Raw genomic sequence first — 56,303 nt, 5'->3', positions numbered from 1 at the left:
TGCAGGATTTGACCTGGGCCGGCGCCAAGACCTATTTCGGCGACCATCTCGATGACAAACTGCGCGCTGTCCTCGACAAGGAGCTGGCGCTGATCGCCGAGCTCAACTACGCGCATTACTTCCTCACCGTCCACGACATCGTGCGCTACGCCCGCAGCCAAGGCATCCTGTGCCAGGGCCGTGGCTCGGCGGCGAACTCGGCCGTGTGCTACGTGCTCGGCATCACCTCGGTCGATCCGACCAAGATCGATCTGCTGTTCGAGCGCTTCATCTCCAAGGAGCGGCTGGAGCCGCCCGATATCGACGTCGATTTCGAGCATTCGCGACGCGAGGAGGTGATGCAATATGTCTATCGCCGCTACGGCCGGCACCGCGCGGCGATCATCGCCACTGTCATCCATTATCGTCCGCGCAGCGCCATTCGCGACGTCGGCAAGGCGCTGGGCCTGACCGAGGACGTCACCTCGGTGCTCGCCGACACCGTGTGGGGCAGCTGGGGCGACGGCCTCTCCGACATGCAGGTGCGCCAGGCCGGGCTCGATCCCGCCAATCCGATGATCCGCCGCGCCGTGGAGCTGGCATCGGAGCTGATCACCTTCCCGCGTCATCTGTCGCAGCATGTCGGCGGCTACGTGCTGACGCAGGATAGACTTGATAGTTACGTCCCGATCGGCAATGCCGCGATGGACGACCGCACCTTCATCGAGTGGGACAAGGACGACGTCGATGCGTTGTCGATGATGAAGGTCGACGTGCTCGCGCTGGGCATGCTGACCTGCATCCGCAAATGCTTCGACCTGATCGCCGATCACAAGGGCAAGCGATACGTGCTCTCCGATATCCGCTCGGAGGACGACAACGAAGTCTACCGGATGCTGCAGCGAGGCGAGTCGCTCGGCGTGTTCCAGGTCGAGAGCCGCGCGCAGATGAACATGCTGCCGCGGCTGAAGCCGCGCACCTTCTATGATCTCGTCATCGAGGTCGCGATCGTCCGGCCCGGGCCGATCCAGGGCGACATGGTGCATCCCTATCTGCGCCGCCGCAACAAACTGGAGAAGGTGAGCTATCCGTCGCCGTCGCCGGATCACGGCCCGGCGGATGAGCTCTACAAGGTGCTGCACAAGACGCTCGGCGTGCCCTTGTTCCAGGAGCAGGCGATGCGGATCGCGATCGAAGCCGCCAAATTCTCGCCCGAGGAGGCCAACGGCCTGCGCCGCGCGATGGCGACCTTCCGCAACGTCGGCACCATCGGCTCTTATGAAGAGAAGATGGTCAGCAGCATGATCGCGCGCGGCTACGATCCCGCCTTCGCCAAGAGCTGCTTCGACCAGATCAAGGGCTTTGGTTCCTACGGCTTTCCGGAAAGCCATGCTGCGAGCTTCGCCCAGCTCGTCTATGTCTCGTCCTGGCTGAAATGCTTCCACCCCGACGCGTTCTGCTGCGCGCTCTTGAACTCGCAGCCGATGGGTTTTTACGCGCCGGCCCAGATCGTCGGTGACGCCCGCAAGAACGGCGTCGAGATCCGGAACATCGACGTGTCCTACAGCTTCGCCGACAACACGCTTGAAGATACCGACGACAAATACTGCGCCGTTCGCCTCGGCTTCCGCCAGATCGACGGCTTCCGCTGGATCGACCGCGACGAGGAACGGATCAGGAAATTGTCGGAGGCGCTGCGGAGGAAGGCGCAGCCTGCTCCAACATCTTCAAAAGGTGCTGGGGAGGCTCTCTCCCCATCGTCATTCCGGGGCGCGCGCAGCGCGAGCCCGGAATCCATACTCCCGATCGTGGTTATGGATTCCGGGCTCGCCCTCCGGGCGCCCCGGAATGACGGCGTGGGTGGAGTTGTTTCTAACTCGCAAACGCTTGGTGCATTTGGAGAGCATGCAAACGCATCGCCCCGCAACGATAACGAGACACAAGCCGACATCTTCGACCGCGAGGACGACTGGGCCGACCGCATCATCAAGGCGCGCGAGCGCCGTCCCTTCACCTCGCTCGAAGACTTCGCCCGCGACACCGCTCTGCCCAAGCGTGCGCTGCTGCTGCTGGCCGATGCGGATGCGTTCCGCTCGCTCGGGCTCGACCGTCGCGCCGCGCTCTGGGCCGTGCGCCGGCTGCCCGACGACGTGCCGCTGCCGCTGTTCGAGGCTGCCATCGCCCGCGAGCAGCCGGACGAGGGCGCCAGGCCGCTGCCCGAGATGCCTCTACCGGAGCACGTCGTCGCGGACTATCAGACCATCCGCCTGTCGTTGAAGGGGCACCCGATGGAGTTCCTGCGCGAGCGTTTCGCTGCCGAAGGCGTGCTGGCCTGCCGCGACGTCAATGATGCCAACGACCGCCGTCGCGTCCGGTGCGCCGGCGTGGTGCTGGTGCGGCAGCGGCCGGGCAGCGCCAAGGGCGTCGTGTTCATGACCCTGGAGGACGAGACCGGCATCGCCAACATCGTGGTGTGGCCGAAGGTGATGGAGACCTTCCGCAAGGAGGTGATGGGCGCGCGCCTGGTGCTGGTCGAAGGCCGCATCCAGAGCAGCCCGGAGAAGGTGGTCCATCTCGTCGCCGAGCGCCTGGTCGACCGCAGCGCCGATCTCGCGCTGCTGTCGGACGACCGCCTCGGCGCCGTGCCACACGGCCCGATGCCCGCCGAGCCGCTCAACGACGACCGCCGCGATCATCCCGACACTCCCTCCCAGCGCGTCAGCCACCCCCGCAACGTCCGCATCCTGCCGCGCTCGCGGGATTTCCATTGAGGGAGTGTGAATTCGTAGAGTGGGCAAAGACGCGCCGCGCATCGCTCGTCGCGACGTGCCTACTGGCCGCGAGTACGACGCTCACTATCATCGCAAGCGTAGCGACGCGATCCAAACGTCCCACGACATTTCAGCACCCGCCTAAAAATTCCACTTTCTTTTTTTCAGAAATTGTGCTTTATTCCGCGCATCCCGCTCCATGAAGGGGCGTTGCGCGCGATCGTCACGACACGCGGGGCGGGGAGCGATGGCCGTGTTTGTGCCGCAGCGTGCGTCATGCACGCCGACGAACGGCATGGCGCGGACGTGAAGTCGCAGCGTCCTGGCACCCCGATGCTGGTGTCAAGTTCGCGACGGCGCTGGCGCGCCGCGCGGATGATGGTGGCCAAAAAGCCCGGCGCACCAGGGAGACTGCGTATAAGCGTGAAAACCGTCGCGCAGGGAAGGCCGGGTGATCTCGGCTGCACCTGTGGTACCTGCCGCCTGCATTCTTTTCGCAGGCGGGCCGCAGGCGTCAGTCGGCGCCTGGCCTTCCCTGCGCCCTCCTCACGAGAGGGTGAAACGGTCAGCACAACTCGGACGCATCCGCGCCGCGAGACGGCGTTCCAATGTTCATTGCGCAATTGATGAATCTCGGAGACCCGCGATGCACCGTGTCACCATCTCTCTCGCACCAGGATCGGTCAGACCCGCCGCGCACGTGTGAAACATGGCTCCGAAGCCGGGGGTAGGCGCGTACCCGCAGAGGTTGGCTTGTGAAGTCGGGACATCGTCCCGGCGATCCCCTATGCTCAGACGACGTCATGGTGCGTCGCGAAGAAAAGCGCCATTGTCCAAAACCAACTGAATGCAAGCTGAACGGCTGTCGTTCAACTTTCAAATTTTTAAAGCAAAACAGAGGCGGGTTGGGCGATTTTTAGGTTGTTTAAAGCTCCAGTTCCGCACTATTAGCGCGACGATGAGACCGCCAGAGCCGGAATCGTCGACCGATCACGCGAGCCGATCTGACCAGCCATGGCGTCTGACATGAACCCATCCCCCCAGATGCTCAGCACCAAGCGGCTGCTGATCGGCCTTGCTGCCCTGGCGATGGCCGGCGCGGGCGGCTATGGCTACATGCAAGTCCGGTCGGAGACGGCTGCGAAAGACAATATCGAGCTCTCCAGCCAGTCCAAACGCAACGGCACCACCTTTACGCCGTCGGCAGCGGAATGGTCGACGCTGACGATCGAGCCGGTGTGTGAGAAGATATTTCGTGCCGAGCATATTACCGAGGGCAAGGTTGCCGTCGACGAGGATCGCTCGACACCGGTTTTCTCGCCCTATGCCGGCCGCGTGACCAAGCTGCTGGCGCGCCCGGGTGAGACGGTGCGCCAGGGCCAGCCGCTGTTCGTGATCGAGGCCGCCGACACCGTGCAGGCCCAGAACGATTTCATCGCCGCCATCACCGCGATGAACAAGGCGAAGTCCGCGCTCGACCTCGCTGATATCCAGTACAAGCGCGCCAAGGACCTGTTCGAAGGCCGGGCGATCCCGCTGAAGGATTTTCAGCAGGCGGAGGCGACCTCCGTTCAGGCCCAGAACGACATGCGGTCGTCCCAAACGGCCCTGGAGGCGGCGCGCAACAAGCTGCGCATCCTCGGCTTCACGGATGCTGCGATCACCGATTTTCAGAGCAAGGGCGTGATCGACCGCGAGATCACGATCTACTCGCCGATCACCGGTACGGTCGTGCAGCGCAAGGTCGGCCCCGGACAATATGTCAACTCCGGCGCGAGCGACCCGGTCTTCGTGATCGGCGATCTCTCCACCGTCTGGCTCACGGCGTTCGTCCGCGAGAGCGACGCGGCGCTTGTGAACATCGGCGAGGAGATTCTCGTCAACGTGCTGGCGCTGCCCAGCCGACCGCTCAAGGCCAGCATCAACTACGTCGCCGCCTCGATCGACCCGGCGAGCCGCAGGCTGCTCGTCCGCGCGACCATCGACAACAAGGATGGCCTGCTGAAGCCCGAGATGTTCGCCAATGTGACGATCTATTCGCCGGGCGAACAGCCCGCGGTCGCGGTGCCCCGCCAGGCACTGATCTACGAAGGCAATCAGGTCCGCGTCTGGGTCGCCCGTCCCGACAAGTCGATCGAGCTGCGCAAGATCAAGACCGGTTTGATCAACGGCGACCAGGTCGCGGTCGAAAGCAATCTGAGCGCGGGCGAGCAGATCGTCACCAAGGGCAGCCTGTTCATCGATCGCGCAGCCTCGGGCAGCTGAGATGCGCTTCTCCTGCATGCCTTCCTGAAAGTGCCGATCTGAATGGACCGTCTTGTCGCCATCGCCGTTCAGCGGCGCTTCCTGATGGTCGGAATGTTCGTCGCCGTCCTGATCGGGGGTCTGATCGCATTCCGCCAGCTCAACATCGAGGCCTATCCCGATCCGACCCCGCCGATGGTCGACATCGTGACGCAGAGCCCCGGCCTCTCGGCCGAGGAGATCGAGCGTTACATCACGATCCCGATCGAGACCCAGGTCGCCGGCATCAAGAACCTGCGCACCATCCGGACGATCTCGTTGTACGGCCTGTCCGACGTCAAGCTGCAGTTTTCGTTCGACTACACCTACGACGAGGCCTTGCAGCAGGTGCTGAATCGCCTGTCGCAACTGTCGCCGCTGCCGGGCAATGTCACGCCACAGATCTCGCCGCTCAGCGCGGTCGGCGAAATCTATCGCTATCGCTTGCGCGGCCCGCCGGGCTACAGCGTGCTCGACCTCAAGACCTTGCAGGACTGGGTGCTGCAGCGGCGCTTCCGCGCCGTGCCGGGTGTCATCGACGTTACCGGCTGGGGCGGCAAGACCAAGACCTATGAGATCCAGGTCGACTTCAACAAGCTGGTCGCCAACGGCCTGACCCTGCCGCAGCTGTTGCAGGCGGTCGGCAACTCCAACATCAATGTCGGCGGCAACACGGTCGAGATCGGCACGCAGTCTGCCGTGGTGCGCGGCGTCGGCCTGATCCGCTCGATGGACGATCTCGCCAACACCATGGTGTCGCAGAGCGGCGGCAATCCGGTGCTGGTCAAGGACGTCGCCAACGTCACGGTGGCCGAGAAGCCGCGGCTCGGCATCGCCGGCCTGAACAACAATGACGACATCGTCCAGGGCATCGTGCTGATGCGCCGCGGCGAGCAGAGCTCGCCGACCATCGCCCGCGTCGAGCAGCTCGTCGACCAGATCAACAATTCGACGATCCTGCCGCCGGGCGTGCGGATCGAACGCATCTACGACCGCAAGGACCTGATCGACACCACGACGCACACCGTGCTGCACAACATGGTGGTCGGCATCGGCCTGATCGTGCTGCTGCAGTGGGTGTTCCTCGGCAATCTCAGAAGCGCGCTGATCGTCGGCGCCACGATTCCCTTCGCGCTGTTCTTCGCCGTCATCATCCTGGTGCTGCGCGGCGAGTCCGCCAACCTGCTGTCGGTCGGCGCGATCGATTTCGGCCTGATCGTCGATGCCACGGTGATCATGGTGGAGGCGATCTTCCGACGATTGACGCAGACCACGCCGCTGTCCGAGGCCGAGGAAAGTCACATCTCGCCGGAGACGATGATGGGCATGAAGAGCCACGCGATCCTGTCGGCGGCCGCCGACGTGTCGCGCTCGATCTTCTTCGCCGCCGCGATCATCATCGCCGCCTTCCTGCCGCTGTTCACCTTGAGCGGCGTCGAGGGCAACATCTTCGGGCCGATGGCGCGCACCTATGCTTACGCGCTCGCCGGTGGCCTGCTCGCGACTTTCACGGTCACGCCGGCGCTGAGCGCCATCATCCTGCCTGCGCATGTCGAGGAGACCGAGACGCGCCTGATGCGGTTCTTGCACGCGATCTACGCCCCGGTGCTGCGCTGGGCGGTGGGCAACCGCAACCTGGTGATGACCGGCGCGATCGCCCTTGTGCTGCTGACCGCGGTGGTCGGCCGGCTGCTCGGCCTGGAATTCCTGCCGAAGCTGGAAGAGGGCAACCTCTGGATCCGCGCGACTCTGCCGCCGACGATCTCGCTGCAGGAGGGCAATGCCTACGTCAACGAGATGCGCAAGATGATCCGCGCGCGTCCCGAGGTCGAGGCCGTCGTCTCGCAGCATGGCCGTCCCGATGACGGCACCGATGCCGCCGGCTTCTTCAATGCCGAGTTCTTCGCACCCCTGAAGCCCGTGAAGGACTGGCCAGGCACCAAGGACAAGGACCAGCTCACGGCGGAACTGTTGAAGCAGCTCGACGACCGCTTCCCCGGGGTCGAGTTCAACTTCTCGCAGTATCTGCAGGACAACGTCTCCGAAGCCGTCTCCGGCGTGAAGGGCGAGAACTCGATCAAGCTCTATGGCAATGACCTGCAGGCGCTGACCGACACCGCCAACAAGATCAAGCAGGTGCTGTCGACGGTGCAGGGCGTCACCGATCTTGCGGTGTTCACCTCGCTCGGCCAGCCGACGGTGCAGATCGACATCGATCGGGCCAAGGCCGCGCGCTACGGGCTGGCGCCCGGTGACATCAACGCCACCATCAAGGTGGCGATCGGCGGCGACACTGCGGGCGATCTCTACGAGCCCGGCTCCGACCGGCATTTCCCGATCATCGTTCGTCTGGCGCCGGAATATCGCAAGAGCGCGGAGGCGATCGAGAATTTGCGCATCGGCGCGCAGGGGCCGAACGGCATCACCCAGATTCCGCTGAGCGAGGTCGCGACCATCAAGCTGGTCTCGGGCGCAGCCTATATCTATCGCGAGCAGCAGGAGCGCTACCTGCCGATCAAGTTCTCGGTGCGCGAGCGCGACCTCGGCAGCGCGATCCAGGAGGCGCAGCAGAAGGTCGCCGATCAGGTGCAGCTGCCGCCGGGCTCGCGCGTCGAGTGGGTCGGCGAGTTCGGCAATCTCCAGGACGCGATCAAACGGCTGTCGATCGTGGTGCCGATCAGCCTCGCGCTGATCGGCGTGCTCCTGTGGTTCAATTTCGGCTCGATGGCCGACACCTTGCTCGCCATGAGCGTGATCCCGATGGCGATCTTCGGCGGCGTGGTCGGCCTCGTTTTGACCGGCATTCCGTTCAGCGTGTCGGCGGCGATCGGCTTCATCGCTCTGTTCGGCATCGCCGTGATGGACGGCATCATCATCCTTTCGCAGTTCAACCAGCTGATCGACGAGGGCGTCGACCGCATCGAGGCGGTCATCCGCACCGGCGAATTGCAGCTTCGTCCGGTGCTGATGACCTGCGTCGTCGCCGGCATCGGGCTGATGCCGGCCGCGGTGTCGACCGGCATCGGCTCGCAGGTGCAGAAGCCGCTCGCGATCGTCGTGGTCACCGGCATGATGCTGGCGCCGGTGGTCATCCTCATCACGCTGCCGGTCCTGATCTCGCTGTTCTCGCGGCGACGGGTCCGCTAGACGCGCATGTGCTCGTCTATGCGCGCGGCGGAGTCACGATCGACCGCGGCGGCATCGACGATCTCGCCGCGCTTGAACACGAGGTATCTGTCGCTGATCGACAGCGCGAATGGAAGATGCTGCTCGACCACGATCATGGAGGTGCCGATCTCGCGTCGGACGCGCACCAGCACCTCGGACAGTCGGTCGACGACGGACGGCTGCAGACCTTCCGTGACCTCGTCGAGCAGCAGCACGTCGGGCTTCGCCATCAGCGCGCGGGCAACGATCAGCATCTTCTGCTCGCCGCCGGACAGCGTGCCAGCCCGCTGGCTCAGCCGCTTGGTCAGCACCGGAGACCAGCCGCCGACCTGCTCGAAACGCGCGCTCATGTCACCGTCCGTGAGCACGCCAAGTCTGAGATTGTCGCGGACCGACAGGTCCTGGAACAGCGCATGTTCCTGGGGAACATAGACCAGCCCCATCTTCCGCTTCAGATGCGGCGCTATTCGCGCCACGTCCTTGCCTGCAAGTTTCACTCGGCCGCGCCAGGCCGGCAGGAAGCCGACGATGGCCTTGAGCCGCGAGGTCTTGCCCATGCCGTTCTTGCCGACGATGGCGAGGGTTTCGGCTTTGCCGAGCGCAAAACCGACGTTGCTGATCACCTCCGACGAGCCGTAGCCGCTTGCGCGCTCGTCGACGTCCAGAACTCTGCTCGTTTGCTGATTTTCAGAAGCGATTTATTTGTCGCGCAGGCTCTTGAAATCGGCGTTGTTGCTGGAGCGGCAGACAAATTCGGCATTCTGGAGCATGTTTTCGCCGGCAACATCGCGTCGTGGCGGGGGCCAAAGTCGAATTCGAACGTTGACCATCTCGCGACCAGGCGGCAAACCGTCCGCCGTGGAGGAAGGAACGGTCCAACTCACGGTCCCGGTCCGATAGGAAAGCCAGATGCGTAGCCTCGAAGACCGAGCCCTGCTTCTCTTGCTCGTCGCGATATCGCTGATGTTCGGGTGGATCCTGCTGCCGTTCTACGGCGCGGTTCTGTGGGGCATCATCGGCGTCATCGTCTTCGTTCCGCTGCACCGCTGGCTGTCGCGATCGATGCACGGCCGACACGGCCTGGCGGCGGCCGTCGTGGTGTTGATCTTCGTCGTGATCGTCATCCTTCCGCTGTCACTGATCGGGGCGTCGCTGGCGCAGGAGGCCTCCGGAGTCTACAAACAGATGCAGTCCGGTCAGCTCGACATCGGACAGTACTTTCGGAAGATGCTGGCCGCGCTTCCGACATGGGTGGTCGATATGCTCAACCGATTCGGGCTCGGCAGCCTCGCCGGAATGAAGGACAAGCTGTCGGCCGGCCTGCTGAAGGGCAGCGAGGTCATTGCGAGCCAGGCGCTCGTGATCGGACAGGGGACGTTCGAGGTCTTCGTCAATCTGTTCATCATGGTCTATCTGCTGTTCTTCCTGCTGCGTGACGAAGAGACGCTATCGGAGCGCATCAAGAGCGCCATTCCCCTGCGCCCGGAGCAACGCGATGCGCTGCTGCGCAAATTCACGGTGGTCATCCGCGCGACGGTGAAGGGCAGTCTGCTCGTCGCTCTGGCGCAAGGCGCGCTGGGCGGCCTGATGTTCTGGTTTCTCGGCATCAACGCGCCCCTGCTGTGGGCGGTCGTGATGGCCTTCCTGTCCCTGCTTCCGGCAGTGGGAGCGGGCCTCGTCTGGTTTCCGGTCGCGCTCTATCTCCTGGCCACCGGATCGATCTGGCAGGGCGTGGTCCTGATCGCCTATGGCGCCCTCGTCATCGGCCTCGTCGACAATGTCCTGCGTCCGATCCTGGTCGGACAGGACACCAAGATGCCCGACTATGTGGTGCTGATTTCGACATTGGGCGGGATCGAGGCATTCGGCCTCAACGGGTTCGTCATCGGGCCCGTGATCGCGGCAATGTTCATCGCAATCTGGGACATTTTCTCCACCTCGCGTCGCGAGGGGGCCGTGGCGCAGGATGCCTCGCGCGGGACGGGGTGAAGGGAACGCGGTGCACAATCGAAGCGGCATTTCATCGGGCGGATTAACGGATCGTAACCCGTCCTCTCCTAGCAATGAGGCGTTCGACGGGTTAAGTTCCATTGATCCGCCGCACGCGCTCTTTACCCGTCTCCTGACGGGCGTCCGCATCCCAGACTTTCTCGTCCAGAGCGGTTCATCGCCGGGCGCAACCATTTGGCTTCGACGGCGGTTAAACCGACGAAAGCTCGTGATTTCGAACTCCTGCAGCCCGTTCGGCGCTGCGTAGGGGTCCATTTGGCCGCGGTCGCGCCATGCGCGATCGCCAAGAACACAAGGTGGAGACGACATTGCAGTTCGATCAGCCAGTCGCGATGGCGACTGTGCCGCCCAAGGACCGCGCCACGCTGCGCGCCGGCGACGACGAGGGCCGCGCGGCGGCCGACGCCCGCTACTGGATGCAGATTCTCAGCAGCTATCGCACGCCAAACCGCGTCCGCAGCGTCACCGAGCTGGTGATCACGGCGGTGCCGCTGGTGGCGCTGTGGGCGGCAGCCTGGTTCGCATTCTCGCTCGGCCATGCCTGGGCGTCGTTGCTCATCGCGATTCCTGCTGGCGCCTTCCTGGTGCGCCTGTTCATGATCCAGCACGATTGCGGCCACGGCACCTTCTTCGCCGGGCGTCAGGCGAACGACTGGGTCGGCCGCGTCCTCGGCGTGCTGACCCTGACACCTTACGACTGGTGGCGGCGCACCCACGCGATCCACCACGCCAGCAGCGGCAACCTCGACCGGCGCGGCATCGGCGACATCGATACGTTGACGGTGCGGGAATATCAGGCGCGATCGACCTGGGGCCGTCTGCGCTACCGGCTGTACCGCCACCCGCTGGTCATGTTCGTCGCCGGACCCGCCTACCTGTTCTTCCTGCAGCACCGCCTGCCGTTCGGCCTCATGCGCGCCGGCTGGTCGCCCTGGGTCAGCACGATGGCGACCAATTTCGGCATCGCCCTGATCGTCGCCGGGCTGATGTGGCTGATCGGCATCCAGGCGTTCCTGGTCGTACATCTCCCGATCATGCTGCTCGCCGCCATGGCCGGGGTGTGGCTGTTCTATGTCCAGCATCAGTTCGAGCACACCGTCTGGGAGCGGAGCGAGCGCTGGACGCAGCAGCAGGCCGCGCTCTACGGCAGCTCACATTACGACCTGCCGGCATGGCTGCACTGGCTCACCGCCAATATCGGCATCCACCACGTCCACCATCTCTCGAGCCGGATTCCCTATTACAGGCTGCCGGTGGTGCTGCGCGATCATCCCGAGCTGCGCGAGATCGGCCGCATCACGCTGCCCGAGAGCCTGCGCTGCGTCCGGCTGGTGCTGTGGGACGAGTCGCAGCGCCGGCTGGTGTCGTTCCGCGAAGCCGGAGCGGGAGCATTGGAGCTTCGGACAACGACACCGAAGCTCGCTGGGCCACAACCATAGTACGCAGATTAGGCAGAGGCGCGCGAACGACCTGCCCACATACAAGTTCTGAGCCGGCGGATTGAGCCGTCAGATGGAAACCCAGGCGCGACCGCGCGCGTCTCAGGCCGCGCCGCTTTGTTTGGCCGGTGCCTGTCGTTGGGCCGCCGACCAGGATGCGTGGAACCAGCCGCCGAGGCCCCAGGGGTGAGTCCGTTCCAACCAGATGAACGGTCCCATCGGCGTTTCAAACTTGCCGGGCTGGGGCCCGACCACACCCCGACCATGCAGCAACTCGCCCTGCCAGCCTTCGTTCTTGGAGCCTTCCAAGCCGACATGAAGCCGGTAGGCCCAGGGCTCGGTGTCCATGATGACGTTGCCCTGCGCCGTCTTCATCCAGGCGATGGTGTCGGCGTGGATCGCACCAAAGGGATGGAAAGGACGGTCCTCGGGGACGCCGACGAATACGCCGACGCCGGTCTTGACCGTCGCGCCGGCGGCGATCGTCACGGGCTCGCCTTTCTGATCGTACAGCACGCCGTGCCAGTTCTGCGATCTCGTGCCCGGCGCAGTGACGATGATCTGGTAGGCGAGGCGCGGCTCGTCGAGGAGCGGCTCTTGTGACATGATCGTCTCCCATCCATGCGGGCCGGGCGTGACCGCCGGGACACGTGCGGCCCTATTCTGACGCAGTATCGGCACGGCGCTAGATCGGGCGTTGATCTGAATCAACCGTCACGAGTGGAGTGCAATTTCAGATTGAGTAAAAGGCTGGTGCGGAGTGTCAGCGGACGCGCCGTGCCCACCGCCCGTCGGTCGTAGTAATCGACCTCATAGTAGGACGGCAGGCACGCATCTTCCTTCGCTCTGTCGAGCGAAGGCAGATGCCTTGTCCGTCCTGCGGGCTAAAGGCTCAATCCCTCACCGGCGCTTGAGGCGAACGCGGCGTAGGCCTTCAGGGCGGCGTAGCATCGTGCGGCGGGTTACGCTGCGCTAACCCGCCCTACGGACTAACAACGCCATCAAAACCCGTACAGCTTCGCCGGATTATCGACCAGGATCTTCTCGCGGACCGCGGCGTCCGGCGCCCAGACCGGGAGCTGGTTCATCAGGCGGCCGTCGTCGATGGGATAGAAGGGCCTGATATCCGTGACCTTCAATTCGGGATGCGGCGACGAATCCGGGTGGGGCCAGTCGGTGCCCCAGACGATGCGGTCCGGGTTGGCTTCGATCAGGGCCTTCGCGAACGGGATCACATCGGTGTAGTCGGGACCGCGGGTCGAGGCGCGGTAGGCGCCGGAGATCTTCACATAGGCCTTGCCGCTGCGGACGAGCTCGACCAGATCGGCAAAGCCCGGCTGCCCGAGGCCGAGATCGGCCTGCGCGCCGCCGAAATGGTCGAACACGGCCGGCACGGGCGATTGCATCACGAGGTCCTTGATGGCCGCGATCATCGCCGTGTTGGTGTAGAGCTGGACGTGCCAGCCCCGCGCCTTCATCCGCTCGACCGCGGCCTGGAAGCGGGCGCGGCCGACATTGGGGTCATTGATGCCACCGGTCGCGAGATTGAGGCGGATGCCGCGGAAGCCCTCGGCATGCATGGCATCCAATTGCGCCTCGGTGGTCTTGTCGTCGATGACGGCGACGCCGCGCGCGTCATTGCCGCGCGCCTTCATCCCGTACAGCGTCGCGGAGTTGTCGGTGCCGTAGACGCTTGGCGTCACGATCACCACGCGCTGGATGTGCAGGGCCTTGTGCAGCGCCGCCATCTCCTCGGGCAGGGCCGGCTCCGGCGTGTAGACGCGGTTCGCTGCAAACGGGAATTGTTTCGGATCACCGTGGATATGGGTGTGGCAGTCGCAGGCTTGCGCCGGCACGTCGAAATCGACCGGGGTCGAAGGTTGCGCCGGCTTGGCGCGGGCGGCTGTCGTGGTCATCGTCACTCCGGCGGCAAGCGAGGCGAGCAGCAGGCTGCGGCGGTTCAGCATGGCGATCCTTCCCAGGGCCTGGCGCGTGCATTGTGGCTGACGCGCTCATTGTCGATGAAGGGAGCCTGAACCCGCTGTCGTCAGTGGGCAACAACGAAGTGCGGCATGGCTGTTCGCAGGACGAGAGCGAGACGAGGAAGTCTATGGTGAGGCCGCGGCCGCCGGCCGCAGCAACCGGTCGGAAAGGACCGGTGCTGCCGACCGAACAGATCGGTCTTACTCCTTGACGATCCGCACCGCGCCCTTGGCGGCGCTCGACGCGAACGCGGCGTAGGCCTTCAGCGCGGTCGAGACCTTGCGGGCGCGCGTCTTTGGCTTCCAGGCTTGATCGCCCTTCGCCTCCATCGCGGCGCGGCGGTTGGCGAGCTCCTCGTCGGACACTGCGAGATGAATGGTGCGGCTGGGAATGTCGATCTCGATGCGGTCGCCGTCCTGCACCAGGCCGATCAGGCCGCCCTCGGCGGCTTCCGGCGAGACGTGGCCGATCGACAGCCCCGAGGTGCCGCCGGAGAAGCGGCCGTCGGTGATCAGGGCACAGGCCTTGCCGAGGCCCTTCGACTTCAGATAGCTGGTCGGATACAGCATCTCCTGCATGCCCGGGCCGCCGCGCGGGCCCTCATAGATGATGACGACGACGTCGCCGGCCTTGATCTTGTTGGTCAGGATCGCTTCGACCGCGGCGTCCTGGCTCTCCATCACGCGCGCAGGACCCGAGAACTTCAGGATCGAGGCATCGACGCCCGCGGTCTTCACGATGCAGCCGTCGCGCGCGATGTTGCCGGTCAGCACCGCGAGGCCGCCATCCTTGGAATAGGCATGCGCGAGGTCGCGGATGCAGCCCTTCTCGCGATCGAGATCGAGCTCCTGATAGCGGCGGTCCTGGCTGAACGCCACCTGCGTCGGCACGCCGCCGGGGGCGGCCATGTAGAAGTTCTTCACGCTCTCGCTCGACGTTTGGCGGATGTCCCAGCGCTCCAGCGCTGATGCCAGCGAGGCCGAATGCACGCTCGGCAATTCGGTGTGCAGCAGGCCGGCGCGGCCGAGCTCGCCGAGGATGCCCATCACGCCGCCGGCGCGATGCACGTCCTCCATGTGCACGTCGGCCACGGCCGGCGCGACCTTGCACAGGCAGGGGACCTTGCGCGAGAGGCGATCGATGTCGGTCATGGTGAACGGGATCTCGCCCTCATGGGCGGCGGCGAGCAGATGCAGCACGGTGTTGGTCGAGCCGCCCATCGCGATGTCCATGCTCATCGCGTTCTCGAACGCCTTGAAGTTGGCGATGTTGCGGGGGAGCACGGACGCATCGTCCTGCTCGTAATAGCGGCGGGCGAGGTCGACGACGAGATGACCGGCCTCGACGAACAGGCCGCGGCGGTCGGCATGGGTCGCCAGCACCGAGCCGTTGCCGGGCAGCGACAGGCCGAGCGCCTCGGTCAGGCAGTTCATCGAGTTCGCCGTGAACATGCCCGAGCAGGAGCCGCAGGTCGGGCAGGCCGAGCGCTCCATCACCTCGACATCGGCATCCGACACCTTGTCGTCGGCGGCCACGATCATCGCGTCGATCAGGTCGACCTTGCGCAGCTTGCCCTCGATGTTGACCTTGCCGGCCTCCATCGGGCCGCCGGAGACGAACACCGCGGGGATGTTGAGGCGCATCGCGGCCATCAGCATGCCGGGCGTGATCTTGTCGCAGTTGGAGATGCAGACCATGGCGTCGGCGCAGTGCGCGTTGACCATGTATTCGACGCTGTCGGCGATCAGCTCGCGCGACGGCAGGCTGTAGAGCATGCCGTCATGGCCCATCGCGATGCCGTCGTCGACGGCGATCGTGTTGAACTCCTTGGCGACGCCGCCGGCCTTCTCGATCTCGCGGGCGACCAGCTGGCCGAGGTCCTTGAGGTGAACATGGCCGGGCACGAACTGGGTGAAGGAGTTGACGACGGCAATGATCGGCTTGCCGAAATCCTCGTTGGTCATGCCGGTGGCGCGCCACAGGCCGCGGGCGCCGGCCATGTTGCGGCCATGGGTGGAGGTGCGGGAGCGATAGGCGGGCATGACGGTTTCCTTAGGCGTTCCTCGGGATCAGGCAATGTTGGTCCGCGGGCGGAAGGGTCCCGACAACCGACGGACGGCAATGATGCGGCGAGGCATACAGCGAAGTGCTTGATGATTCGACCCTAAATTTCGCTGTTCCGGGATGCCCTGCGGGCAGGGCCGGGGCCACGTGCCGCTGCCGGAGGGGCCGGCCGGCCCCGGTCACGCGTTTGTGGCTACGTGGGGAACAGGAAGGTCGCTTAGATTAGAACGGTCGAGTTTTGTTCGCCCCGATCCAGCCCGAACGTTCCTGCCGCAGCCTCCGCCGCCCGCGCGTCCCATGCCGTCCGTCATCCGCTTCCGCCACCTGCCGACCCTTGCCGCGCTGCTTCTGGGCGTTCCCGGCGCCGCCTCGGCCCACGCCATCATCGTCTCGTCGCAGCCCGCGGCGGGTGGCACCATCGAGACGCAGACGACAATGATCCGGCTGCGCTTCAACAGCCGCATCGATCACGCCCGCTCGCGGCTGAAGCTGCGCGCGCCCGACGGTGCCGAGCAGGCGCTTTCTCCGGCAGTCGATGCGCCGGCCGACGAGATCGACGCCGAGGCCAAGGCGCTCAGCCCCGGCGCCTGGCACCTGCAATGGCAGGTGCTCAGCGTCGATGGCCACATCACCCGCGGCGACATTCCTTTCAACGTGCGCTAGCCGTGTCGCTGTTGCTCGACATCTTCGGCTATCTCTCGGTGGTGCTGCGCGGCCTGACCCTGCTGGCACAGTCCTTCACCATCGGCGGCTTGGCATTTCTGCTGTTGCTGCTGCGCCCGCTACGGCAAAGGCTGTCCGCTGACGCGATCGTGGTCGGGAAGCGCGGCCAGCGCTTCCTGCGCCGAAGCGCATTCGGCTGGTTCGCGGTCGTGCTGGCTTCGCTCGCAGTCAACATGGGCGCGCTGATCGGGACGCTCGATCTGTCGCTCGGCGCGGCGGCGAGCGCGGATTTCGCACGCTCCGGCCTGGCTGTTGCCGCGTGCGCGCTCGGCATCGCCGTGCTCGCCCGGACCGGCAGCTGGGCCGCCTGGCGCGTCCTGACGCTGACCGTGCTGGCCGTCTCAGCGCTGCTGCTGCAGCTCAACCTGACGCACGCGGCGAGCCGGCTCGAGGTGCGCTGGCCGCTGCTCGCCGCCGACTTCCTTCACATGCTCGGCGCCGGCGTCTGGATCGGCGGCCTGCCGTATTTCATGATGGCGCTGAACGGCTGCAAGGCGGATGACGATCAGCGCAGAATCGGACGGCGCTACTCGTTGATGTCGATGGTCTCGGTGGCGGCGATCGTGCTCGGCGGCATCGTGATGGCGATCGCCTATCTCGGCTCGTTCGCGGCGATCTACGGTACGGCCTATGGTGTGATGACCTCGGCCAAGGTCGCGATGCTGCTGATGCTGCTCGCGCTCGGGGCGGGCAATTTCCTGGCTGTGGAGCGCCTGCGCCGCCGTGATCCCGCAGCGCCGCTGCTGCGGATGAAGCGCTTCGTCGAGGTCGAGCTCGGCATCGGGTTGACGGTGCTCCTGACGGCGGGCTCGCTGACGTCGCTGCCGCCGGGCATCGACCTCAGCCAGGACCGCCTGAACTGGGCCGAGATCGTCGAGCGCGCCGCGCCGCAACGGCCGCGGCTGACCAGCCCCTCGGTCGACCAGCTCACGATCTCGCAGTTGCAGGCGAGGATCGACGCCGCCGACGCGCAGCGCGTGACGGCGCCGCAAGCCTACGTGCCGGGCGAGGGCGTGATCCTGCCGCGCAGCGCCGCCGACATCGCCTGGTCGGAATACAACCACCATTGGGCCGGCATCTTCGTCGTGCTGATCGGCCTGCTGGCGCTGATCGAACGCTTCGCGTGGGGCGGCTTCGCGCGGCACTGGCCGTTGCTGTTCCTGGTGATGGCGGCGTTCCTGTTTCTCCGCGCCGACGAGATGGCCTGGCCGCTCGGCCCGATCGGCTTCTTCGCGTCGCTGCGCGATCCCGAAGTGGCGCAGCACCGGCTGTTCGTGGTGCTGATCGTCCTGTTCGGCCTGTTCGAATGGCGGGTGCGGCTGCGCGGGCAACAGGCGGGGCGGGCGGCGCTGGTGTTTCCGCTGACGGTCGCCGCCGGCGGCGCGCTGCTGCTGACCCATTCGCACGCCATCGCCAACATCAAGGATCAGCTCCTGATCGAGATGAGCCACACGCCGCTGGCGCTGTGCGGCATCATCGCCGGCTGGGCGCGCTGGCTCGAGCTGCGCCTGGACGGCCGCATCAGCCGCGCCGCCGCCTGGGTCTGGCCGGTGGCCTTCGTGCTGGTCGGGCTGATCCTGCTGGATTATCGCGAGGCGTGAGCAGCCTTACTGCTTCTGCAGGAACACGTAGTCCGCGGAATAGGCCACGCTGCGGAGTTGCCCGGCGGTCTCGCAGGCGCCCTCCAGCTTGCCGCCCGACGTGTTGATCCGCTGCACGGTGGTGACGTCCGACAGCACGCCCTTGCTGCCGCGGTGGGAGACGACGGCGAGCTTCAGCCAGGGGATGTCGTTGTCGGTGGCCCCGATGGCGGTGCCCTGGACGCGGCCGCCGACGATCGAGCCGTCCTGGTGCTCCCAGCTCGGGCCGGCGTAGTGCCGACCGACAGTCTTGCCGTCCTCGAACAGACTGGCGATCGGTTCGCGAAAGGTCCAGGCGAGCTTGCCGTCCTTGTCGGTCTTGCAGTCGTAGACCTGCGCGCCTTCGGCATGCAGCGTCAGCACGGCCTTTTCGCCGGCGGCGATCAGCGCGTCGGGAATCGTGGTCTCTGCAGCGTAGGAGGAGCCGATCTGGGCCCCGAGCAACAGCAGGGCGAGCGATGAGGTCAAGCGCATGATCAGGTTCCTCGACAGCAGGAGTGAAACAGAAACGGGCCACGCTTGTAGCGCGGCCCGTTGATAGGTGACGAAACCAGAAGGCGAAAGTGGGGAAACTTACGCCGCCATCGCCTTGGTCAGGTTCTCGGCGATCTTGTCGAGGAAGCCGGTGGTCGAGAGCCAGCGCTGATCGGCGCCGACCAGGAGCGCGAGGTCCTTGGTCATGTAGCCGGACTCGACGGTGTCGACGCAGACCTTCTCCAGGGTGGCGGCGAACTTCGCCAGTTCGGCATTGTTGTCGAGCTTGGCGCGGTGCGACAGGCCGCGGGTCCAGGCGAAGATCGAGGCGATCGAGTTGGTCGAGGTCTCCTTGCCCTTCTGGTGCTCGCGGAAATGGCGGGTCACCGTGCCGTGGGCCGCCTCGGCCTCGACGGTCTGGCCGTCCGGGGTCATCAGCACCGAGGTCATCAGGCCGAGCGAGCCGTAGCCCTGCGCCACGGTGTCGGACTGCACGTCGCCGTCATAGTTCTTGCAGGCCCAGACATAGCCGCCCGACCACTTCAGCGCCGCGGCGACCATGTCATCGATCAGGCGGTGCTCATAGGTGATCTTCTTGGCCTCGAACTTGTCCTTGAACTCCTTCTCGTACACCTCCTGGAAGATGTCCTTGAAGCGGCCGTCATAGACCTTCAGGATGGTGTTCTTGGTCGACAGGTAGACCGAGTAGTTCTTGGCGAGGCCCATGTTGAGCGAGGCGCGGGCGAAGTCGTAGATCGACTCGTCGAGGTTGTACATCTCCATCGCGACGCCGGCGCCGGGTGCCTTGAAGACTTCCTTCTCGATCACGGTGCCGTCGTCGCCGACGAACTTCATCGTCAGCACGCCCTTGCCCGGGAACTTGAAGTCGGTGGCGCGGTACTGGTCGCCATAGGCGTGACGGCCGATGATGATCGGCTTGGTCCAGCCGGGAACGAGGCGCGGCACGTTCTTGCAGATGATCGGCTCGCGGAACACGACGCCGCCGAGGATGTTGCGGATGGTGCCGTTCGGCGACTTCCACATCTCCTTGAGGCCGAACTCCTTCACCCGGGCCTCGTCCGGGGTGATGGTGGCGCACTTCACGCCGACGCCGACCTTCTTGATGGCGTTGGCCGCATCGATCGTGATCTGGTCGTTGGTCTTGTCGCGGCTTTCCATCCCCAGGTCGAAATACATCAGGTCGATATCAAGGAAGGGGTTGATCAGCTTGTCCTTGATGTACTGCCAGATGATCCGGGTCATCTCGTCGCCGTCGAGCTCGACGACCGGGTTGGTCACCTTGATTTTTGCCATGATCGATGGGGCCTTCTTGGGAACAGCGCGCCAGGAATGGAAAGCGCTTGTGAAATCAAGCGCGTCATAGCACTGCTGCACCGCGGGCGGAAGCGCACCCGGTATGCGTCCGGTGCTGATTTTCGCAGCCCGCTCATGCGGTGGGCAACGGCAGGCCGCGGGCCGGCCTGCCGTTTCGCGCAAACTGCAAAATTCAGGCGTAAGCCGATTATTTTGCTTGAGAATTCTCATCGGCCGGGCCAACGAGCGGGCAGGGCGCGATCGGCGCTTCAACCGGATCTGGAAGTCGAGGATTGAGCGTGTCGGGCACCGACAAGACGAAGGCGGGCGTGGAGATCGCAGGGCCGGTGGTGATCCTGGTCGAGCCGCAGCTCGGCGAGAACATCGGCATGGCCGCGCGCGCCATGGGCAATTTTGCGTTGTCGGAGCTGCGACTGGTCAACCCGCGCGACGGCTGGCCGAACATCGCCGCCCAGCGGGCGGCGGCCGGGGCCGACCACATCATCGATCATGTCCGGCTGTTCGACACCCTGCCGGAGGCGATCGCCGACCTCGACCTGGTGTTCGCGACCACCGCCCGAGCCCACGACCAGGCCAAGCCGGTGATGGGACCAGAGGCGGCCGCCCGCGAGATGCAGGGCCAGATCGCCGGCGGCGGCCGGGCCGGCATCCTGTTCGGCCGCGAGCGGGCGGGGCTCACCAACGAGGAGGTCGCCCGCGCCAACCGCATCATCACCTACCCGGTCAACCCCGGCTTTGCCTCGCTGAACCTCGCCCAGGCGGTGCTGCTGATGGGCTATGAATGGTTCAAGCTGGTGACATCGGGCGCGCTGCCCTTCGCCATGCCCGAACGCTCGGAGCGCGCCAGCCAGGGACAGATGGAGGCGTTCTTCGAGAACCTGGTGCGCGAGCTCGACCGGGTCGAATTCCTGCGGCCCGCCGAGAAGCGCGAGACCATGCTGGTCAACCTGCGCAACATCTTCTTCCGCATGGAGCCGTCGCGGCAGGACATCCACACCCTGCACGGCGTGGTCATGGCGATCGCCGAGGGGCGCAAGGGGCCGGCCAAGGGCGGCGTGCTCGACAGCGAGCAGGCGACGCGCCTGCGGGCGCTGATCGCCGAGCAGGGCACGGTGGCCAACCTGCCGGATTCGCGCGGCTCGCTGCGCGGGCTGGCGCGGCTGCTCCGCCGCAACCCGACCGACGCCGAGCGCGCGCTGTGGCACGCGCTGTCGCGCGACCGCCGCTTCGCCGGCCAGTTCAAGCGCCAGACCCCGGTCGGCCGCCACATCCCCGACTTCGTCTCCTTCATCCACCGCCTCGCGATCGAGCTGGTCGGCCCGGACGAGAGCGAAGGCGTGGTGGCGGATCGCAGCGCAAGGCGGGCGTGGCTGGAAAGCCGCGACTATCGCGTCACCGAGGTGAAGGCGGCTGATGTCGAGGCGAATCTGGAGGCCGAGCTGGCGCGGCTGCAGGCGGTGATCGCCGCAGCCAAGTAGTCGCCGACGGTCGCATCGCGAGCCGCGTGGCGGCTATCAATGGCTTCGCGCGTCCGTTCATCACGCGCAAGCGTCGATTGAGTTGCCGCGTGGCATGCGCGGCCCTCGCAACTCATCCGCGCCCGGCAGGCCCCGAGTCTGCGATCTCGTTTACACCGGCTGAACGATGATTTGTGAACGCAATTCCAGATTGTGGTTCTCCCAATCGGTTCTGGTTAGATCGCAGCACCAAGAGCAAGACCTAAGGGGGCATTCATGGCTACGCGACGATGGCGCTCGATTCTGTGTTGTGCGTTGATCATCGGCTCGATCTTCGGCTTGTCGGCAAGCGCCGAACCGGCGGCACCGAAGCGGTGCACGACGGCGGCCGATCTCGGTGCCGACGAGCGCATCGCCGGCTGCACTGTCGTGATCGAGCGCGGCAAGCCGGCGACGCCGCAGGTGATCGAAGCCCGTTTCGCACGCGCCGGCGCCTACTTCCACAAGGGAGACGTCGAGCATGCGATCGACGACTACAAGATCGTCATCGAGCAGTCCTCGGCTGGTCTTCTTGCCGCATTCGATCGCGCCGCTCCTGATCTGCGCGAGAGCGAGCCGCAGCCGGGGTCGGGTTTCGGGCGGGCGTTCGGTCGCAACGGCTACCGCGCGCAGGCCTATCGCGCGCTGGGGATCGCAAGCTTCCAGGCCGGTCTCCTGGAGGAGGCGCAGGACGATTTCAGATGGCTCAGCGAGATCGATCCCCACAATGCCGAGGCGGCCTTGTGGCTGGATCTGGCGCGCCGCCGTGCCGGGCTGGGGAGCGAGCTCGCCGACCACGCGAAGCGGCTCGACATGGGTAAATGGCCGGCCCCGATCGTCCGTCTCTTCCTCGGGCAGGAAACGCCAGAGGCTGTGCTTGCGGCGGCCGACCGCGGTGCTCCCGTCACGCGCCGGGCACGGCGTTGCGAGGCGAGCTTCTTCGCCGCCGAGCTGATGCTCGACCAGAGTCGTGAGCGCGACGCCATGCAACTGATCGACCGGGCTCTCGCCGAGTGTCCGTTGACATCGCGCGAACGCTCGGTCGCCGAGGCGGAGGCGCGCGCGCTCCGCATCATGCCGTAAAAGTCATGCGGAGAGGCACGGCAATCCCGCAGCGAGCTGTTCTCCGGCCGCATGCTTAACGCGCGCGTGCGCATTTGAGTGAAAATGCCCGGTCAAATCCGCACGCGGCGGGTTACGGAACGCTCGGGTTCGAACGGTATGGTCTGCGCATTGCCCTTTCATCGTTGCAACTGTGCGGCCTTTCATCATGAACGAAACCAGATCCGTGTTGCGGGACCTCGAGGATGCGATTGCGCGGGGGACCGCGGACAGCCGCGAGCGCGCGCTGTGGCATGCGACCGACCTGCTGATCGCGGGGCGCTACTGCGAGGAGGAGATCGCCACCTTCGGCGAGGTGATCGGCCGGCTCGCCGACGAGATCGAGATCGAAGCGCGCGCCAAGCTCGCGGATCGCCTCGCCAGGATCGAATATTCGCCGGCCAGCGTCATCCGCAAGCTCGCCTTCGACGACGAGATCTGGGTCGCCGGCCCGGTGTTGCGCGAATCCGAGCGGCTCGATGACGCCACGCTGGTCGAGAACGCCAGCACCAAGAGCCAGGACCATCTGCTCGCGATCGCCGAACGAAAGACGTTGAGCCCGGCCGTGACCGACGTGCTGGCGACGCGCGGCGACCGTGCCGTCGCCACGGCGGTGGCGCGCAATCAGGGCGCCCAGTTCTCCGGCGCCGGATTCCTGCACATGGTCAAGCGGGCCGAGAACGACTCGATTCTCGCCGAGCATCTCGGCCGCCGGCTCGACATCCCCCGCCATCTGTTCCAGCAACTCATCGCCAAGGCCTCGGACGATGTCGGCAAGCGGCTGGCAGGGGAGCGGCCGGAGCTGCTTGGCGAGATCAACAGCTCGGTCGCCAACATCGCCGGCGACCTGCAGTCGAAGTTCGGACCCGGCTCGCGCAACTACTTCGTCGCCAAGCGGACCGTGACGATCCAGCACCGCCTCGGCAATCTGCACGAGAGCACCATCGCCGGCTATGCGACCGCGCACAAGGTCGAGGAGGTGACGATCGGCCTCGCGCTGCTGTCGGGATTGCCGGTCGACGTCGTCGAGCGCGCCTTGTTCGACCGCAACCGCGAGATGCTGCTGATGCTCGCCAAGGCGCTTGGCTTTACCTGGGATACGATGATGGCGCTCGCGTTCCTCGGCGCCCGCGACCACCGCATCACGGCCGGCGAGTTGCAGGAGCTGGAGCGTGACTATGCCAAGCTCCAGTCGCTGACATCGCGCAGCGTGCTCGAATTCTATCAGTCCCGCAAGAATCCAGGCAAAGGCGGCAAAGCATCCGCGCCGCGCGCCGTAGCCTATTGAACCTGCAGCGACGGATGGAGGTGATCGCGGATGAAGGGTATGGGACTTCCTCTTCGCAGAGAGCAACGGCTCGGCCATCGCGAGGCGCCTGCGGACCGCGCGGCGGTCGATGCGGCTTGGCACGTGCTCGAAGCGGCCAACGAGCTCGGCGATGAGGCTGCAGTGGCCGCCTGCCGCCGCGTCATCGATGCGAGCCTCAACGGCGCGGGCGCAGACCAGGCGGACCTGAAGCTGGTGACGGAGTATTTCCGCTAGTTCTGTCGCTCGGTTCGCGGGGCAGGGCGGCTCAGACCGCAGCGAGCTGCGGGCCCGCCGCCTTGCTGTTGCGCTGGCCCGCCTTCAGCTTCGCCGGCTCGATCAGCGCCTTCGCCGCCAGCCCGGCGGTGTCCGCGACCTCGGGATTGCGCGACACCATCGCCGCCACGATCGCGCCGTCGATCAGCAGTGCAAGCTGATGCGAGAAGCTCTCCGGCTCGGCAGCGCCCATCTCACGGGCGAGCTTCTCGATATGCGCCAGCACCACTTTCTTGTGGCGCATTGCGATGGTGCGAAACTGCTTCTGGTCCTTGTCGTGCTCGCCGACCGCATTGATGAAGGGGCAGCCGTAGAAGCGCTCCTCGCCGAACCAGCTCTTCAGCGCCGGAAAGATGCGTGCCAGCTTGGTCTCGGCGTCACCGCCGCCGCTCTCCATTTCCGCGATGAACCATTCGCGCCACTGCTTGCCTTCGCTTTCCAGCACGGCGGTGACCAGCGCGGTCTTCGATCCGAACAGCTTGTAGAGCGTGGTCTTCGCGGTGCCGGCCTCGCTGATGATCGCATCGATCCCGGTGGCATTGATGCCGTTCTTGCAGAACAGCCGCGTGGCGGCGCCGAGCAGACGGCCGCGCGCGGATTCGTCATCGCCAGCCGAGATCGTCCTCGCGATCGCCTGCTTCTTGCCGGTTTGTTTGCCCGCAACTGACTTTGCCATGCGTGCAAGCTTAATCGCTGTGCGCGTGAGTCAGCAAGACTGCTGATGTGCTCGAGGCAGCGTTGCGCTCAATTTGATCTCCGAAGGCGGCATTCTGCACTGCGCTTGGGCAGCGGAGGGGACGCAGCGGCTCGCCACTTGCCGCGATGACCGCGTAAGCCGCGAGGATCACTCCGGCTTTTGATTTTCGGCCTCTCTGGCACGCTTCGTGCAGGATACAGACCGTTCGGTATCCTCATCCCAGGGAGAGAAATGAGATGACCGCTGTGGTTCAGAAGACGGCGCTGACGGGCTGCCTCGCACCCATCGACAAGAACGGGCTTGAACAGCTCATCGTCAACGGCAAGGCCAACCCCAAGGTCATCAAGACCCTGAAGTGCAAGACCGTCGCCGAGGGCAAGTTCCGCCACGCCAACTACATCCGCAACCTCGCGCCCTACATCGTCGACGAGCCGCCGGGGCTGCTCGGTGACGACACTGCGCCAAATCCGTCGGAAGCCTCGCTCGCCGCGCTCGGCTCCTGCCTGGCCGTCGGCCTGCATGCCAATGCGGTGCATCGCGGCTGGACCGTCAACAAGCTCGAGCTGGAGCTCGAGGGTGATCTCAACATCACCGCAGTCTGGGGCACCGGCGACGTCAGCGAGAAGCCGGTCGGCTTCACCGATGTCCGCGTCAAGGTCGACATGGAGTGCGAGGGCATTCCGCAGGAGGAGGTCAAGGCGCTGATCGACCACGTCAAGAAGTGGTCGCCGGTCGCCAACACCTTCACGCGTCCGGTCAATCTCGAGGTCGGGATCTGAGGCGGCCCTCGAGGTCAGCGTAGCGGAGGACGTCATGAACTCAGTAGTCTCGGGTTCACTCGGACAGCATCTGGCGCTCGATGGCGCGGGCGTCATGCCCATACCGTCGACCGTGGAGCAGGTCACGGCGATCGCGCGCAAGGAGCTCGCGCCGCTGGCCGCTGGCATCGACGCCGGGACGGTGTACCCGGCCGACGTGCTCCGCCGCTTCGGCGAGGTCGGCGCGTGGAGCAGCCACGTGCCGGAAAATGGCGCGGCGGATCTCAACTGCGCGATCGACACCATCGGCGCGATTGGTGAGGTCTGCGGCGCCTCTGCCTTCATGGCGTGGTGCCAGAACACGCTGGTCTGGTACATCGCCAACTCGCCCAACAAGGCGCTCGTCGGCCGTCTTCTCGACGACGCCGCCAGCGGCCGGTTGCTCGGTGGCACCGGCTTGTCCAATCCGATGAAGAGCTTCTTCGGCATCGAGAAGCTCAAGCTCAGGGGTCGCAAGGTCGAGGGCGGCTACGTCGTGCGCGGCGTGCTGCCTTGGGTCTCGAACCTCGGGCCGGACCACATGTTCGGTACGATCTTCGAGCGTGAGGACGCGCCCGGCGAGATCGTGATGTTCATCGCCGACTGTGCCGATCCGGCGGTGACCCTGCAGCCATGCCAGCCGTTCCTGGCGATGGACGGCACCGGCACCTACGGCATCCAGTTTCGCGACCTGTTCGTGCCGGACGAACTGATCCTGGCCGATCCCGCCGGTCCCTTCGTCAAGAAGATCCGTGCCGGATTCATCATGTTGCAGGCCGGCATGGCGCTCGGCCTGATCAAGGACTGCATCAAGATCATGCAGGAGGTCGAGGCGCCGCTCGGCCACGTCAACCGCTATCTGCCGCAGCAGCCGGTCGATTTCAGCGCGCTCGCCGATGAACTCGCGAAGGAGACGGCCGAACTCGCCAGCGATCCGTTCAACCCCGACGAGACCTATTGGCGCAAGGTCGTGGCGCTGCGCCTGCGTGCCGGCGAGGCCAGCGTCGCTGCGGCTCATGCCGCGATGCTCCATTGCGGAGCCCGCGGCTACCTCAAGGGCAATCGCGCCGAACGTCGCCTGCGCGAGGCCTATTTCGTCGCGATCGTGACTCCCGCGACCAAGCAGCTCCGCAAGATGCTCGCCGACGGCTGACGCCGGCGAGAACGGCAAACCAACAAATCCCAACCAGGAGAGGCCTGCCATGACGGACGTTCTGATTACAGCCGGCGAACTCGCTGAGTTCACCAAGACCGAGCCGTGTGTCGTGATCGACACCCGCAATCCCGATGCCTACGCCGCGGGACATCTTCCCGGCGCCGTCAACGTCCACGAGATCTTCACCTATCTCGCGACGTCCACACCGGAAGGCATGGAGGAACTGAAGACGAAGTTTGCGGACGCGTTCGGCGCCGCCGGCCTTTCGGGCGCCGAGACCGCCGTCGTCTACGAACAGTCGATGAACTCCGGCTTCGGCCAGTCGTGCCGCGGCTATTTCCTGCTCACGATGCTCGGCTATCCCAAGGTCAAGGTGCTGCATGGCGGCTACGATGCCTGGGTGGCCGCCGGCATGCCGGTGACGACCGACGTGCCGTCGCCGGCCAAGGCCTCGTTCGCCATCGTGCCGGAGGCGGGCAGCATCCTGATCGACGCCAAGGCGATGCTGGCGGCGGTTGGCAATCCCGCTATCGCGATCCTCGACGTCCGCGATGTCGATGAGTGGATCGGCGATTCCTCCTCGCCCTACGGCAAGGATTTCTGTCCGCGCAAAGGCCGCATCCCCGGCGCCGTCTGGCTCGAATGGTACCGCATGATGAAGCCGACCGCCGAAGGCCCGCGCTTCAAGTCGAAGGACGAGATCCTCGCCGAATGCGCCACCGTCGGCATCACGGTCGACACGCCGGTTTATCTCTACTGCTTCAAGGGCGCACGGGCCTCGAACACCTTCCTGGCGCTGAAGAACGCCGGCGTGAAGGATGTGCGGATGTACTTCGGCTCGTGGAACGAGTGGTCGCGCGACCCGTCGCTGCCGATCGAGGAAGGACTTCCGATGCCGGCGATGACCAGCAAGGCGGCATAGAAGCTGCATGTTAAGCACGTCCGGCCGCTGAAAATGCGGCCGGATGAGCAGTTCGAAGGCGCTGACAGCGCAGATGTGACAAAGGGGCGCAGCACATGTCGATTTTCGATGATCCGTTCGATGCCGATTCACGCGTGAATGCCGGTTGTATCTGCGGCCAGCATCGCAGGCCGGCCGAACATGAGCACGCCGCGCTGGCGCTGCGCTGCGAGCCCGTGGCGCACTCCACCGAGAAGCGCTACGAGAACGTGGTCGCGTCAGCCGTGCTGCGCGCGGTGTTTCCGCAAGCCGCCACCCGCCGCGCGTTTCTGAAGTCGGTCGGCGCCGCCACCGCGCTCGCCGCAGTGTCCCAGTTCTTCCCGCTGAAGACCGCGACCGAGGCGTTCGCCGAAGCTGGCACGCCCGAGAAGAAGGATATCAAGGTCGGCTTCATTCCGATCACCTGCGCGACCCCGATCATCATGGCGGCGCCGCTCGGCTTCTATGCCAAGGCCGGGCTGAACGTCGAGGTCGTCAAGACCGCCGGCTGGGCCGTCATCCGCGACAAGACCATCAACAAGGAATACGACGCCTCGCACATGCTGGCGCCGATGCCGATCGCGATCTCGCTCGGCCTCGGTGCACAGCCGATCCCGTTCACCGTGCCCGCGATCGAGAACATCAACGGGCAGGGCATTACGCTTGCGATGAAGCACAAGGACAAGCGCAATCCGAAGGACTGGAAGGGCATGAAGTTCGCCATTCCGTTCGACTATTCGATGCACAACTATCTCCTGCGCTATTATCTCGCCGAGCACGGCATCGATCCCGACACCGACGTGCAACTGCGCTCTGTCCCGCCGCCGGAGATGGTCGCGAACCTGCGCGCCGACAATATCGACGGCTTCCTCGCGCCCGACAACATCTGCCAGCGCGCGATCTTTGACGGCGTCGGCTTCCTGCACATCCTGTCGAAGGAGATCTGGGACGGTCACCCCTGCTGCAGCTTCGCGGCGAGCCGCGAGTTCATCACCACGGCGCCGAACAGCTTTGCCGCTCTCACCCGCGCCATCGTCGATGCCACCGCGTACGCGTCGAAGGCTGAGAACCGCAAGCAGATCGCGGAGGCGATCGCTCCGGCGAATTACATCAATGCGCCGGTGACCGTCATGGAGCAGGTCTTGACCGGCACCTACGCCGATGGCCTCGGCGGCGTGAAGACCGATCCGAAGCGCGTCGATTTCGATCCGTTCCCGTGGCAGTCCTTCGCGGTGTGGATGCTGACGCAGATGAAGCGCTGGGGCCAGATCAAGGGCGACGTCGACTACAAGGCGGTCGCGGAGCAGATCTATCTCGCCACCGACACCCGCAAGGTCATGACCGACATGGGCCTGACGCCGCCGAAGGACTCCTACAAATCGTTCTCGGTGATGGGCAAGCCGTTCGATCCGACCAAGCCGGACGACTACGTCGCCAGCTTCAAGATCAAGAAGGCGTCGTGATGGGAGGAATGGGCGCGACGCTGCTGGCCGCGACAATCGCGATGGACACGACGCTGCCGATCAAATCATCGGTGTCGTCCCCGCGAACGCGGGGACCCATACGCCGTGAACTCGCTTGTGGCAGGAATGGCGACGACGATCTTTTTTACCAAGTCTGGACGGTGGTTATGGGTCCCTGCGTTCGCAGGGACGACACCGTGAGTGGAGCGCCGGCATGACCGCCTCTCTTCGCCTCCGCGCCGCCGTGGTTTCCATCGTGCTGCTCGCCGTGTTCCTCGGCGCCTGGCATATCGCGACGCGCAGCACGGGCGCCGCGGCCAACATGAGCCCGGAATACGCCAAGCTGATGGGCATGACGGCCACGCAGGGTAAGTCGGCGATGCCCGGGCCGCTCGATGTCGGTGCCAAGCTGTGGGAGCATCTGCGGCGGCCGTTCTACGACAATGGTCCGAACGACAAGGGGCTCGGCATCCAGCTCGCCTTCTCGCTCGGGCGGGTCATGCTCGGCTACCTGATCGCAGTCGCGGTCGCGATCCCGCTCGGCTTCCTGATCGGCATGTCGCCCTTGATGAGCAAGGCGCTCGATCCGTTCATCCAGATTCTCAAACCGATCTCGCCGCTCGCCTGGATGCCGCTCGCGCTCTACACCATCAAGGATTCCAGCCTGTCGGCGATCTTCGTGATCTTCATCTGCTCGGTGTGGCCGATGCTCATCAACACCGCCTTCGGCGTCGCCAGCGTGCGCAAGGAATGGATCAACGTCGCCCGCACGCTCGAGGTCGGGAATTTCCGCCGGGCCTTCACGGTCATCCTGCCGGCTGCGGCGCCGACGATCCTCACCGGCATGCGGATCTCGATCGGCATCGCCTGGCTCGTCATCGTCGCCGCCGAGATGCTCGTCGGGGGCACCGGCATCGGCTACTTCGTCTGGAACGAGTGGAACAACCTCTCGATCACCAACGTGATCATCGCGATCCTGCTGATCGGCCTGGTCGGCATGGTGCTGGATCAGATCCTGGCCCGCGTGTCGCGGCTCGTGACGTTTCCGGAGTAGGGCATGATCAGGCGAACTGCTGCAAGGTGCGCAACTCCGTTCCCCTCCCCCTTGCGGGGAGGGGTCAGGGGTGGGGGTGCCCCACGCGCGAGTCTTCGTGGGGGACCCCCCTCCCTGACCCTCCCCCACAAGGGGGGAGGGAACGGAAAGACCTTCCTATGACCGACAAGTTCATCTCCATCGAAGGGATCGCCAAGCGCTATGATGGGGCGCGCAGCACGACGATCTTCGAGAATCTCTGGCTCGCGATGGCGCGCGGCGAGTTCGTCTGCGTGATCGGGCATTCCGGCTGCGGCAAGACCACGGTGCTGAATGTTCTTGCCGGCCTCGACGTGCCGAGCGAAGGCGCCGTCATCGTCGACGGCCAGGCCATCGAAGGTCCGAGTCTCGACCGCGCGGTCATCTTCCAGAGCCATGCGCTGCTGCCGTGGCGGACGGTGCTCGGCAACGTCGCCTATGCCGTCTCGTCGAAATGGCGCAAATGGGATCGCGCCAAGGTCAAGGCGCATGCGCTGAAATACATCGAGCTCGTCGGCCTGTCCGGCTCCGAGCACAAGCGGCCGTCGGAGCTGTCCGGCGGCATGAAGCAGCGCGTCGGGATTGCCCGCGCGCTCTCGATCACGCCGAAGATCATGCTGATGGACGAGCCGTTCTCCGCGCTCGATGCGCTGACGCGCGGCACCCTGCAGGACGAGGTCCGCCGCATCTGCGTCGAGACCGGGCAGACCGTGTTCATGATCACCCACGACGTGGACGAAGCGATCTATCTCGCCGACAAGATCGTGCTGATGACCAACGGACCCGGCGCGGTGCTCGCGGAGATCGTCGAGAACCCGCTGCCGAAGGACCGGCTGCGCGGCGACCTGCATCGCCATCCGCTGTACTACGCGCTGCGCAACCACATCATCGATTTCCTGGTCAGCCGCAGCAGGACCTTCACCGCCGAGACGCCCGATTACGACCCGCGCAAGGTGCCGGTGGTGACGATCGGGCGCAGCGAGCCGACGATCGTCGCGTCCAACCCGGTCGAGAACGACGCGCCGCAGGCGATCGCCCGCTGACGCCCAGCCGGAAGAAACCCATCAACGAAGACAAGGGAGACCAAGCATGAAGCGATCCGACCTCACCGAGAAGCTGCTCGACATCAAGCGCGAGAAGGGCTGGAGCTGGAAATACATCTGCGAGCAGATCGGCGGCTATTCCGAGGTGCTGATTGTCGGCGCCGTTCTCGGCCAGATGAAGCTGACCAAGCCGCAGGCGGCGAACGCCGGCGAGCTGTTCGGCCTGTCCAAATCCGAGATCGCGATGCTGAACGAGACGCCGATGCGCGGCGAGGGCGTGCAGATGCCCCCGACCGATCCCTTGATCTACCGCTTCTACGAACTCGTGATGATCAACGGCCCGGCGTGGAAGGAGCTGATCCAGGAGGAATTCGGCGACGGCATCATGTCGGCGATCGATTTCGACATGGTGATGGAGCGCCTGCCCAATGCCAAGGGAGACCGCGTCAAGATCACGATGTCGGGCAAGTTCCTGCCGTACAAATATTACGGCGCCAGCGGCAACGTGCCGGAATACGGCTTCAAGGAAGAGTAAGCGAGTAGCGAATTGCGGGTAGCGAATAGGGGCAGGAGATCCCTATTCGCTACTCCCTATTCGCTATTCGCCTCTCACTGTCCCGCCTTGACCTGCGCCACGGCGGTCACCAGCAGCTCGCTCATCTTCGCGCGCACGTCCGCCTCGGTGACGGCCGCGCCCTTGGCGGTGAGGTCTCCCAGCACCTTGCGCAGCACGTCGGCATCGCCCGCTTCCTCGAAATCGGCCGCGACGACCTCCTTGGCGTAGGCGTCGGCGTCAGCGCCGGACTTGCCGAGCTTTTCGGCTGCCCACAGGCCGAGCAGCTTGTTGCGGCGGGCTTCTGCCTTGAACTTCAATTCCTCGTCATGGGCGAATTGCTTCTCGAAGGCGTCCTCGCGCTTGTCGAACGTGGTCATGGTCGGAACTTCCAGTGTTGCCGAAGAGGGTTAACCGCGCAGGCGGTTGCGGGGCGGTGGCCGCACGCCTAAATAATTGGAACATCTTGCCAATACAACGGGTACGAGGCCGCAGGGAAGGGCGGTAAAACTCCGCTCCCGAGGCCCGGATCGATTGTGCTCGGGACACCAATGAGATAGGTTTCCCACAGGCCCGGTTCTTGTTCTGTTTCCGTCCGTCCGGGCCCTCGCGGCAGCTCCGTCGTGGTCCTGTCCAAAGTCATCCGGAGCCCACCATTTCATGGATTTCAACAAAACACGGTACATCCCAATGAGCCGTCGGCGTCGCATTTATGAAGGCAAGGCCAAGGTCCTGTATGAAGGCCCCGAGCCGGGCACCCTGATCCAGCACTTCAAGGACGACGCCACCGCCTTCAATGCCAAGAAGCACCAGGTGATTGAAGGCAAGGGCGTCCTCAACAACCGGATCTCGGAGTACCTGTTTCAGCACCTCAACGACATCGGGGTTCCGACTCACTTCATCCGCCGGCTCAACATGCGCGAGCAGTTGATTCGCGAGGTCGAGATCGTGCCGCTCGAGGTCGTCGTCCGCAATGTGGCGGCGGGCTCGCTGTCGCAGCGCCTCGGCATCGAGGAAGGCACCCAGCTGCCGCGTTCGATCATCGAATTCTATTACAAGAACGACCAGCTCAACGACCCCATGGTGTCGGAGGAGCACATCACCGCGTTCGGCTGGGCGACGCCCCAGGAAATCGACGACATCATGGCGCTCGCCATTCGCGTCAACGACTTCCTGACCGGGCTTTTCCTCGGCATCGGCATCCGCCTGGTCGACTTCAAGATGGAATGCGGCCGGCTGTTCGAGAACGAGATGATGCGCATCATCGTCGCCGACGAGATTTCCCCCGATTCCTGCCGGCTGTGGGACATCAAGTCGAACGAGAAGCTCGACAAGGACCGCTTCCGTCGTGATCTTGGCGGCCTTCTGGAGGCCTATACCGAGGTCGCCAAGCGGCTCGGCATCCTCATCGAGAACGAGCGCCCGGCGGGCTCCGGCCCGGTCCTGGTCAAGAGCTAAAAGGGAACAAGACGTGAAAGCGCGTGTCACGGTGACGCTGAAATCCGGCATCCTCGATCCGCAGGGCAAGGCGATCGAGGGCGCCCTGAAATCGCTCGGCGTCGACGGCGTCGCCAGCGTGCGGCAGGGCAAGGTGTTCGACATCGAGCTCGCCGGTGCCGACAAGGCCAAGGCGGAGGCCGCCCTGAAGGCGGCCGCCGACAAGCTGCTGGCGAATACGGTGATCGAGAATTACCGGGTGGAGTTGCTGGGGTAGGCAATGGCCGTGATCGACCGCGAGATCTACGAGCTTCTGCTGGAAATCCCGCGTGATCAGGTCCGTGTCGAACATTCTGTCGATGAGCTGCTTGCTGGTGTGCGAGCGTTGAACAGAGAGCTCTCGTCGGACTCACACACTCTCGCGACGCTGCGAGGGGATCATTATCGAGCAAACACGTAGCATCATGAAATCCGCCGTCCTCGTCTTCCCCGGCATCAACCGCGAACGCGACATGGCCCGCGCGCTGCGCATGATCTCCGGCCATGAGCCTGCGATGGTCTGGCACGCCGAGACGTCGCTGCCGAAGGGCACCGACCTCGTCGTGGTGCCCGGCGGCTTCTCGTATGGCGACTATCTGCGCTGTGGCGCGATCGCGGCACGGGCCCCGGTGATGGACGCAGTACGCGATTTCGCCGCCAAGGGCGGCTTGGTGCTCGGCGTCTGCAACGGCTTCCAGATCCTGTGCGAGTCCGGCCTGCTGCCGGGCGTGCTGATGCGCAACGATAAGCTGAAGTTCATCTGCAAGGACGTGCATCTGCGGGTCGAGCGCTCCGATTCGCCGTTCACCCGCGGCTACAATGCGGGTCAGGTCATCCGCGTGCCGGTCGCTCACGGCGAGGGCAATTATGCGGCCGACGAGGAGACCTTGAAGCGGCTCAATGGCGATGGGCGCGTGCTCTATCGTTACTGCTCAGCCGATGGCGAGGTCGGCGACCTCAGCAACATCAATGGCGCTGCGCATTCCATCGCCGGCATCGTCAACGAGAACGGGAATGTGCTCGGCATGATGCCGCATCCCGAGAATCACGTCGAGGACATCATGGGCTGCACCGACGGCCGTGGCCTGTTCGCCGGCCTCGTCGCCCATCTCGACCGCGCGGCCTGATCGGCGGGCTGCGCCCGTGACGTTTCCGTCGGGCCGCTCGCCCGGCCCGACCCACAAACGACCGATTGGTGATCGAGGTTGCGGGACGTCCTCCATCTCCCGGATCGTCCCTGACGTCCGTCCTGCCTGCCACTTCCTCGATCCCGACGGTGCCTTGATGTCGACGCTGCCTCTCACTCAGCGCGCCCTGCGCTGGCTTCTCCTGTCCGTGTCACTCTCGCTCGTCACGGGCGTTGGCGCCGCTCGGGCCGAGACCCCGTCGACGACGCCGTCGGTCGCCACACCGCCTCTGCCGTTCACCGTGGGCGGCTGGAAACCGCAGCGGCCGAACGGCACCGATGTGACCTTCTTCCTGTGCGACGATGCGAAATGCGGCCCCGGCTCGAAGGTGAGCTACCGGCTCTACGGACCCAACACGACGATGACGATCGAGCAATTCCGCGCCTCCCAGGACCAGACCGTCAAGCTGCTCGACCAGCGCGTGCCGGGTCAGACCACGACGATTCTGGGCGTCGAGGGCGGCAAGGGCAGCGGGCTGCCGCGCATGTTCTATGCACGGCGCCTGAAAGTGTCGCCAGGCGGAGAGAAGGAATATCAAGTGAGCGGCATGCTGTTCGGCGCGAGAGGCAGTGCCAGCCTGATCAGCTCCGCGACTGGCGAGGCGAACAGCACGGCCAACTTCAAGCAATTCGCGGTCCCGGTCATGCTTCTGCTCGCGCCACGGTCAAAATGATCGCGTGACGGCGCGCCGAAGCCGTTCATCAAAATCGTTCCGGAGTTTTTTCTCGCGCCGTCCGGCAACGCCGGGCGGCTGTTTGCGTTGTCCGCCAGCGAATGGGGCAGGGATCCAAGGAGGTTCTCATATGACGACGAAACATTGGCTGGGAACGGCCGCGATCATCCTGGCGATCGGCACGGCATCAGGTGCATCGGCGCAAGGCGACATGAAGCGCGAGGGAGGCCCGGCCGCTGCTACGGCGCACGAGGCCACGCGTCCGGCTGCCGAGGCGAAGGGAGAGGCAAAGGGCGGCGCCGCCGCGGCGGAACGTGCCGGCGCCGAGGCAAAGCAGAGCGCGCAGGAGCAGCGCCGTGGCGAGCCTTCATCCGCAGCAGGACGCGAGCAGGCTCAGGAAAGGTCCTCCGAGCGGTCGGCACATGATGCCAAGCAGAGCGCCGAGAGCAAGGGCGGTGCGGCCGCCGAGCGTGGCCGCGAGGCCAAGGAGAGCGCCGAGTCGAAGTCGTCGACTGACAGCAAGCAGGCCGACAAGCAGTCTGACAGCAAGAGCAAGGCTGAGTCGAAGCAACAGCAGGGGCGCGCCGACGAGCCGCGCAAGGGCGAGGATCGCGCCGCCGAGAGCAAGTCGGGGGCGACGGATCGGAAGTCCGACCGTGAGGCCGATCGCAATGATCACGATAAGGACAAGACCCGGCAGAGCCAGGACGAGCGCAAGACCGGCACGTCCGACGAGGCCGCGGACAAGCAGACCGGCGACCGCAGCAAGCAGGCCAACCAGCCGAACGCGGCCGACAGCAAGAACACGACCGCGCAGCAGAACCAGCCGACCGGCGCCGGTCAGCGTGATCAGACCGGGCAGGCCAACAATCAGACCCAGCCCAATGGCAGCCGCTCCAGCACGCAGGTGTCGGTCAACGAGCAGCAGAAGACCCGCGTGGTCGATCAGCTCAAGCGCGATCACGACTTCGACCAGGCGCGCACCAATCTCAACATCAACATCAATGTCGGCGAGCGCCTGCCGGAGCGCGTGCGGCCGCGTCCGCTGCCGTCGGACATCGTGACGATCGTGCCGGAATATCGCGGCTACGAGTACACCGTGATCCATGACGAGATCGCGATCGTCGACCCGCGCAGCCGCGAGATCGTCGACGTAATCCCGCAGAACGGCATGCGCGCGGACCGCGGCTATGATCGCGGCGGCTATGGCGTCGGCTCGACCCGCATCGTGCTGTCGGACGATCAGCGCCAGATTCTGCGCCGCGCTGCCACCGAGACGGGCACTGTGGGCTCGACGACATCGTCGTCGTCCTCGTCCGGATCGAGCTGCCTGAGCCTGCGCCGCGTGCCCGATGAGCTCGCGCGCAGCAATCCGGAGCTGGCCAACTACCAGTATCTGGCGATCGGCGAGCAGGTCGTGCTGGTCGACCCGCGCGATCAGAAGGTGGTGCAGGTCATCGACCAGCAGCAGTAGGGCCGAGGCGCGGCTGCGCCTTGTCTCATCGATGACCTCTCTTGCCGCTGCGGCATGGGAGGTCATCGAAAGATTGATTTGGACATAGCACGTCCGGCTCTGCTTCAGTTCGCTCACAACGGGGAACGAGATTCCATCTCGTCCACAAGGGGAGCGAAACGAGCCATGGCGATCATCCGCCAGCTGTATGTCCAAGTCCTGATCGCGATCCTGCTCGCGATCGCCGTCGGCCTGCTGGCGCCAGAGGCGGCCGTTCAGATGAAGCCGCTCGGCGATGCGTTCATCGCACTTCTGCGCATGATGCTCGGGCCGATCATCTTCTGCTCGGTGGTGCTCGGGCTGACGCATGTCCGCGATATGAGGCAGCTCGGCCGGCTCGCGTTCAAGTCGCTGCTGTATTTCGAGATCCTGACCACGCTCGGCATGGTCGTCGGCTTCATCGCGGTCAACGTGTTCCAGCCCGGCGACGGGCTCCATGCCGGCAACCTCGCGCTCAATGACAGCGTGACGCGCATCTCCAACGCCGCGAGCAATTTCACGGCTATCGGCTTCTTCCTCAGCATCATCCCGACCACGATCGTCGACGCCTTCGCCAAGGGCGAGATTCTCCAGATCCTGTTCATCTCGGTGACGGTGGGCGCGGCGCTGAGCGTCGGCCTGAAGACGGAGTCGGCGATCCTGCGCGGCATCGAGGAGGGGCAGGACGTGCTGTTCCGCATGCTGGGTTTCATCATGAAGCTGGCGCCACTCGGGGCGTTCGGCGCCATGGCGGCGGCGATCGGCACGCATGGCGGCGCCACGCTGCTCTATCTCGGCAAGGTCGTGCTGCTGTACTGGATCACGGCGGTCGTCTTCGTCGCAGTCGTGCTCGGCGGCGTGTGCGCCATCATGCGGCTGTCGCTGCTCAAGCTGCTGCGGCTGATCCGCGAGGAGCTGCTGCTGGTGCTCGGGACCGCGTCCGGCGAGGTTGCGCTGCCGCGGCTGATGCAGAAGCTCGAGCAGGCCGGCTGCGACGGCGCCATCGTCGGTTTCGTGCTGCCGGCCGGCTACAGCTTCAATCTCGACGGCACGGGCATCTACATGGCGATTGCCGTCGGCTTCATCGCCCAGGCCACCGACACGCCATTCAGCTACGGCCAGCAGCTGGCGGTGCTCGCGGTCATGCTGCTGACCTCGAAGGGCGGCACCACCGTCGCGGGCGGCGCCTTCATCAAGCTCGCGGCGACCCTGCAATCCGTCCGCGTGCTCCCGCTCAACGGCCTCGGCCTGCTGTTCGGCATCGACCGCCTGATGGCGACCTGCACCGCGCTCACCAACGTCGTCGGCAACACCGTTGCCGTGTTCGTCATCGCGCGCTGGGAAAATGCGCTGGATGCCGCCAGGCTCGATGCCTATCTCGCGGGTGGCGCCGCGTCGACGGCCGCGGAGGCGGCCGTCGACGAGGGCCACGCTGCAATCGCCGGTGCGGGCGAATGAGCTCAGCGCACGTAGTCGCCGATGATCTTGGCGCCGGGCCAGGCGCCGTCCGCCACGCTCTGCGCGATCACCTCGCGCATCAGCGCCAGCAGCTCGTCGGCCAGCCAGGTCGGCTGGCGTTCCCGCGGCATGCCGATCGAGACGGTCGAGATCAGCGGCGGCCGCTCGATCGACCGCACGGTGAGCTCGCCGCGCTTCGCCTCGGCAACGACCGCGGCATGGGCGAGGATCGTTGCGCCGAGACCGCGCCGAACCATGGCCTTCGTCATGCTCACGCTGTCGACCTCGAAGGCGACGTTGAGCCGCGTGCCGTTCTGGATCGCCGCCTGCTCGATCAGCCGCCGGTTGCTGTGCGGAAGACTCGGCAGGATCAGCGACAGCCCGGCCAGCTCGCGCCAGCCGATCGTCTCGGCCACGGTGTCGCCGCGCTTGGCCGGCGGCAGGGCGACGACCATCCGCTCGTGCAGGATGGGGGCCAGCGCGATGCCGTCGAGCGGCGGGGGATTGTAGAGCACGGCGATGTCGAGCCGGCGGTCCAGCAGCCATTCCTCCAGCGACGAGCTGATGCCCTCGCGGACCTGCACGGAGGCCTGCGGCCAGCGCCGGCGCAGTTCGACCACCACGGACGGCGCGATGCGCAGGCCCGCGACCGGCGGCACCCCGAGCGCGATGTGACCGGCGAAGCTCGAATCCGGCGAGCGCACCGCGCCCGGCATCTGGTCGATCTGCAGCAGCACGGCATGGGCGTGCTCGAGGAACGTCGTGCCGGCGCGGGTCAGGCGGACGCCGCGGCCGTGCCGCACCAGCAGCGCGACGCCAAGCTCGTCCTCCAGCTTCATCAGCTGCCGGCTGAGCGCGGATTGCGCGACATTAAGCAATGCCGATGCCCGGCTCAGGCTACCGGCGCGCGCCACCTGCACGAAGTAACGAAGCTCGCGGATGTCGATGGCCGTGTCCTCCGCGCCGCTGCCCGCCGCAGTTTATTGCAAGCGGCCCAGGGCGAGTCAAACCGCGCGCCGACAACGATGAGACGGGCGCCTCGCCGATGAACTTCATCCATCTCGACGACTTGACGCTGCGCTATGAGCTGCGCGGCGGTGGCGCGAGGACGCTGGTGTTGCTGCATGAGCTCGGCGGCAGCCTCGAAAGCTTCGATGCCTTGATGCTAGAGCTGCCCGGCGACCTGCGGGTGCTGCGCTATGATCTGCGCGGCGCCGGCCTGTCGGAAAAGCCGCGCGCGCCGTTCGGCTTCGCCGATCACGTCGGCGACCTCGACCGGCTGCTGAGGGCGCTCGGCGCCGATGGACCGGTCGATATCGCCGGCGTCGCCGCCGGTGCGGCGCTCGCCGTCAGCTTCGCGCTCGCGCATCCGCAGCGCGTGAGCGCGCTGGCGCTGTGCGCGCCGGCCCTCAGCGTCGATGCTGGTCGCGTGCAGTATCTGGCGGCGCGCTCCGCGCTCTGCATGCGCGCCGGCATGCGCGCCGTGGCGGCTGATACGCTCGATCGTTCCTATCCGCCGGTGCTGCGAACCGACCGCAATGCCTACCTCGCTTATCTCGGCCGCTTCCTCGGCAACGATCCGGTCGGATATGCCCATAACAACCTGGCGTTCGCTGAGGTCGATCTGCGCGAACGGCTCGCGGAGGTTCGGCAGCGCTGCCTGCTGCTTGCCGGCGCGCATGATCTGTTGCGGCCGCAGGCGCAGGTCGAGGCGCTCGCCCGTCTCATTCCCGGCGCGGCGTTCGCGACCGTCGACACGGCCGGTCATCTGATGCAGGTGCAGGCCCCCGCCGAGCTGGCGGGGCGGCTGACGGCTTTTCTTGCCAGGCCCGGGACACAGCCGATTCCTCGCGCCTCGTGACCAGGAGCATCGCATGCGCATCAAGGACCTTGCCCTGGCCGAGATGGACGAGACGCAGCGCGCGGTGGCCGAAGAGGCCATCGCCGGCCGGCGCGGCCGGATCCCGGCGCCGCTGCGGGCCTGGCTGCACAGTCCGGAGCTCGGACGCCGGGCCCAGAAGCTCGGCGAGTTCGCCCGCTACGAGACGTCATTGCCGCCTGCGCTGTCCGAGCTCGCGATCCTCGTGACGGCACGGCACTGGACCTCGCATGTCGAATGGTATGCCCACAAGCGGGATGGGCTCGAGGCGGGCATCGCCCCGTCGGTCATCGACGCGATCGCGCAACGGCGTGATCCAGAGTTCACCGATCCGGCCGCGAAGCTCGTTCACGACTACACCCGGCAGCTGCTCGCCAGCGGCCGCGTGCCGGACGCTCTGCACGCGCTGGCGGCCGCAACCCTCGGCACGCGCGGCGTCGTCGATCTCGTCGGCATCATCGGCTATTACGGGCTGGTGGCGCTGACCCTCAACGCGTTCGACATCGGCCTGCCCGATGGCGAGACGCCGGAGCTGGAGCCATGACCATGACGAAGCGCCTGGAGGGCAAGGTCGCGATCATCACCGGGGCCGGCTGCGTCGGTCCGGGCTGGGGCAACGGCCGCGCCGCGGCGGTCATCTTCGCGCGCGAGGGCGCCAGGGTCCTCGCCGTCGACCGCGATGGCAGCCGCATGGACGAGACGCTGGCGCGCGCCCTGGACCACGGCGGCGTCATCCAGGCCCACCGCTGCGACGTCACCGATGCGGCGGATGTCGCCGCGATGGTCGACGCCTGTATCGCAGCGTTCGGCCGCGTCGATATTCTGGTCAACAATGTCGGTGGCTCGGCGCCGGGAGGCCCGGTCGAGCTGAGCGAGCAGGGCTGGGACGCGCAGCTCGATCTCAACGTGAAGAGCGTCTTCCTCACCTGCAAGGCGGTGCTGCCGCACATGGCGGCGCAGGGCGGCGGGGCCATCGTCAACACGGCCTCCACCTCGGGCATCCGCTGGACCGGATCGGCGCAGGTCGGCTACGCCTCGGCCAAGGCCGCGGTGATCCAGTTCTCGCGCGTCGTTGCCGTGCAGTATGCCCCGCAGCGCGTGCGCGTGAACACGGTGGTGCCTGGCCAGATGCACACGCCGATGGTCGAGGCGCGCCTCGCCGGGCAGCGCGCCGGCGGCGATGTCGCGGCGCTGCTGCGGACGCGGCAGGCTCGCATCCCGCTCGGCTTCATGGGCGACGGCCGCGACACCGCCCACGCCGCGCTGTTCCTCGCCTCCGACGAGGCGCGCTTCGTTACCGGCACCGAGATCGTTGTCGATGGCGGCATGAGCGCCCGCTGTGACTGAACCCATGAGCACGGGCATGGCTGCCGTTTCCCGCGCATGGCCGGCGGGGGCCTGCGATGCGCATTGTCACATCTTCGGTCCGTTCGACCGCTTTCCGCTGCCCGACGATCGCAGCTTCACGCCGCCGGAGGCGCCGGAAACGGCGCTGCGCCGTTTGCACGATCGGCTGGGCATCGATCGCGCGGTCATCGTCCACAGCCAGGGTCATGGCCGCGACCATCGCCCGCTGCTCGATGCGCTGGCCGTGGGAGAAGGCCGCTACCGCGGCGTCGCCGTGCTCGGAGCGGAGGTCACGGCTGCGGAGGTCGCGCGCCTCGATAAAGCCGGCGTCTGCGGTGCCCGCTTCAACTTCCTGGCGCATCTCGGCGGCGCGCCGTCGGCGGAGCGCATGCGGGCCGTGCTCGCGCTGGTGAGGCCGTTCGACTGGCATGTCGCCATTCATGTCACGGCCGCCGATCTCATCCGCTATGCCGAGCTGATCGCGGCCATCGAGCTGCGCATGGTGATCGACCACATGGCCCGGCCGGACCTCGGCCGGAATCTCGGCGCCTGTCAGGCGATCCTGTGTCGCTTGCTCGACAGCGGGCGGGTCTGGATCAAGCTCAGCGGTGCCGATCGCATCTCGCGCGAGGGCGCGCCCTATCATGACGTTGTGCCGTTCGCCCGAAGCGTTGCCGCGCACGCCCCTGAGCGCGTGCTGTGGGGCAGCGACTGGCCGCACGTCAACATCACGGGACAAATGCCGGACGATGCGGTGCTGGCCGACCTCGTGGCCGAGATCGCGCCGTCGGAGACGGCGCGACAGCGGCTTCTGGTCGACAATCCCTCGGCGTTCTTTCGCTTCGATGAATCTCGCCGGGGCCCCGTGGGAGCTTAGCTACGAGCGTCGCGGAGGCCGCCGCCACAGGCGTGCGTCCATTGAACCTGCTGTGGCCGTGATGCGTCAAAACGGGATCGTCCGCAACGGCCTGCGTGAGCGCGGGATTGTCCGGGCTGGCCGGCCACGCTATCAACGTCGGCGTGTAAAATCTCGCCGTGAGTTGGGGATCTGCCGTGCCTATCGCGCTCGTCGTACTGCTGCTCGACATTTCGCTGATCTACCATGCGTCGCGGACTGGCCGTCTGCAGCCCTGGGCCTTCATCATCCTGATGGTGCCGATGATCGGCGCGCTCGCCTACATCGTCGTCGAGCTGGTGCCGGAATGGCTGGGCAGCCACGACGTCCAGAAGGCGCGCAAGCGCGTCGCCAACAAGCTGGACCCCGAGAAAGACTACCGCGAGTTGTCCGATCGTGTCGCGATCACGGACACGATCGCCAACCGCGCGGCGCTGGCCGAGGAATGCGTCGCGGTCGGGCGTTATGAGGAGGCCGAGCAGCATTACGATCACATCCTGAGCCTGCCGATGGGCCACGAGCCGCTGTTCGCGCTCGGCAAGGCCAAGGCGCAGTTCGCGCGCCGCCGCCCAGGGGATGCGCTGGCGACGCTCGACGAGCTGCAGAAGAGCTGGCCGGACTACAATTCGGCCGAGGCGCATCTGCTCTATGCGCGGGCTTTGCAGGAAGCCGGCCGCACCGACGAGGCCATCGAGGAGTACCAGGCGCTGCTGGACTATGCGCCGGGCAGCGAGGCGAAGGTCCGCTACGGCACGCTGCTCAAGCTGGTCGGCCGGATCGATGAGGCCAAGGTCGTGTTCACCGAGCTGCTGATCCAGATGAAGCGCGCACCACGGCATGTGCGCAAGGCGCAGGCCGAGTGGATCGCCCTCGCCGAGAAGCAGCTCGCGGGGTAGCTCCGCAACGGCAGGGTCCATCTTCTCCGCGCGTCATTCCGGGGCGCGCGAAGCGCGAGCCCGGAATCCATAACCACGCATGTCTTGGGAGGCGGGATGCGCGTGGCGCAGTTCTTCGACCATTTTGCGGCTGTGGTTATGGATTCCGGGCTCATTCGCGCTGCTTCAAAATGGCTACGCCATTTTGCGCGCGAATGCCCCGGAATGACGGAGAGAGTTGAGCGCGATCCCCCTTGCTCCGTCCCTACGGCGAGTTCGCCGCCTCCGGTGTCCGCCGCCTGATGCGCTTGATGGTGCCGGAAAACGAGAACAGCGGCTTTGGGCCGGAATGCAGCATGCCGCGCAGGAAGATCAGCGAGGCGCCGGCGCGGGTGACCTCGCCGGTAGCCTCGATCAGTTCGCCCTCACGCGCGGCATCGAGGAACTCGGACGAGAACGACACCGTGACACCCGGGCCCTGCATGATCGGCGCGGCGAAGGCGAACAGGCAGTAGTCGGCGAAGGTCATCAGGCAGCCGCCGTGGACGTTACCGCCGCCGTTGAGGTGCTTCTTCTCGACCCGGAAGGCGCAGCGGATCGAGCCATCGTCCTCCATCCGGTGCCAGAATGGCCCGGTGTGGGATTCGTAGCTGTCGCGCATCCAGGTCCGCCAGCCGGCGAACTCGCCGTCGGTCGCGATGTGGATGCCAGGGCGGTTCTCGAAGGCGGAACGGGACAGGTCGTGCACGTGTCAGGGCCTTTAACTGTTGATTTACCGTCTTAAATCCGATTGGTCGCCAATCTGCAAATATCCCTTCTGGCGGTCCGGGCCAAAGCTCTGGACAGGGCGGAATAGGGCCGTAAAAGGCCTTTTCCCGCCCTGGCGATCTTTCTATGAAGCAGGCTTCAAGGGACCAGCGGCCCACGGGCAAAGGCATTTCTCCATGCGCAATGAACCGCAGATCACCCCCGAGCTCGTCGCCGCCCACGGGCTGAAGCCCGATGAATATGAGCGCATCCTGAAGCTGATCGGGCGAGTGCCGACCTTCACCGAGCTCGGCATCTTCTCGGCGATGTGGAACGAGCACTGCTCGTACAAGTCGTCCCGCATCCATCTCAAGGGACTGCCGACCAAGGCGCCCTGGGTGATCCAGGGCCCCGGCGAAAACGCCGGCGTGATCGACATCGGCGACGGCCAGGCCGTCGTGTTCAAGATGGAGAGCCACAACCACCCGAGCTACATCGAGCCGTATCAGGGTGCGACCACCGGCGTCGGCGGCATCCTGCGCGACGTGTTCACCATGGGCGCACGCCCGATCGCGTGCCTGAACGCGCTGTCGTTCGGCGCGCCGGAGCATCCCAAGACCCGGCATCTGGTGTCCGGGGTGGTGGCCGGCATCGGCGGCTATGGCAACTCGTTTGGCGTTCCGACGGTCGGCGGCCAGACCCGCTTCCACACCCGCTATGACGGCAATATCCTGGTCAACGCCATGGCGGTCGGCCTCGCCGACGCCGACAAGATCTTCTATGCGGCGGCTTCCGGCGTGAACATGCCGATCGTCTATCTCGGCTCCAAGACCGGCCGCGACGGCATCCACGGCGCCTCGATGGCCTCGGCCGAGTTCGACGATTCCTCGGAGGAGAAGCGCCCGACGGTGCAGGTCGGCGACCCCTTCGCCGAGAAGCTGCTGCTGGAGGCGTGCCTGGAGATCATGGCCGCCGATTGCGTGATCGCGATCCAGGACATGGGTGCGGCCGGCCTGACCTGCTCGGCGGTCGAGATGGGCGCCAAGGGCGACCTCGGCGTCGATCTCGATCTCGATGCCGTGCCGACCCGCGAGATCGGCATGAGCGCCTACGAGATGATGCTCTCCGAGAGCCAGGAGCGCATGCTCATGGTGCTGAAGCCGGAGAAGGAGAAGGAGGCGGAAGCGATCTTCCGCAAATGGGGGCTCGATTTCGCGGTGGTCGGCTACACCACGCCGAGCAAGCGGTTCGTGGTGAAGCATGGCGGCGACGTCATGGCCGACCTGCCGATCAAGGAGCTCGGCGACGAGGCGCCGCTGTACGACCGCCCGCACGTGGCCTCGTCGGCGCTGCCGGTGATCCATGCCCGCGAGGTCAAGCCGCCCCTGGACATCATCCCGGCCCTGGAGAAGCTCGTCGCAACGCCCGATCTGTGCTCCAAGCGCTGGATCTGGGAGCAGTACGACCATGTGATCCTCGGCAACACCGTGCAGCGCCCAGGCGGCGATGCCGCCGTGGTGCGCGTGCAGGATGGCCCGAAGGGGCTTGCGCTCACCGTCGACGTAACGCCCCGCTATTGCGAGGCCGATCCTTTCGAGGGTGGCAAGCAGGCCGTCGCCGAAGCCTGGCGCAACATCACCGCGGTCGGTGGCCGGCCGCTTGCGATCACCGACAATCTCAATTTCGGCAACCCGGAGCGGCCCGAGATCATGGGCCAGTTCGTCGGCTGCCTGAAAGGCATTTCGGAGGCCTGCCGCGCGCTCGACTTCCCCGTCGTCTCCGGGAACGTCTCGCTCTACAACGAGACCAACGGCCGCGCGATCCTGCCGACGCCCTCGATCGGCGGCGTCGGCCTGCTCGATGATTTCACCAAGTCGGCGAGCATCGCCTTCAAGGCCGAGGGCGAGGCGATCCTGTTGATCGGCGAGACCCATGGCTGGCTCGGCCAGTCGGTCTACTTGCGCGACGTCTGCGGCCGGGAGGAGGGCGCTCCGCCGCCTGTCGACCTCGCCGCCGAGAAGCGCATCGGCGATGTCGTCCGCGGCATGATCCATGCGGGCACGGCGACAGCTGCGCATGATCTGGCCGACGGTGGTCTGCTCGTCGCGCTCGCCGAGATGGCAATGGCCTCCGGCATCGGCGCGCGGCTGCTGGCCGCGCCTGCCTCGATCGTGCCGCATGCCTACTGGTTCGGCGAGGACCAGGCGCGCTATCTCGTGACGGTGCCGGAGACCGAGGCTGGCCGCGTGCTGGCCAAGATGCGCGGCGCCGGCGTGCCGTGCACGCGCATCGGCACGACAGGCGGCACTGCGCTGGCGATCGCCGGCGATGGTGCCGTCGAGGTCGCCGCGCTCAAGACGGGATTCGAAAGCTGGCTGCCCAAATACATGGGCGGGTCAGCCGCCTGACCCCGGACGCACGCCGCGGCTGTCACAGTCAGGCACGCTGGCAAACGACGACGGAGTTCGTCGTGAGAGCGTTGGCCTCGCCCAGCGTCATTGCGGGCGCAGCGTAGCAATCCAGGACCGCCATCCGCGGATGCGGTCTGGATTGCGTCGTCGCTGCGCTCCTCGCAATGACGGAGGAGGCAGGACCGTCCTACAACACGTTCTTCGCCCCCGGAATCTGCCTGAGCACCCAGGTCGCGCCCCAGCTCAGCAGCATGCTGCCGACAAAGGCGATCGTCGCCTTGGCGATGGCTGGCAGGCCGAAGTCGAACAGCCAGTACTGGATCCACAGCACGATCGGATAGTGTACCAGGAACATGCCATAGGCATCGGCCTGCATGCGATCGAGCACGGAGAATTCCGAGCGGCGGTTGTTCAGGAAGTAGGACAGGATCGCAAACAGGATCGCGGCGCTGAAGATGACGAACAAGAAGCCATAGGCCGCCTCGTACCATTGCGGCAACACGGGCGGATTGCCCAGCACTTGGCGCTTGATCGTGATAAGCACCCAGAGCAGCGCATAGGGCACGAGCGTGACCACGATCCAGGCCCCGAGTCCGCGCTGCGACATCTGCCCTTCTGCGGCCAGCAGGCCGCGTTCGAAATTGGCCGAGCCGATGCCAGCCCCGACGTAGAAATAGGCGGCGTAGAGCAAGACGCGGCTGGCCTGCACCGAGAGCGGCCCTGCCTCGAACCACAACGTCGGGCCGAAATAGAGCCGGGACGGGATGTAGAGCCCGCCCGTGATCAGCAGGAAGACGAAGAAGAAGTCGCGCGGATGCTCGAAGGCGCGCTGCGACAGCCGATTGATCGGATCCAGCAGGCGCGGCGAGACGCGGTACAAAAGGGCTGCCGAGGTGTCGAACGCCAGCAGCACCCAGATGAACCAGATCGGCCCGCTCGGCCATGGGCCGACCGTGACCGTCTTCCACCAGAAGGCAGCGAAGCGGGCGTCGGGATTGGCGCGCAGCTCGATCGCGTAATAGGCAAGCGGAATGACGGTCAGGGCCGCGATGGCGAAGGGCAGGCCAAGGCGCAATAGCCGGTCACGCAGGAACTGCAGCGTCGACTTGTGGGCAAGGCCCGACCACACGAACAGGCCCGACAGAAAGAAGAACATGGCCATGAAGAAGCTGTCGGTGGCCAGCACGATGGCGTCGAAACCGAGGAAGGACGTCGGATCGGTGTGCCCGAAATAGGTATAGGGAATCACGGCGTGGTGGAGCAGCACCACCAGCGTCAGGAATGTCCGGGCGTGATCGAGCGCGGCGTTGCGTGCCCGAGCGCGCGGGCGGGCCTGAAGCTCGACCTTTGCGGCCGCCGCCGATTGTGTAACCGATATGACCATACGCCCCCCGGCGTCGCTGCTGCCCGGCCCGTGCAGCGGATGTGACGTTCGCATCCCCCTTCGCCGCGGGGCGTCATGCAAACGTCGTCCAAGGCTGCGCGAGCTGGAATGAGTGGATGAGCTCGTGTGACCCTCTGGCACCGCCATTCGCTGGAGTCGCCCAAAAGCGAGCGAATGACGGCGCCGGACTACCAGATGTCGTCGTTGGTGCTGCAAATCAGCAAGTGCCGCGGTCCGCAAGCCGGTTTCTCACACACTCTGCCGATTTCCGCTCCGGATATCCTTACGAACCGACGACCTACGAAGTTACGGCCGGGACTGTCGTGGGTTGCGCATTTCTTCGGCACCGGGACCGATGGCCGAAGGAACCGGTTCCCCGCGTCATCGTTAGTGAGGCGCCGCGCCGGCGCGGCGCAGAACCGGAGGACCATACCGTGACTATTCTCAAATGGGCGCTGCTGTTCTTCGTGATCTCGGTGGTGGCCGGTATTCTCGGCTTCACCGGCATCTCGGCAGCTTCCGCCGACATTGCGCGGATCCTGTTCTATATCTTCCTGGTGATCTTCCTCGTGCTGCTGATTCTCGGGCTTACGATTTTCAGAGTGTAGCACGCCATCAGGTCAGTGACCGAAACGACCGCCGCGCCGGTATGGGCCTCGTGCCGGCCGCGCGGCGGGCTGTCACCGCAGTTCAATCAGCTGCGACCTCCTCGATCCGCACCTTGTCCGGATAGAACGCCAGGTGGCCCGAGATCTCGGTCATCGCCGGGAAGGGCGCCTCGTAGCTCCAGATCGCATTGTCCAATGTCTTGCCGTTGGCGACGACGCTAAAATAGCTCGCATCCCCCTTGTACGGACAATGGGTGACACGATCGGTCTTCTGCAGGGCCGCCATGTCGGCGTCGGCCCGCGGCACGTATTGAACAGCGGGGTAGCTCGCTTCCTTCAGCGTCAACGCGCGGGTGGTGTCGGCAATCACGACGCCGTCGGCGATCACCCGCACACGTTTCGGATTGGGGGTGATGGTGATCGGGTGATCCGGTCCTGGAAGCTTCATGTCGCCCTCACGATTCAGCCTTTTGGGTGCGTCACCCGGTCCGACGTATCTCGTTTGACCCGGTATATAGTGGTTCCGCGCGTGACCTCGAAAGCGGTTCGCGCTAGATTTCGCCATCACGGTCCCGCGAGAACGCCTTGATTCGCCGTGCTCGGCGGGCCACTGATGGGAGTGCAGCCAAGCCGCGGGCCCTGCGGGCTACATCGTCCACGGGATGCGGCGCCTGCCCGACACAAGGAGATGCACCGGGATGCCCATGGATGCCCACGATATCGAGCAGATGATCAAGTCTGCCATCCCTGACGCACAGGTGACGATTCGCGATCTCGCTGGCGACGGCGACCATTACGCCGCGACGGTGATCTCGGAATCGTTCCGCGGCAAATCCCGCGTTCAGCAGCATCAGCTCGTCTATCAATCGCTGCGCGGCCAGATGGGTGACGTGCTGCATGCTCTGGCCCTGCAGACCGGGGTGCCGGACCAGCGCTGACTGCTTAGGGGGAGATCGCGCATCCGGGGGAGATGGCGGTGGACAATCCGCGTGGTGCGCTGTTTCGCGTCATCGAGCCGAACCGGCACAGCCGGGTCACGTTCGTCGAGCTGTTCTTCGATCTCGTCTTCGTCTACGCGGTCACGCAGATCTCGCACTATCTGATCGGCCATTTCTCGCCGCTCGGCGCCGCCCAGACGGCCGTTCTGTTTCTCGCGGTCTGGTGGGTGTGGGTCTACACCGCCTGGGTTACCAACTGGCTCGATCCCGAGAAGGCGCTGGTCCGAGGTCTCTTGTTCGCGCTGATGCTGGCGGGCCTCGTTCTGTCGATGTCGATCCCGCGGGCGTTCGAGGACCGCGGCCTGTGGTTCGCCATGGCCTACGCCGCCATGCAGGTCGGCCGGACCGCGTTCTGGCTGACCGCGACGCCGCCGCAGCGATCTGCCGTCCGCCGCAACGCCGCCCGCATTCTCTCCTGGCTCAGTGCCTCCGCCGTGCTCTGGCTGCTCGGCGGCCTTGCCGAGGGCCCGGCACGGATGGGGCTGTGGGGGGCGGCGCTCACCCTGGAATATGCGTCGCCGGCCGTCCGCTTCTGGGTCCCCGGGCTGGGTGCCTCCACCGTCGAGGACTGGATGGTCGAAGGCGGCCACATGGCGGAGCGCTGTGCGCTGTTCATCATCATCGCGCTCGGCGAATCCATCGTCGTCACCGGCGCGACCTTTGCCGAGCTCGACTGGACCGGAGCCAACATTGCCGCCTTCGCCAGCGCCTTCATCGGCACGGTGGCGATGTGGGCGGTGTACTTCAACCGCGGCGCTGAGGCGGGATCGGAAGTGATTTCGCAGTCGGCGCAATCCGGGCTGATGGCGCGCTCGGCCTACACCTACTTGCACATGCCGATCGTCGCCGGCATCATCGTGTCGGCGGTGTCGGACGAGATCGTCCTGAAGCACCCCCTCGGGCATACCGACCTGAATATGGCGGCGACGACGATCGGCGGTCCGTTCGTGTTTCTGCTCGGGACCATCCTCTTCAAGTTCAACATCCGCGGCTTCCTGCAGTTGTCGCACGGCGCCGGACTGCTCGCACTGATCGGGCTCGGCTGGTTCGCGACCGAACTGTCGCCTCTCGTGCTTTCGGCGCTGACGAGCGCGCTACTGGCGATCGTCGCGCTGTGGGAGACGCTGTCGTTGCGGTCGAAGCCGGAGCCTCACGCCTCGGCGACGAGCGCCTGAACCGAGAACATCTTCTCGGCATCCGTCCACACGGTCTGGACTTTCCAGCCGGATCCGCGGGCCAGCGCGCCGAAGCGCGCGATGCTGTATTTGTAGCTGTTCTCGGTGTGGATGCTCTCGCCGGCCCGGAACGAGATGGTGGTGCCGAGTAGCCGCACCGTTTGCGGCTTCCGCGCCACCAGATGCATCTCGATGCGGTGCTGCTCGCGATTGTAGATCGCGCGGTGGACGAAGGCGGACAGGTCGAAATTGCCGCCGAGTTCGCGGTTGATCCGCAGCAGCAGGTTGAGATTGAAGCGCGCGGTCACGCCGGCCGCGTCGTTGTAGGCGGCGTGCAGCACACGTTCGTCCTTCTCCAGGTCGACGCCGACGATCATCCGTGCGCCGGTCCCCAAGATCTCGCGTGCCGAGCGCAGGAAGCGGCACGCCTCATGCGGCTCGAAATTGCCGATCGTCGATCCCGGAAAGAAGCCGACCTTCGGCTTGCCTTCGATGGCGTCAGGTAGTTTGAACGACGTCGTGAAGTCGGCGACGACCGGGTGCACGGCGAGCTGCGGGAAGTCGCGGCGCAGGCTGTCGGCCTGTGCGGTCAGGAACTCGCCGGAAATATCGACCGGCACGTAGGCCGCGAAGCGGCAGCTTTCCAGCAGCAGCCGCACCTTGGTGGTGGCGCCGGCGCCGAACTCGACCAGGGCGGCATCGTCGGGAATGACTGCCGCGATCTCGGCGCCGCGATCCCTCAAGATGCCGAGCTCGGTCCGCGTCGGATAGTACTCCGGCAGGCGCGTGATCTGCTCGAACAGATCGGATCCGGCGGCATCGTAGAAATATTTCGGCGATAGCTGCTTGGGCTGCTGGGCGAGGCCTGCGACGGCGTCCGTCGCAAAGGCCGACGTCTTGTCGTCGGGGAGATGGGCGTCGAGCAGCGCGTTGACGTGCACGTTCATGATACTCTCCTGGACGCGCACACACGCGCGACTGTCGGGCAACGAATGCTGATAGCTCAGGTGTAGTCGGCGAGCCGGAGCCCGGTGAATTGCCAGCGATGATGCGGATAGAAGAAGTTGCGATAGGTGACACGGCTGTGGTCCACCGGCGTCGCGAGCGATGAGCCGCGCAGCACCAGTTGATTGACCATGAACTTGCCGTTGTACTCGCCGAGCGCACCCTCCATGGCACGATAGCCGGGATAGGGACTGTAGGCGCTGCGGGTCCACTGCCAGACAATGCCGAAGGCATCGTTGAGCTGGTTGCCGCGCGCGGCGACCTCCCATTCCATCTCGGTCGGCAGATGCTTGCCGCGCCAGCGGGCAAAGGCGTCAGCTTCGTAGTAGCTGACGTGGCACACCGGAGCAGCGGGATCGACCGGCCGCAGTCCGCCCAGCGTCATGATGCGCCATTCGCCCTCGACCTTGTACCAATGCCCGGGAGCCTGCCAGCCCTCGCGGCTGGCGGTGGCGAAGCCGTCCATGAGCCAGAGTGTGGCGGTCCGGTAGCCGCCGTCATCCATGAAGGCGAGCCACTCGGCATTGGTGACGAGATTGCGCGCGATGCCCACCGGCCCGACCAGCGCGCGATGGGCCGGCTCCTCATTGTCGAAATGGTAACCATCGCCGGCGTGCCCAACGGTATGGATGCCCTCGGGGAGGTGAACCCAATCCTCGCCCGTTTCCGTGGGGGCAGGGAAGGTCCAGGAAGGATCGTAGGCCGGGGCCGTCGGGTTCTGCGCGAACGCATGCAGGATATCGGTCAGCATCAGCTCCTGATGCTGCTGCTCATGGTTGAGGCCCACCTCCACGAGCGGCGCCACCGCGGTCAATGTGGCGGTATCGGCGCTGCCCAGGAAGTCCACCATCGCCGCATCGACATGCCGCCGATATGCCGTGACCTCGGCCACGCCCGGGCGAGTGATCAGGCCGCGCTCGCCCCGCGTGTGGCGCGGGCCGGCACTGACGTAATAGGAATTGAACAGGAACGCGTAGTCGGCGTGAAAAGGGGTATATCCTCGGCAGTGCTCGCCCAGCACGAACTGCTCGAAAAACCAGGTCGTATGGGCGCGATGCCACTTGGCAGGACTGGCGTCCGGCATCGACTGGATGACCTGATCCTCCGGGCTCAGCGGCGCCGCGCGCCGCTCGGTCTCGCCCCGGACGGCGAGGTACGCCTCGGTCAGGCGCCCGGCGAGGGAGCCGGACCTGCTCTGAAGCGCATCAGTAACGGGGATCGGGGCCGTAGCGGAGGCAGAACTGGTCACGAGGGTCTCCGTTTGCCAGCAGAAAACGATGTTCGACGGAACAAGTTCCTTTCGACAGTTCGTCCTAAATAGGGGCTTGGTTACGGGATGAAACCCTCGTGCCGGCTATAATATTGCTGCCGTCAGCCTATGGTCCGGCCGGGGCCTGGGTCGCCGGCCGATCCTCGGCATTTTACTTTGGTTGAACAACGGTTTGCGCTACATATAGAGAAGTGATGGTCGGCTGCGGACGAAATCCGTCCGGTGGCGATCAGCGCGCACCGAGCCCCAGGCGTTCCTTGAGGCGCCCTAGAGGAAGCGAAGATGAGCATTGAGCAATTCATTGACAATGAAGTGAAGTCGAACGACGTCGTCCTGTTCATGAAGGGGACGCCGCAGTTTCCGCAGTGCGGATTTTCCGGCCAGGTCGTGCAGATCCTGGACCATGTCGGCGTCGGCTATAAGGGCCTCAACGTTCTCGAATCCGCCGAGCTGCGCAACGGCATCAAGACGTTCTCGAACTGGCCGACGATTCCGCAGCTCTATGTGAAGGGCGAGTTCGTCGGCGGCTGCGATATCGTGCGCGAGATGTTCCAGAGCGGCGAGCTGCAGCAGCTGTTCACCGACAAGGGCATCCCGGTCGGCACGGCGGCCTCTGTCTGAGCTATCCGGCTGAGCTATCCGGTCCGAAAGGTCGGCGCGACCCGATTCGAGGTCATCGTCGCCGACATCACCAAGCTCGGCGTTGACGCCATCGTCAACGCCGCGAACTCGTCTCTGCTCGGTGGTGGAGGCGTCGACGGTGCGATCCACCGTGCGGCGGGACCGGACCTCGTCATGGAGTGCCGCATGCTCCATGGCTGCAGGACCGGCGAGGCCAAGATCACCAAAGGCTACCGGCTGCCGGCCCGCCACGTGATCCACACCGTTGGCCCGGTCTGGCAGGGCGGCGACCGCGGCGAGCCGGAGCTGCTGGCCTCGTGCTACCGGCGCTCGATCGAGCTGTGTCACAAGCATCGTTTGGACTCGGTCGCGTTCCCCGCGATCTCGACGGGCATCTTCCGCTTCCCTGCGGATCGTGCGGCATCGATAGCGGTCGCCACTTCGATCGAGACCATCAGCGCGGAGACGTCGCTGTCGCAGATCGTGTTCTGCTGCTTTTCCGATGCGAGTGCCGAGTTGCACGATGAGGCGTTGAGCCGGGCCGTCGAGAGCCGCGCTCGCAAGGGATCGCCGCGCTGACAGCGGCGTGCCCTGTGCGGCATTAGGTCTGCCGGGCGCGCGTGCGATGATCCTCATGCCCTGCGTACGATCTCCCTGACGTGGCCGATCGTCTCTTCGATCATGGCGGCTGTCACGTCGAGATGGGTGCAGGCGCGGATGCGGCCGTCCATCATCGCCAGCAGCACGCCGCGCTTGCGCAATTCACTCACCATCGTCTCGCCGGACACGCCGGCGCCGTCCGGCTTGAAGAACACCAGATTGGTCTCCGGCTCCTGGACCTCGACACCCTGGATCTGCGACAGCCCGCGTGCCAGCGCCCGCGCATTGGCGTGATCCTCGGCGAGCCGGTCGACGTGATGATCGAGCGCATGGATGCAGGCCGCGGCGACCACGCCGGCCTGGCGCATCGCGCCGCCGAGCCGCTGCTTCCAGCGCCACACCTCGTCGATGAAGGCGGCGCTGCCGGCGAGCACACCGCCGATCGGCGCGCCCAGCCCCTTGGAGAAATCGATCCAGGCCGAATCCCAGCCCGCGGTCATCTCGGCGGCGGGAATGCCGGTGGCAACCGTCGCGTTGAGCAGCCTTGCGCCGTCCATATGCGTCGCCATGCCGTTCGCCTTGGCGATCTCGGCGATCTCGTCGAGCGCGGCCTTCTTCCAGATCGTGCCGCCGCCGATATTGGCGGTCTGCTCGACACTGACGACGGTCTGCGGCGGCTGGTAGCGTGAGCGCGGATGCAGCGCGGCGCGGAACGTCTCCGGTGTGAACTGTCCGTCGGGCCCCTTCAATTGCGTCACCTGGAAACCGCCGAGCGCCGCATGCGCGCCGCCCTCGCGCGAGATGATGTGCGCGGTCTCGTGTGCCAGGATCTCGTCACCTGGGCGGCAATGCACCAGCGTTGCCGCGACATTGCACATCGTACCCGACGGCATCAGCACGGCGGCTTCCTTGCCGAGCAGCGCGGCGACGCGGCCGCACAATTCATGCACGGTCGGATCGTCGCCGATCTGCTCGTCGCCGACCTCGGCCCGCGCGATGGCCTCGCGCATCGCGGCTGTCGGGCGGGTCTGCGTGTCCGACAACAGATTGACGCGCACGGGCGGCGCCTTGGGATCACGCGCGGGCGGGGTGTAATACATCGGCGGTCCTCGTTCGGCTTATCACGACCCGGACCTTACCCAACTCGCATCGCCCCCGCAAAACGCCTCCTCGATTACGCCGCGCGCGGCGGGTTGAGCCAGATGTCCGGCCGCCGCAACGGCTTGTTCTCGATTGGCTCGGCGACCAGCGGCGGCGCCTCGGTGCAATCGAACACCCAGGGTTCGAGCGGGCTCTGCCGCGACGGTGAAAGAAGCAGCGCGGCGCCCGGGCGTTGCCGCTTGATGTTCCAGCCCATGTTCACCGCGGCCCAGCCGACCAGCATGGTGTGCCATTCGTCGGCGAGCTCGCGCGAGTCGTCGAAACAGTGGAGGAGCTCGAGCGCGTAGGGATCGTGGCGAAGCTGCGCATCGGCGAAGGTGAGCCCGGTCCCGACATGGCGGATCACATGGGCTGTCGCATCGGACTGGACGTGCCAGCAGGAGCGTTCGAGGAGGTCGAAGACCGTCGAGGGATAGAGGCCGTCGTTGAAGCGGTAGCGGACGCCGGATGTCCGTGCGCGTAACGGCGGAGCGCTGAGCGGCGGCGCCCGCAACGGCGGCAGAGGCGGGGCACCGACCGCACCGGTCGGCAACGCACCGAAGATGATATTGCGCCTGTTGAACTCCATGGCGAACGCCCCGCTACTTTACAACTGCAGACAGTGAATCACGGGACGGAGTAGCTGTCAGCCCAGGTTGGGGCGAATTCGTGGCAGGTGTGGCATTCGGGAATCGGTTCGCCCCATCCGAAAACAAGCCCAAAAAGAAAAGGCCCCGGCGCGTGCCAGGGCCTTCGGATTATCAGATGGGACCGGACCGCGGTCCGGTCAAGATCAGCGCGAGTAGAACTCGACGATCAGATGCGGCTCCATCTGCACCGCGAACGGCACGTCCGACAGCGCGGGGATGCGGATGAACTTCGCGGTCATCTTGGAGTGATCGGCCTCGATGTAGTCGGGCACGTCACGCTCGGCGAGCTGGGTCGCTTCCAGCACCACGGCGAGCTGCTTCGAGGCTTCCTTGACCTCGATCACGTCGCCCGGCTTGACCTGGTAGCTCGCGATGTTGACCTTGCGGCCGTTCACCTTGATGTGGCCGTGGTTGATGAACTGGCGCGCCGCGAACATGGTCGAGACGAACTTGGCGCGGAAAACCACCGTGTCGAGACGGCGCTCGAGAATGCCGATCAGGTTCTCGCCGGTGTCGCCCTTGAGACGGCCGGCCTCGACATAGATGCCGTGGAACTGGCGCTCGGAGATGTTGGCGTAATAGCCCTTCAGCTTCTGCTTGGCGCGCAGCTGCACGCCGAAGTCCGAGAGCTTGCCCTTGCGGC

Annotated in this window: 53 protein-coding genes (2 of these 53 only partly in view); 36 read left to right on the top strand and 17 right to left on the bottom strand. The window is 65.7% G+C overall.

Going from position 1 to position 56,303, the window contains the following annotated elements:
* The 3 genes from ACQR13_RS09555 to ACQR13_RS09545 form a co-directional block, all read left to right on the top strand.
* On the top strand, positions 1-2,750 hold the 3' portion of the coding sequence (locus ACQR13_RS09555; RefSeq protein ID WP_316225203.1) for an error-prone DNA polymerase. The gene continues 862 nt to the left of window position 1, outside the view; 2,750 of the gene's 3,612 nt are visible here — the last part of the coding sequence; its start codon lies off the left edge, out of view; its stop codon occupies positions 2,748-2,750.
* A gap of 1,026 nt (positions 2,751-3,776) precedes the next feature.
* The gene (locus tag ACQR13_RS09550) at positions 3,777-5,015 is read left to right on the top strand and encodes an efflux RND transporter periplasmic adaptor subunit (RefSeq protein WP_434862773.1); all 1,239 of its coding nucleotides are present in this window, start codon (positions 3,777-3,779) and stop codon (positions 5,013-5,015) included.
* Between the two features lie 42 nt (positions 5,016-5,057).
* Positions 5,058-8,180, top strand: a complete 3,123-nt coding sequence (locus tag ACQR13_RS09545; RefSeq protein ID WP_315749273.1) for an efflux RND transporter permease subunit — start codon at positions 5,058-5,060, stop codon at positions 8,178-8,180.
* Here the strand turns inward: ACQR13_RS09545 and ACQR13_RS09540 are convergent.
* The gene (locus ACQR13_RS09540; protein WP_434862772.1) at positions 8,177-8,824 is read right to left on the bottom strand and encodes an ATP-binding cassette domain-containing protein; all 648 of its coding nucleotides are present in this window, start codon (positions 8,822-8,824) and stop codon (positions 8,177-8,179) included. The genes ACQR13_RS09545 and ACQR13_RS09540 overlap by 4 nt on opposite strands.
* Positions 8,825-9,110: 286 nt before the next feature.
* Here ACQR13_RS09540 and ACQR13_RS09535 point away from each other — a divergent pair, with 286 nt between their 5' ends.
* Complete coding sequence (locus ACQR13_RS09535) at positions 9,111-10,190, top strand: AI-2E family transporter (protein ID WP_315714864.1); 1,080 nt, start codon at positions 9,111-9,113, stop codon at positions 10,188-10,190.
* Positions 10,191-10,483: 293 nt separating this feature from the next.
* Entirely contained in the window at positions 10,484-11,650 is a 1,167-nt protein-coding gene (locus ACQR13_RS09530; protein ID WP_410052324.1) for a fatty acid desaturase, read from the top strand.
* A gap of 102 nt (positions 11,651-11,752) precedes the next feature.
* Here the strand turns inward: ACQR13_RS09530 and ACQR13_RS09525 are convergent, their stop codons facing one another.
* The 3 genes from ACQR13_RS09525 to ilvD all read right to left on the bottom strand — a co-directional run bounded on the left by ACQR13_RS09525 (position 11,753) and on the right by ilvD (position 15,675).
* Complete coding sequence (locus ACQR13_RS09525; RefSeq protein WP_434862771.1) at positions 11,753-12,256, bottom strand: hypothetical protein; 504 nt, start codon at positions 12,254-12,256, stop codon at positions 11,753-11,755.
* A 395-nt stretch (positions 12,257-12,651) separates the two neighbouring features.
* The gene (locus ACQR13_RS09520; protein WP_315714862.1) at positions 12,652-13,617 is read right to left on the bottom strand and encodes an amidohydrolase family protein; all 966 of its coding nucleotides are present in this window, start codon (positions 13,615-13,617) and stop codon (positions 12,652-12,654) included.
* A 216-nt stretch (positions 13,618-13,833) separates the two neighbouring features.
* The gene (gene ilvD, locus ACQR13_RS09515; RefSeq protein ID WP_315826321.1) at positions 13,834-15,675 is read right to left on the bottom strand and encodes a dihydroxy-acid dehydratase; all 1,842 of its coding nucleotides are present in this window, start codon (positions 15,673-15,675) and stop codon (positions 13,834-13,836) included.
* 319 nt (positions 15,676-15,994) lie between these two features.
* Between ilvD and ACQR13_RS09510 the strand changes: the two genes are divergently transcribed.
* On the top strand, positions 15,995-16,360 hold the full coding sequence (locus ACQR13_RS09510) for a copper resistance CopC family protein (protein ID WP_315826320.1): 366 nt from the start codon (positions 15,995-15,997) through the stop codon (positions 16,358-16,360).
* Between the two features lie 2 nt (positions 16,361-16,362).
* Positions 16,363-18,021 (top strand): copper resistance D family protein, encoded by a 1,659-nt coding sequence (locus ACQR13_RS09505; protein ID WP_315826319.1) that lies wholly within the window; start codon positions 16,363-16,365, stop codon positions 18,019-18,021.
* Positions 18,022-18,027: 6 nt separating this feature from the next.
* Here ACQR13_RS09505 and ACQR13_RS09500 read toward each other — a convergent pair whose 3' ends face one another.
* A complete protein-coding gene (locus tag ACQR13_RS09500; protein ID WP_315826318.1) occupies positions 18,028-18,534 on the bottom strand; it encodes a DUF3455 domain-containing protein in 507 nt (168 codons plus the stop codon).
* 99 nt (positions 18,535-18,633) lie between these two features.
* Positions 18,634-19,848 (bottom strand): NADP-dependent isocitrate dehydrogenase, encoded by a 1,215-nt coding sequence (locus ACQR13_RS09495; protein WP_315714857.1) that lies wholly within the window; start codon positions 19,846-19,848, stop codon positions 18,634-18,636.
* Positions 19,849-20,147: 299 nt separating this feature from the next.
* Here ACQR13_RS09495 and ACQR13_RS09490 point away from each other — a divergent pair, with 299 nt between their 5' ends.
* From ACQR13_RS09490 to ACQR13_RS09475, 4 genes are all read left to right on the top strand, one after another.
* Positions 20,148-21,347, top strand: a complete 1,200-nt coding sequence (locus ACQR13_RS09490) for a TrmJ/YjtD family RNA methyltransferase (protein WP_316164417.1) — start codon at positions 20,148-20,150, stop codon at positions 21,345-21,347.
* A 255-nt stretch (positions 21,348-21,602) separates the two neighbouring features.
* Positions 21,603-22,448 (top strand): hypothetical protein, encoded by an 846-nt coding sequence (locus ACQR13_RS09485; protein WP_315749286.1) that lies wholly within the window; start codon positions 21,603-21,605, stop codon positions 22,446-22,448.
* A 187-nt stretch (positions 22,449-22,635) separates the two neighbouring features.
* Positions 22,636-23,754, top strand: a complete 1,119-nt coding sequence (locus ACQR13_RS09480; RefSeq protein ID WP_315714854.1) for a DUF2336 domain-containing protein — start codon at positions 22,636-22,638, stop codon at positions 23,752-23,754.
* 39 nt (positions 23,755-23,793) lie between these two features.
* Positions 23,794-24,009, top strand: a complete 216-nt coding sequence (locus ACQR13_RS09475) for a hypothetical protein (protein ID WP_315714853.1) — start codon at positions 23,794-23,796, stop codon at positions 24,007-24,009.
* Positions 24,010-24,040: 31 nt separating this feature from the next.
* On the opposite strand, the gene ACQR13_RS09470 is transcribed toward ACQR13_RS09475, so the two are convergent.
* Positions 24,041-24,724, bottom strand: a complete 684-nt coding sequence (locus ACQR13_RS09470; protein WP_315714852.1) for a TetR/AcrR family transcriptional regulator — start codon at positions 24,722-24,724, stop codon at positions 24,041-24,043.
* 257 nt (positions 24,725-24,981) lie between these two features.
* Here ACQR13_RS09470 and ACQR13_RS09465 point away from each other — a divergent pair, with 257 nt between their 5' ends.
* The 7 genes from ACQR13_RS09465 (at position 24,982) to cynS (ending at position 31,751) form a co-directional block, all read left to right on the top strand.
* The gene (locus ACQR13_RS09465) at positions 24,982-25,524 is read left to right on the top strand and encodes an OsmC family protein (RefSeq protein WP_315714851.1); all 543 of its coding nucleotides are present in this window, start codon (positions 24,982-24,984) and stop codon (positions 25,522-25,524) included.
* Between the two features lie 34 nt (positions 25,525-25,558).
* A complete protein-coding gene (locus ACQR13_RS09460) occupies positions 25,559-26,695 on the top strand; it encodes an acyl-CoA dehydrogenase family protein (RefSeq protein WP_434862770.1) in 1,137 nt (378 codons plus the stop codon).
* A 49-nt stretch (positions 26,696-26,744) separates the two neighbouring features.
* On the top strand, positions 26,745-27,620 hold the full coding sequence (locus ACQR13_RS09455) for a sulfurtransferase (RefSeq protein ID WP_315714850.1): 876 nt from the start codon (positions 26,745-26,747) through the stop codon (positions 27,618-27,620).
* A 95-nt stretch (positions 27,621-27,715) separates the two neighbouring features.
* Positions 27,716-29,101, top strand: coding sequence for a CmpA/NrtA family ABC transporter substrate-binding protein (locus ACQR13_RS09450; protein ID WP_434862769.1), 1,386 nt, complete (start codon positions 27,716-27,718; stop codon positions 29,099-29,101).
* Positions 29,102-29,315: 214 nt separating this feature from the next.
* The gene (gene ntrB / locus ACQR13_RS09445; protein ID WP_315749290.1) at positions 29,316-30,155 is read left to right on the top strand and encodes a nitrate ABC transporter permease; all 840 of its coding nucleotides are present in this window, start codon (positions 29,316-29,318) and stop codon (positions 30,153-30,155) included.
* Between the two features lie 158 nt (positions 30,156-30,313).
* Positions 30,314-31,216 carry an ABC transporter ATP-binding protein gene (locus ACQR13_RS09440; RefSeq protein ID WP_315749291.1) on the top strand — a complete coding sequence of 301 codons (903 nt, stop codon included), beginning with the start codon at positions 30,314-30,316 and terminating at the stop codon, positions 31,214-31,216.
* Between the two features lie 46 nt (positions 31,217-31,262).
* Positions 31,263-31,751 carry a cyanase gene (gene cynS, locus ACQR13_RS09435; RefSeq protein ID WP_315749292.1) on the top strand — a complete coding sequence of 163 codons (489 nt, stop codon included), beginning with the start codon at positions 31,263-31,265 and terminating at the stop codon, positions 31,749-31,751.
* 74 nt (positions 31,752-31,825) lie between these two features.
* Here cynS and ACQR13_RS09430 read toward each other — a convergent pair whose 3' ends face one another.
* On the bottom strand, positions 31,826-32,149 hold the full coding sequence (locus ACQR13_RS09430) for a DUF1476 domain-containing protein (RefSeq protein WP_315714845.1): 324 nt from the start codon (positions 32,147-32,149) through the stop codon (positions 31,826-31,828).
* A gap of 310 nt (positions 32,150-32,459) precedes the next feature.
* On the opposite strand from ACQR13_RS09430, the gene purC reads away from it, so the two are divergent.
* The 7 genes from purC to ACQR13_RS09395 all read left to right on the top strand — a co-directional run bounded on the left by purC (position 32,460) and on the right by ACQR13_RS09395 (position 38,055).
* Positions 32,460-33,227 (top strand): phosphoribosylaminoimidazolesuccinocarboxamide synthase, encoded by a 768-nt coding sequence (gene purC / locus ACQR13_RS09425; RefSeq protein ID WP_016843454.1) that lies wholly within the window; start codon positions 32,460-32,462, stop codon positions 33,225-33,227.
* Between the two features lie 13 nt (positions 33,228-33,240).
* Positions 33,241-33,483 carry a phosphoribosylformylglycinamidine synthase subunit PurS gene (purS, locus tag ACQR13_RS09420; RefSeq protein WP_315706343.1) on the top strand — a complete coding sequence of 81 codons (243 nt, stop codon included), beginning with the start codon at positions 33,241-33,243 and terminating at the stop codon, positions 33,481-33,483.
* 3 nt (positions 33,484-33,486) lie between these two features.
* A complete protein-coding gene (locus tag ACQR13_RS09415) occupies positions 33,487-33,666 on the top strand; it encodes a hypothetical protein (RefSeq protein WP_434862768.1) in 180 nt (59 codons plus the stop codon).
* A gap of 4 nt (positions 33,667-33,670) precedes the next feature.
* Entirely contained in the window at positions 33,671-34,372 is a 702-nt protein-coding gene (gene purQ, locus ACQR13_RS09410) for a phosphoribosylformylglycinamidine synthase subunit PurQ (RefSeq protein ID WP_315714844.1), read from the top strand.
* Between the two features lie 157 nt (positions 34,373-34,529).
* Entirely contained in the window at positions 34,530-35,105 is a 576-nt protein-coding gene (locus tag ACQR13_RS09405) for a hypothetical protein (protein ID WP_316185389.1), read from the top strand.
* A gap of 211 nt (positions 35,106-35,316) precedes the next feature.
* On the top strand, positions 35,317-36,579 hold the full coding sequence (locus ACQR13_RS09400) for a DUF1236 domain-containing protein (RefSeq protein ID WP_434862811.1): 1,263 nt from the start codon (positions 35,317-35,319) through the stop codon (positions 36,577-36,579).
* Between the two features lie 165 nt (positions 36,580-36,744).
* Complete coding sequence (locus ACQR13_RS09395) at positions 36,745-38,055, top strand: cation:dicarboxylate symporter family transporter (RefSeq protein WP_316185240.1); 1,311 nt, start codon at positions 36,745-36,747, stop codon at positions 38,053-38,055.
* 2 nt (positions 38,056-38,057) lie between these two features.
* Here the strand turns inward: ACQR13_RS09395 and ACQR13_RS09390 are convergent, their stop codons facing one another.
* On the bottom strand, positions 38,058-38,996 hold the full coding sequence (locus ACQR13_RS09390) for a LysR family transcriptional regulator (protein ID WP_315826478.1): 939 nt from the start codon (positions 38,994-38,996) through the stop codon (positions 38,058-38,060).
* A 104-nt stretch (positions 38,997-39,100) separates the two neighbouring features.
* On the opposite strand from ACQR13_RS09390, the gene ACQR13_RS09385 reads away from it, so the two are divergent.
* From ACQR13_RS09385 to ACQR13_RS09365, 5 genes are all read left to right on the top strand, one after another.
* Complete coding sequence (locus ACQR13_RS09385; RefSeq protein ID WP_434862767.1) at positions 39,101-39,916, top strand: alpha/beta fold hydrolase; 816 nt, start codon at positions 39,101-39,103, stop codon at positions 39,914-39,916.
* Positions 39,917-39,929: 13 nt separating this feature from the next.
* Positions 39,930-40,478, top strand: coding sequence for a carboxymuconolactone decarboxylase family protein (locus ACQR13_RS09380; protein ID WP_315749298.1), 549 nt, complete (start codon positions 39,930-39,932; stop codon positions 40,476-40,478).
* 2 nt (positions 40,479-40,480) lie between these two features.
* Complete coding sequence (locus ACQR13_RS09375; RefSeq protein WP_315750012.1) at positions 40,481-41,281, top strand: SDR family NAD(P)-dependent oxidoreductase; 801 nt, start codon at positions 40,481-40,483, stop codon at positions 41,279-41,281.
* 16 nt (positions 41,282-41,297) lie between these two features.
* Positions 41,298-42,158, top strand: a complete 861-nt coding sequence (locus tag ACQR13_RS09370) for an amidohydrolase family protein (protein ID WP_315749300.1) — start codon at positions 41,298-41,300, stop codon at positions 42,156-42,158.
* A 176-nt stretch (positions 42,159-42,334) separates the two neighbouring features.
* A complete protein-coding gene (locus ACQR13_RS09365; protein ID WP_316186836.1) occupies positions 42,335-43,072 on the top strand; it encodes a tetratricopeptide repeat protein in 738 nt (245 codons plus the stop codon).
* Between the two features lie 244 nt (positions 43,073-43,316).
* Here the strand turns inward: ACQR13_RS09365 and ACQR13_RS09360 are convergent, their stop codons facing one another.
* The gene (locus tag ACQR13_RS09360) at positions 43,317-43,799 is read right to left on the bottom strand and encodes a PaaI family thioesterase (protein ID WP_315714838.1); all 483 of its coding nucleotides are present in this window, start codon (positions 43,797-43,799) and stop codon (positions 43,317-43,319) included.
* Between the two features lie 196 nt (positions 43,800-43,995).
* On the opposite strand from ACQR13_RS09360, the gene purL reads away from it, so the two are divergent.
* Positions 43,996-46,206, top strand: a complete 2,211-nt coding sequence (gene purL / locus ACQR13_RS09355; protein WP_316186835.1) for a phosphoribosylformylglycinamidine synthase subunit PurL — start codon at positions 43,996-43,998, stop codon at positions 46,204-46,206.
* A gap of 190 nt (positions 46,207-46,396) precedes the next feature.
* Here the strand turns inward: purL and ACQR13_RS09350 are convergent, their stop codons facing one another.
* The gene (locus ACQR13_RS09350; protein ID WP_316186834.1) at positions 46,397-47,593 is read right to left on the bottom strand and encodes an acyltransferase family protein; all 1,197 of its coding nucleotides are present in this window, start codon (positions 47,591-47,593) and stop codon (positions 46,397-46,399) included.
* Between the two features lie 434 nt (positions 47,594-48,027).
* Here ACQR13_RS09350 and ACQR13_RS09345 point away from each other — a divergent pair, with 434 nt between their 5' ends.
* Positions 48,028-48,201, top strand: coding sequence for a DUF1328 domain-containing protein (locus ACQR13_RS09345; protein ID WP_012045337.1), 174 nt, complete (start codon positions 48,028-48,030; stop codon positions 48,199-48,201).
* 82 nt (positions 48,202-48,283) lie between these two features.
* Here the strand turns inward: ACQR13_RS09345 and ACQR13_RS09340 are convergent, their stop codons facing one another.
* Positions 48,284-48,649, bottom strand: coding sequence for a DUF427 domain-containing protein (locus ACQR13_RS09340; protein ID WP_315749303.1), 366 nt, complete (start codon positions 48,647-48,649; stop codon positions 48,284-48,286).
* Positions 48,650-48,899: 250 nt separating this feature from the next.
* Between ACQR13_RS09340 and ACQR13_RS09335 the strand changes: the two genes are divergently transcribed.
* Positions 48,900-49,139 (top strand): BolA family protein, encoded by a 240-nt coding sequence (locus ACQR13_RS09335; protein WP_315714834.1) that lies wholly within the window; start codon positions 48,900-48,902, stop codon positions 49,137-49,139.
* A 32-nt stretch (positions 49,140-49,171) separates the two neighbouring features.
* A complete protein-coding gene (locus tag ACQR13_RS09330; protein WP_315749305.1) occupies positions 49,172-50,374 on the top strand; it encodes a low temperature requirement protein A in 1,203 nt (400 codons plus the stop codon).
* Here ACQR13_RS09330 and egtD read toward each other — a convergent pair.
* Together egtD and egtB are read right to left on the bottom strand one after the other, a co-directional pair.
* On the bottom strand, positions 50,350-51,321 hold the full coding sequence (egtD, locus tag ACQR13_RS09325) for an L-histidine N(alpha)-methyltransferase (protein ID WP_315749306.1): 972 nt from the start codon (positions 51,319-51,321) through the stop codon (positions 50,350-50,352). The genes ACQR13_RS09330 and egtD overlap by 25 nt on opposite strands.
* A 56-nt stretch (positions 51,322-51,377) precedes the next feature.
* Entirely contained in the window at positions 51,378-52,628 is a 1,251-nt protein-coding gene (gene egtB / locus ACQR13_RS09320; protein WP_316203826.1) for an ergothioneine biosynthesis protein EgtB, read from the bottom strand.
* 303 nt (positions 52,629-52,931) lie between these two features.
* Between egtB and grxD the strand changes: the two genes are divergently transcribed.
* Together grxD and ACQR13_RS09310 are read left to right on the top strand one after the other, a co-directional pair.
* Positions 52,932-53,270, top strand: coding sequence for a Grx4 family monothiol glutaredoxin (gene grxD / locus ACQR13_RS09315; RefSeq protein ID WP_315714830.1), 339 nt, complete (start codon positions 52,932-52,934; stop codon positions 53,268-53,270).
* Between the two features lie 9 nt (positions 53,271-53,279).
* A complete protein-coding gene (locus ACQR13_RS09310; protein WP_315714989.1) occupies positions 53,280-53,849 on the top strand; it encodes an O-acetyl-ADP-ribose deacetylase in 570 nt (189 codons plus the stop codon).
* Between the two features lie 53 nt (positions 53,850-53,902).
* On the opposite strand, the gene ACQR13_RS09305 is transcribed toward ACQR13_RS09310, so the two are convergent.
* From ACQR13_RS09305 to rpsD, 3 genes are all read right to left on the bottom strand, one after another.
* A complete protein-coding gene (locus ACQR13_RS09305; RefSeq protein WP_315749310.1) occupies positions 53,903-54,970 on the bottom strand; it encodes a threonine aldolase family protein in 1,068 nt (355 codons plus the stop codon).
* A gap of 74 nt (positions 54,971-55,044) precedes the next feature.
* Positions 55,045-55,599: a hypothetical protein gene (locus ACQR13_RS09300; RefSeq protein WP_315749312.1), complete on the bottom strand. Its 555-nt coding sequence runs from the start codon at positions 55,597-55,599 to the stop codon at positions 55,045-55,047.
* 204 nt (positions 55,600-55,803) lie between these two features.
* Positions 55,804-56,303, bottom strand: the 3' portion of a protein-coding gene (rpsD, locus tag ACQR13_RS09295; RefSeq protein WP_011925811.1) for a 30S ribosomal protein S4. The gene runs 118 nt beyond the window's last position; the window shows 500 of its 618 coding nt (coding positions 119-618); its start codon lies beyond the right edge, outside the window — the gene reads right to left on this strand; it ends in the stop codon at positions 55,804-55,806.

Source organism: Bradyrhizobium sp. HKCCYLRH3059 (assembly GCF_051168035.1).
Classification (GTDB): domain Bacteria; phylum Pseudomonadota; class Alphaproteobacteria; order Rhizobiales; family Xanthobacteraceae; genus Bradyrhizobium.
The sequence above is the reverse complement of the archived record's forward strand: the minus strand, read 5'-3'. Positions and strand labels throughout refer to the sequence as shown.

Excerpts from the sequence above, each read along its gene's own strand:
- ACQR13_RS09385 (WP_434862767.1), top strand. The coding sequence starts at position 39,101 with ATGAACTTCATCCATCTCGACGACTTGACGCTGCGCTATGAGCTGCGC.
- ACQR13_RS09400 (WP_434862811.1), top strand. The coding sequence starts at position 35,317 with ATGAAGCGCGAGGGAGGCCCGGCCGCTGCTACGGCGCACGAGGCCACG.
- ACQR13_RS09300 (WP_315749312.1), bottom strand. The coding sequence starts at position 55,599 with ATGGAGTTCAACAGGCGCAATATCATCTTCGGTGCGTTGCCGACCGGT.
- ilvD (WP_315826321.1), bottom strand. The coding sequence starts at position 15,675 with ATGCCCGCCTATCGCTCCCGCACCTCCACCCATGGCCGCAACATGGCC.
- ACQR13_RS09430 (WP_315714845.1), bottom strand. The coding sequence starts at position 32,149 with ATGACCACGTTCGACAAGCGCGAGGACGCCTTCGAGAAGCAATTCGCC.
- ACQR13_RS09550 (WP_434862773.1), top strand. The coding sequence starts at position 3,777 with ATGAACCCATCCCCCCAGATGCTCAGCACCAAGCGGCTGCTGATCGGC.
- ntrB (WP_315749290.1), top strand. The coding sequence starts at position 29,316 with ATGACCGCCTCTCTTCGCCTCCGCGCCGCCGTGGTTTCCATCGTGCTG.
- ACQR13_RS09535 (WP_315714864.1), top strand. The coding sequence starts at position 9,111 with ATGCGTAGCCTCGAAGACCGAGCCCTGCTTCTCTTGCTCGTCGCGATA.
- ACQR13_RS09350 (WP_316186834.1), bottom strand. The coding sequence starts at position 47,593 with ATGGTCATATCGGTTACACAATCGGCGGCGGCCGCAAAGGTCGAGCTT.
- ACQR13_RS09460 (WP_434862770.1), top strand. The coding sequence starts at position 25,559 with ATGAACTCAGTAGTCTCGGGTTCACTCGGACAGCATCTGGCGCTCGAT.
- ACQR13_RS09375 (WP_315750012.1), top strand. The coding sequence starts at position 40,481 with ATGACGAAGCGCCTGGAGGGCAAGGTCGCGATCATCACCGGGGCCGGC.
- ACQR13_RS09305 (WP_315749310.1), bottom strand. The coding sequence starts at position 54,970 with ATGTATTACACCCCGCCCGCGCGTGATCCCAAGGCGCCGCCCGTGCGC.
- ACQR13_RS09440 (WP_315749291.1), top strand. The coding sequence starts at position 30,314 with ATGACCGACAAGTTCATCTCCATCGAAGGGATCGCCAAGCGCTATGAT.
- ACQR13_RS09450 (WP_434862769.1), top strand. The coding sequence starts at position 27,716 with ATGTCGATTTTCGATGATCCGTTCGATGCCGATTCACGCGTGAATGCC.
- ACQR13_RS09380 (WP_315749298.1), top strand. The coding sequence starts at position 39,930 with ATGCGCATCAAGGACCTTGCCCTGGCCGAGATGGACGAGACGCAGCGC.
- ACQR13_RS09340 (WP_315749303.1), bottom strand. The coding sequence starts at position 48,649 with ATGAAGCTTCCAGGACCGGATCACCCGATCACCATCACCCCCAATCCG.
- ACQR13_RS09395 (WP_316185240.1), top strand. The coding sequence starts at position 36,745 with ATGGCGATCATCCGCCAGCTGTATGTCCAAGTCCTGATCGCGATCCTG.
- ACQR13_RS09330 (WP_315749305.1), top strand. The coding sequence starts at position 49,172 with ATGGCGGTGGACAATCCGCGTGGTGCGCTGTTTCGCGTCATCGAGCCG.
- ACQR13_RS09415 (WP_434862768.1), top strand. The coding sequence starts at position 33,487 with ATGGCCGTGATCGACCGCGAGATCTACGAGCTTCTGCTGGAAATCCCG.
- ACQR13_RS09335 (WP_315714834.1), top strand. The coding sequence starts at position 48,900 with ATGCCCATGGATGCCCACGATATCGAGCAGATGATCAAGTCTGCCATC.
- purC (WP_016843454.1), top strand. The coding sequence starts at position 32,460 with ATGAGCCGTCGGCGTCGCATTTATGAAGGCAAGGCCAAGGTCCTGTAT.
- egtD (WP_315749306.1), bottom strand. The coding sequence starts at position 51,321 with ATGAACGTGCACGTCAACGCGCTGCTCGACGCCCATCTCCCCGACGAC.
- ACQR13_RS09500 (WP_315826318.1), bottom strand. The coding sequence starts at position 18,534 with ATGCGCTTGACCTCATCGCTCGCCCTGCTGTTGCTCGGGGCCCAGATC.
- ACQR13_RS09485 (WP_315749286.1), top strand. The coding sequence starts at position 21,603 with ATGGCTACGCGACGATGGCGCTCGATTCTGTGTTGTGCGTTGATCATC.
- ACQR13_RS09545 (WP_315749273.1), top strand. The coding sequence starts at position 5,058 with ATGGACCGTCTTGTCGCCATCGCCGTTCAGCGGCGCTTCCTGATGGTC.
- ACQR13_RS09475 (WP_315714853.1), top strand. The coding sequence starts at position 23,794 with ATGGGACTTCCTCTTCGCAGAGAGCAACGGCTCGGCCATCGCGAGGCG.
- ACQR13_RS09520 (WP_315714862.1), bottom strand. The coding sequence starts at position 13,617 with ATGCTGAACCGCCGCAGCCTGCTGCTCGCCTCGCTTGCCGCCGGAGTG.
- ACQR13_RS09530 (WP_410052324.1), top strand. The coding sequence starts at position 10,484 with ATGCGCGATCGCCAAGAACACAAGGTGGAGACGACATTGCAGTTCGAT.
- purQ (WP_315714844.1), top strand. The coding sequence starts at position 33,671 with ATGAAATCCGCCGTCCTCGTCTTCCCCGGCATCAACCGCGAACGCGAC.
- ACQR13_RS09455 (WP_315714850.1), top strand. The coding sequence starts at position 26,745 with ATGACGGACGTTCTGATTACAGCCGGCGAACTCGCTGAGTTCACCAAG.
- grxD (WP_315714830.1), top strand. The coding sequence starts at position 52,932 with ATGAGCATTGAGCAATTCATTGACAATGAAGTGAAGTCGAACGACGTC.
- ACQR13_RS09470 (WP_315714852.1), bottom strand. The coding sequence starts at position 24,724 with ATGGCAAAGTCAGTTGCGGGCAAACAAACCGGCAAGAAGCAGGCGATC.
- ACQR13_RS09525 (WP_434862771.1), bottom strand. The coding sequence starts at position 12,256 with ATGTCACAAGAGCCGCTCCTCGACGAGCCGCGCCTCGCCTACCAGATC.
- ACQR13_RS09480 (WP_315714854.1), top strand. The coding sequence starts at position 22,636 with ATGAACGAAACCAGATCCGTGTTGCGGGACCTCGAGGATGCGATTGCG.
- cynS (WP_315749292.1), top strand. The coding sequence starts at position 31,263 with ATGAAGCGATCCGACCTCACCGAGAAGCTGCTCGACATCAAGCGCGAG.
- ACQR13_RS09370 (WP_315749300.1), top strand. The coding sequence starts at position 41,298 with ATGGCTGCCGTTTCCCGCGCATGGCCGGCGGGGGCCTGCGATGCGCAT.
- ACQR13_RS09495 (WP_315714857.1), bottom strand. The coding sequence starts at position 19,848 with ATGGCAAAAATCAAGGTGACCAACCCGGTCGTCGAGCTCGACGGCGAC.
- ACQR13_RS09465 (WP_315714851.1), top strand. The coding sequence starts at position 24,982 with ATGACCGCTGTGGTTCAGAAGACGGCGCTGACGGGCTGCCTCGCACCC.
- ACQR13_RS09510 (WP_315826320.1), top strand. The coding sequence starts at position 15,995 with ATGCCGTCCGTCATCCGCTTCCGCCACCTGCCGACCCTTGCCGCGCTG.
- ACQR13_RS09405 (WP_316185389.1), top strand. The coding sequence starts at position 34,530 with ATGTCGACGCTGCCTCTCACTCAGCGCGCCCTGCGCTGGCTTCTCCTG.
- purL (WP_316186835.1), top strand. The coding sequence starts at position 43,996 with ATGCGCAATGAACCGCAGATCACCCCCGAGCTCGTCGCCGCCCACGGG.